Origin of the sequence: Bacillus sp. SRB_8, assembly GCF_003264205.1 — a bacterium.
GTDB classification, from domain to species: Bacteria; Bacillota; Bacilli; order Bacillales; family Bacillaceae_G; genus Bacillus_A; species Bacillus_A mycoides.
In genome coordinates this window covers 57,672-115,342 of the sequence record NZ_NADT01000006.1, presented here as the reverse complement: position 1 = coordinate 115,342, position 57,671 = coordinate 57,672, and the positions used below count along the sequence as shown (strand labels likewise).

General features: G+C 36.1%; 63 protein-coding genes, 3 other RNA genes and 2 riboswitches (1 of these 68 only partly in view). Of the genes, 58 read left to right on the top strand and 8 right to left on the bottom strand.

The features are described 5' to 3' along the window. From aroB to B5P40_RS05605, 15 genes are all read left to right on the top strand, one after another. Positions 1–721: the 3' portion of a 3-dehydroquinate synthase gene (gene aroB / locus B5P40_RS05675; RefSeq protein WP_113708962.1), read on the top strand. Its footprint begins 365 nt before the window's first position; the window shows 721 of its 1,086 coding nt (coding positions 366–1,086); its start codon lies off the left edge, out of view; the stop codon is at positions 719–721. A gap of 116 nt (positions 722–837) precedes the next feature. After that, entirely contained in the window at positions 838–1,950 is a 1,113-nt protein-coding gene (gene hisC / locus B5P40_RS05670) for a histidinol-phosphate transaminase (protein WP_078175652.1), read from the top strand. Between the two features lie 157 nt (positions 1,951–2,107). After that, entirely contained in the window at positions 2,108–3,382 is a 1,275-nt protein-coding gene (aroA, locus tag B5P40_RS05665; protein WP_113708961.1) for a 3-phosphoshikimate 1-carboxyvinyltransferase, read from the top strand. 107 nt (positions 3,383–3,489) lie between these two features. Then, the gene (locus B5P40_RS05660) at positions 3,490–4,752 is read left to right on the top strand and encodes a tetratricopeptide repeat protein (protein ID WP_002086616.1); all 1,263 of its coding nucleotides are present in this window, start codon (positions 3,490–3,492) and stop codon (positions 4,750–4,752) included. Positions 4,753–4,825: 73 nt separating this feature from the next. Continuing rightward, on the top strand, positions 4,826–5,362 hold the full coding sequence (locus tag B5P40_RS05655) for a ReoY family proteolytic degradation factor (protein WP_002086615.1): 537 nt from the start codon (positions 4,826–4,828) through the stop codon (positions 5,360–5,362). A 153-nt stretch (positions 5,363–5,515) separates the two neighbouring features. Then, positions 5,516–5,971: a YpiF family protein gene (locus B5P40_RS05650; RefSeq protein WP_002030770.1), complete on the top strand. Its 456-nt coding sequence runs from the start codon at positions 5,516–5,518 to the stop codon at positions 5,969–5,971. 144 nt (positions 5,972–6,115) lie between these two features. Further along, entirely contained in the window at positions 6,116–6,628 is a 513-nt protein-coding gene (gene qcrA / locus B5P40_RS05645) for a menaquinol-cytochrome c reductase iron-sulfur subunit (RefSeq protein ID WP_002030772.1), read from the top strand. Beyond that, positions 6,629–7,303 carry a menaquinol-cytochrome c reductase cytochrome b subunit gene (qcrB, locus tag B5P40_RS05640; protein ID WP_000932700.1) on the top strand — a complete coding sequence of 225 codons (675 nt, stop codon included), beginning with the start codon at positions 6,629–6,631 and terminating at the stop codon, positions 7,301–7,303. Positions 7,304–7,346: 43 nt separating this feature from the next. After that, positions 7,347–8,114 (top strand): menaquinol-cytochrome c reductase cytochrome b/c subunit, encoded by a 768-nt coding sequence (gene qcrC / locus B5P40_RS05635; protein WP_002011836.1) that lies wholly within the window; start codon positions 7,347–7,349, stop codon positions 8,112–8,114. 68 nt (positions 8,115–8,182) lie between these two features. Continuing rightward, positions 8,183–8,401, top strand: coding sequence for a group II intron maturase-specific domain-containing protein (locus B5P40_RS05630; protein WP_308729285.1), 219 nt, complete (start codon positions 8,183–8,185; stop codon positions 8,399–8,401). 211 nt (positions 8,402–8,612) lie between these two features. After that, positions 8,613–9,203: a lipoprotein heptaprenylglyceryl N-acetyltransferase LhaT gene (gene lhaT, locus B5P40_RS05625; protein WP_002086612.1), complete on the top strand. Its 591-nt coding sequence runs from the start codon at positions 8,613–8,615 to the stop codon at positions 9,201–9,203. 25 nt (positions 9,204–9,228) lie between these two features. Next, entirely contained in the window at positions 9,229–9,915 is a 687-nt protein-coding gene (lit, locus tag B5P40_RS05620) for a lipoprotein intramolecular transacylase Lit (RefSeq protein ID WP_002064533.1), read from the top strand. A 107-nt stretch (positions 9,916–10,022) separates the two neighbouring features. Next, the gene (ypjB, locus tag B5P40_RS05615) at positions 10,023–10,808 is read left to right on the top strand and encodes a sporulation protein YpjB (protein WP_002188994.1); all 786 of its coding nucleotides are present in this window, start codon (positions 10,023–10,025) and stop codon (positions 10,806–10,808) included. 105 nt (positions 10,809–10,913) lie between these two features. Beyond that, positions 10,914–11,594, top strand: coding sequence for a zinc metallopeptidase (locus B5P40_RS05610; RefSeq protein ID WP_002086606.1), 681 nt, complete (start codon positions 10,914–10,916; stop codon positions 11,592–11,594). Positions 11,595–11,728: 134 nt separating this feature from the next. Then, complete coding sequence (locus tag B5P40_RS05605) at positions 11,729–12,379, top strand: uracil-DNA glycosylase (RefSeq protein WP_002188995.1); 651 nt, start codon at positions 11,729–11,731, stop codon at positions 12,377–12,379. Positions 12,380–12,407: 28 nt separating this feature from the next. On the opposite strand, the gene B5P40_RS05600 is transcribed toward B5P40_RS05605, so the two are convergent. Then, positions 12,408–13,289, bottom strand: a complete 882-nt coding sequence (locus tag B5P40_RS05600; protein WP_002011845.1) for a YitT family protein — start codon at positions 13,287–13,289, stop codon at positions 12,408–12,410. Positions 13,290–13,797: 508 nt separating this feature from the next. Between B5P40_RS05600 and B5P40_RS05595 the strand changes: the two genes are divergently transcribed. The 17 genes from B5P40_RS05595 to B5P40_RS05515 all read left to right on the top strand — a co-directional run bounded on the left by B5P40_RS05595 (position 13,798) and on the right by B5P40_RS05515 (position 28,862). Then, positions 13,798–14,142 (top strand): nucleotide pyrophosphohydrolase, encoded by a 345-nt coding sequence (locus B5P40_RS05595; protein WP_002193195.1) that lies wholly within the window; start codon positions 13,798–13,800, stop codon positions 14,140–14,142. Next, on the top strand, positions 14,139–14,939 hold the full coding sequence (dapB, locus tag B5P40_RS05590) for a dihydrodipicolinate reductase (RefSeq protein WP_002188996.1): 801 nt from the start codon (positions 14,139–14,141) through the stop codon (positions 14,937–14,939). The genes B5P40_RS05595 and dapB overlap by 4 nt, the downstream gene beginning before the upstream one ends. Positions 14,940–14,953: 14 nt before the next feature. Then, positions 14,954–15,349: a methylglyoxal synthase gene (gene mgsA / locus B5P40_RS05585; protein WP_000684753.1), complete on the top strand. Its 396-nt coding sequence runs from the start codon at positions 14,954–14,956 to the stop codon at positions 15,347–15,349. Between the two features lie 11 nt (positions 15,350–15,360). Next, the gene (gene bshB1, locus B5P40_RS05580; RefSeq protein ID WP_002193194.1) at positions 15,361–16,065 is read left to right on the top strand and encodes a bacillithiol biosynthesis deacetylase BshB1; all 705 of its coding nucleotides are present in this window, start codon (positions 15,361–15,363) and stop codon (positions 16,063–16,065) included. Next, entirely contained in the window at positions 16,062–17,207 is a 1,146-nt protein-coding gene (gene bshA, locus B5P40_RS05575) for an N-acetyl-alpha-D-glucosaminyl L-malate synthase BshA (protein WP_002086596.1), read from the top strand. The genes bshB1 and bshA overlap by 4 nt, the downstream gene beginning before the upstream one ends. Then, the gene (locus B5P40_RS05570) at positions 17,194–18,387 is read left to right on the top strand and encodes a CCA tRNA nucleotidyltransferase (RefSeq protein ID WP_002193193.1); all 1,194 of its coding nucleotides are present in this window, start codon (positions 17,194–17,196) and stop codon (positions 18,385–18,387) included. The genes bshA and B5P40_RS05570 overlap by 14 nt, the downstream gene beginning before the upstream one ends. Then, the gene (locus tag B5P40_RS05565) at positions 18,372–19,352 is read left to right on the top strand and encodes a biotin--[acetyl-CoA-carboxylase] ligase (protein ID WP_002086594.1); all 981 of its coding nucleotides are present in this window, start codon (positions 18,372–18,374) and stop codon (positions 19,350–19,352) included. The genes B5P40_RS05570 and B5P40_RS05565 overlap by 16 nt, the downstream gene beginning before the upstream one ends. A gap of 342 nt (positions 19,353–19,694) precedes the next feature. After that, the gene (gene panB, locus B5P40_RS05560) at positions 19,695–20,531 is read left to right on the top strand and encodes a 3-methyl-2-oxobutanoate hydroxymethyltransferase (RefSeq protein WP_002011854.1); all 837 of its coding nucleotides are present in this window, start codon (positions 19,695–19,697) and stop codon (positions 20,529–20,531) included. Further along, positions 20,531–21,379 (top strand): pantoate--beta-alanine ligase, encoded by an 849-nt coding sequence (panC, locus tag B5P40_RS05555; protein ID WP_016101475.1) that lies wholly within the window; start codon positions 20,531–20,533, stop codon positions 21,377–21,379. Before panB ends, panC begins: the two co-directional genes overlap by 1 nt. A gap of 12 nt (positions 21,380–21,391) precedes the next feature. Continuing rightward, positions 21,392–21,775 (top strand): aspartate 1-decarboxylase, encoded by a 384-nt coding sequence (gene panD / locus B5P40_RS05550; protein WP_000490176.1) that lies wholly within the window; start codon positions 21,392–21,394, stop codon positions 21,773–21,775. A 130-nt stretch (positions 21,776–21,905) separates the two neighbouring features. Further along, positions 21,906–24,710: an ATP-dependent DNA helicase DinG gene (dinG, locus tag B5P40_RS05545; RefSeq protein ID WP_113708960.1), complete on the top strand. Its 2,805-nt coding sequence runs from the start codon at positions 21,906–21,908 to the stop codon at positions 24,708–24,710. 250 nt (positions 24,711–24,960) lie between these two features. Further along, positions 24,961–25,131, top strand: a complete 171-nt coding sequence (locus tag B5P40_RS05540) for a YpmA family protein (protein WP_002166065.1) — start codon at positions 24,961–24,963, stop codon at positions 25,129–25,131. A gap of 7 nt (positions 25,132–25,138) precedes the next feature. Continuing rightward, positions 25,139–25,642 (top strand): cell wall elongation regulator TseB-like domain-containing protein, encoded by a 504-nt coding sequence (locus tag B5P40_RS05535; RefSeq protein WP_002030789.1) that lies wholly within the window; start codon positions 25,139–25,141, stop codon positions 25,640–25,642. A gap of 18 nt (positions 25,643–25,660) precedes the next feature. Continuing rightward, a complete protein-coding gene (aspB, locus tag B5P40_RS05530) occupies positions 25,661–26,848 on the top strand; it encodes an aspartate transaminase AspB (protein WP_113708959.1) in 1,188 nt (395 codons plus the stop codon). 121 nt (positions 26,849–26,969) lie between these two features. After that, positions 26,970–27,677 (top strand): DNA replication protein DnaD, encoded by a 708-nt coding sequence (gene dnaD / locus B5P40_RS05525; RefSeq protein WP_000728546.1) that lies wholly within the window; start codon positions 26,970–26,972, stop codon positions 27,675–27,677. 15 nt (positions 27,678–27,692) lie between these two features. Continuing rightward, a complete protein-coding gene (nth, locus tag B5P40_RS05520; protein ID WP_000933020.1) occupies positions 27,693–28,340 on the top strand; it encodes an endonuclease III in 648 nt (215 codons plus the stop codon). A gap of 3 nt (positions 28,341–28,343) precedes the next feature. Further along, positions 28,344–28,862, top strand: coding sequence for a YpoC family protein (locus B5P40_RS05515; protein ID WP_002193189.1), 519 nt, complete (start codon positions 28,344–28,346; stop codon positions 28,860–28,862). A gap of 26 nt (positions 28,863–28,888) precedes the next feature. On the opposite strand, the gene B5P40_RS05510 is transcribed toward B5P40_RS05515, so the two are convergent. Both B5P40_RS05510 and recU read right to left on the bottom strand, forming a co-directional pair. Further along, a complete protein-coding gene (locus B5P40_RS05510) occupies positions 28,889–31,603 on the bottom strand; it encodes a penicillin-binding protein 1A (protein WP_113708958.1) in 2,715 nt (904 codons plus the stop codon). Between the two features lie 66 nt (positions 31,604–31,669). Further along, positions 31,670–32,272 carry a Holliday junction resolvase RecU gene (gene recU, locus B5P40_RS05505; RefSeq protein WP_002030800.1) on the bottom strand — a complete coding sequence of 201 codons (603 nt, stop codon included), beginning with the start codon at positions 32,270–32,272 and terminating at the stop codon, positions 31,670–31,672. A gap of 103 nt (positions 32,273–32,375) precedes the next feature. On the opposite strand from recU, the gene B5P40_RS05500 reads away from it, so the two are divergent. Continuing rightward, positions 32,376–33,401 carry a DUF2515 domain-containing protein gene (locus B5P40_RS05500; protein ID WP_002030803.1) on the top strand — a complete coding sequence of 342 codons (1,026 nt, stop codon included), beginning with the start codon at positions 32,376–32,378 and terminating at the stop codon, positions 33,399–33,401. A 343-nt stretch (positions 33,402–33,744) separates the two neighbouring features. Here the strand turns inward: B5P40_RS05500 and B5P40_RS33995 are convergent, their stop codons facing one another. After that, positions 33,745–33,891, bottom strand: coding sequence for a phage portal protein (locus tag B5P40_RS33995; RefSeq protein WP_306302660.1), 147 nt, complete (start codon positions 33,889–33,891; stop codon positions 33,745–33,747). A 118-nt stretch (positions 33,892–34,009) separates the two neighbouring features. On the opposite strand from B5P40_RS33995, the gene B5P40_RS05495 reads away from it, so the two are divergent. Further along, the gene (locus B5P40_RS05495) at positions 34,010–34,252 is read left to right on the top strand and encodes a hypothetical protein (RefSeq protein WP_002030820.1); all 243 of its coding nucleotides are present in this window, start codon (positions 34,010–34,012) and stop codon (positions 34,250–34,252) included. Between the two features lie 15 nt (positions 34,253–34,267). Then, the gene (locus B5P40_RS05490) at positions 34,268–34,612 is read left to right on the top strand and encodes a YppE family protein (RefSeq protein ID WP_002011864.1); all 345 of its coding nucleotides are present in this window, start codon (positions 34,268–34,270) and stop codon (positions 34,610–34,612) included. 25 nt (positions 34,613–34,637) lie between these two features. On the opposite strand, the gene B5P40_RS05485 is transcribed toward B5P40_RS05490, so the two are convergent. Next, positions 34,638–34,829, bottom strand: a complete 192-nt coding sequence (locus tag B5P40_RS05485; RefSeq protein ID WP_002030817.1) for a YppF family protein — start codon at positions 34,827–34,829, stop codon at positions 34,638–34,640. 177 nt (positions 34,830–35,006) lie between these two features. On the opposite strand from B5P40_RS05485, the gene B5P40_RS05480 reads away from it, so the two are divergent. The 13 genes from B5P40_RS05480 to pbuX all read left to right on the top strand — a co-directional run bounded on the left by B5P40_RS05480 (position 35,007) and on the right by pbuX (position 46,619). Beyond that, entirely contained in the window at positions 35,007–35,597 is a 591-nt protein-coding gene (locus B5P40_RS05480) for a YppG family protein (protein WP_113708957.1), read from the top strand. Positions 35,598–35,753: 156 nt separating this feature from the next. Beyond that, a complete protein-coding gene (locus tag B5P40_RS05475) occupies positions 35,754–36,191 on the top strand; it encodes a CotD family spore coat protein (RefSeq protein WP_002189016.1) in 438 nt (145 codons plus the stop codon). A 56-nt stretch (positions 36,192–36,247) separates the two neighbouring features. Then, the gene (locus B5P40_RS05470) at positions 36,248–36,802 is read left to right on the top strand and encodes an SLOG family protein (RefSeq protein ID WP_002030808.1); all 555 of its coding nucleotides are present in this window, start codon (positions 36,248–36,250) and stop codon (positions 36,800–36,802) included. A 97-nt stretch (positions 36,803–36,899) separates the two neighbouring features. Then, positions 36,900–37,235 carry a cell division regulator GpsB gene (gene gpsB / locus B5P40_RS05465; RefSeq protein WP_000622426.1) on the top strand — a complete coding sequence of 112 codons (336 nt, stop codon included), beginning with the start codon at positions 36,900–36,902 and terminating at the stop codon, positions 37,233–37,235. Positions 37,236–37,322: 87 nt separating this feature from the next. After that, positions 37,323–37,714, top strand: an RNA gene (gene rnpB / locus B5P40_RS05460) — RNase P RNA component class B. Between the two features lie 180 nt (positions 37,715–37,894). Further along, the gene (locus B5P40_RS05455; RefSeq protein ID WP_002011868.1) at positions 37,895–39,034 is read left to right on the top strand and encodes a THUMP domain-containing class I SAM-dependent RNA methyltransferase; all 1,140 of its coding nucleotides are present in this window, start codon (positions 37,895–37,897) and stop codon (positions 39,032–39,034) included. A gap of 61 nt (positions 39,035–39,095) precedes the next feature. Beyond that, positions 39,096–39,278: a DUF3921 domain-containing protein gene (locus B5P40_RS05450; RefSeq protein ID WP_002126488.1), complete on the top strand. Its 183-nt coding sequence runs from the start codon at positions 39,096–39,098 to the stop codon at positions 39,276–39,278. A gap of 138 nt (positions 39,279–39,416) precedes the next feature. Continuing rightward, a complete protein-coding gene (locus tag B5P40_RS05445; RefSeq protein WP_113708956.1) occupies positions 39,417–41,354 on the top strand; it encodes an ATP-dependent DNA helicase in 1,938 nt (645 codons plus the stop codon). A gap of 118 nt (positions 41,355–41,472) precedes the next feature. After that, positions 41,473–42,990: a carboxypeptidase gene (gene ypwA / locus B5P40_RS05440; RefSeq protein ID WP_113708955.1), complete on the top strand. Its 1,518-nt coding sequence runs from the start codon at positions 41,473–41,475 to the stop codon at positions 42,988–42,990. Positions 42,991–43,038: 48 nt separating this feature from the next. Beyond that, positions 43,039–43,512 carry a GNAT family N-acetyltransferase gene (locus tag B5P40_RS05435; RefSeq protein ID WP_002189017.1) on the top strand — a complete coding sequence of 158 codons (474 nt, stop codon included), beginning with the start codon at positions 43,039–43,041 and terminating at the stop codon, positions 43,510–43,512. A 122-nt stretch (positions 43,513–43,634) separates the two neighbouring features. Beyond that, positions 43,635–44,381, top strand: a complete 747-nt coding sequence (locus B5P40_RS05430) for a type I methionyl aminopeptidase (protein WP_002193184.1) — start codon at positions 43,635–43,637, stop codon at positions 44,379–44,381. A gap of 116 nt (positions 44,382–44,497) precedes the next feature. Next, positions 44,498–44,599, top strand: a riboswitch (purine riboswitch). Positions 44,600–44,706: 107 nt separating this feature from the next. Further along, a complete protein-coding gene (locus tag B5P40_RS05425) occupies positions 44,707–45,300 on the top strand; it encodes a xanthine phosphoribosyltransferase (RefSeq protein ID WP_002086571.1) in 594 nt (197 codons plus the stop codon). A 2-nt stretch (positions 45,301–45,302) separates the two neighbouring features. After that, positions 45,303–46,619 carry a xanthine permease PbuX gene (gene pbuX / locus B5P40_RS05420; RefSeq protein ID WP_002126498.1) on the top strand — a complete coding sequence of 439 codons (1,317 nt, stop codon included), beginning with the start codon at positions 45,303–45,305 and terminating at the stop codon, positions 46,617–46,619. Between the two features lie 15 nt (positions 46,620–46,634). Here pbuX and B5P40_RS05415 read toward each other — a convergent pair whose 3' ends face one another. Further along, positions 46,635–47,798 carry a DUF418 domain-containing protein gene (locus tag B5P40_RS05415; protein ID WP_002186276.1) on the bottom strand — a complete coding sequence of 388 codons (1,164 nt, stop codon included), beginning with the start codon at positions 47,796–47,798 and terminating at the stop codon, positions 46,635–46,637. Between the two features lie 354 nt (positions 47,799–48,152). Between B5P40_RS05415 and B5P40_RS32645 the strand changes: the two genes are divergently transcribed. Both B5P40_RS32645 and B5P40_RS05410 read left to right on the top strand, forming a co-directional pair. Beyond that, positions 48,153–48,308 carry a hypothetical protein gene (locus tag B5P40_RS32645; RefSeq protein ID WP_002011935.1) on the top strand — a complete coding sequence of 52 codons (156 nt, stop codon included), beginning with the start codon at positions 48,153–48,155 and terminating at the stop codon, positions 48,306–48,308. Between the two features lie 218 nt (positions 48,309–48,526). Next, positions 48,527–52,186, top strand: coding sequence for a dynamin family protein (locus B5P40_RS05410; protein ID WP_113708954.1), 3,660 nt, complete (start codon positions 48,527–48,529; stop codon positions 52,184–52,186). A 3-nt stretch (positions 52,187–52,189) separates the two neighbouring features. On the opposite strand, the gene B5P40_RS05405 is transcribed toward B5P40_RS05410, so the two are convergent. Then, complete coding sequence (locus B5P40_RS05405) at positions 52,190–52,444, bottom strand: DUF3931 domain-containing protein (protein WP_000369740.1); 255 nt, start codon at positions 52,442–52,444, stop codon at positions 52,190–52,192. A gap of 71 nt (positions 52,445–52,515) precedes the next feature. On the opposite strand from B5P40_RS05405, the gene B5P40_RS05400 reads away from it, so the two are divergent. From B5P40_RS05400 to ssrS (B5P40_RS05380), 5 genes are all read left to right on the top strand, one after another. Beyond that, positions 52,516–52,983, top strand: coding sequence for a GNAT family N-acetyltransferase (locus B5P40_RS05400; RefSeq protein ID WP_002189027.1), 468 nt, complete (start codon positions 52,516–52,518; stop codon positions 52,981–52,983). A gap of 21 nt (positions 52,984–53,004) precedes the next feature. Beyond that, positions 53,005–53,277, top strand: coding sequence for a YpbS family protein (locus B5P40_RS05395; RefSeq protein WP_000451806.1), 273 nt, complete (start codon positions 53,005–53,007; stop codon positions 53,275–53,277). A gap of 2 nt (positions 53,278–53,279) precedes the next feature. Further along, positions 53,280–54,113: a sulfurtransferase gene (locus tag B5P40_RS05390; protein WP_002189028.1), complete on the top strand. Its 834-nt coding sequence runs from the start codon at positions 53,280–53,282 to the stop codon at positions 54,111–54,113. Between the two features lie 116 nt (positions 54,114–54,229). Further along, positions 54,230–54,412, top strand: a non-coding RNA gene (gene ssrS, locus B5P40_RS05385) — 6S RNA. A 21-nt stretch (positions 54,413–54,433) separates the two neighbouring features. Beyond that, a non-coding RNA gene (gene ssrS, locus B5P40_RS05380) (6S RNA) lies at positions 54,434–54,617 on the top strand. A 55-nt stretch (positions 54,618–54,672) separates the two neighbouring features. Here ssrS (B5P40_RS05380) and B5P40_RS05375 read toward each other — a convergent pair. Beyond that, positions 54,673–55,122 (bottom strand): hypothetical protein, encoded by a 450-nt coding sequence (locus tag B5P40_RS05375; protein ID WP_002030848.1) that lies wholly within the window; start codon positions 55,120–55,122, stop codon positions 54,673–54,675. Between the two features lie 83 nt (positions 55,123–55,205). Here B5P40_RS05375 and B5P40_RS05370 point away from each other — a divergent pair, with 83 nt between their 5' ends. From B5P40_RS05370 to B5P40_RS05360, 3 genes are read left to right on the top strand one after another with little or no spacing between them, the layout of a single operon-like run. Beyond that, positions 55,206–55,517: a hypothetical protein gene (locus tag B5P40_RS05370; protein WP_002126505.1), complete on the top strand. Its 312-nt coding sequence runs from the start codon at positions 55,206–55,208 to the stop codon at positions 55,515–55,517. 3 nt (positions 55,518–55,520) lie between these two features. Next, entirely contained in the window at positions 55,521–56,756 is a 1,236-nt protein-coding gene (locus B5P40_RS05365) for a glutathionylspermidine synthase family protein (RefSeq protein ID WP_002141059.1), read from the top strand. Beyond that, entirely contained in the window at positions 56,753–57,139 is a 387-nt protein-coding gene (locus tag B5P40_RS05360) for a DUF350 domain-containing protein (RefSeq protein WP_002086561.1), read from the top strand. The genes B5P40_RS05365 and B5P40_RS05360 overlap by 4 nt, the downstream gene beginning before the upstream one ends. 203 nt (positions 57,140–57,342) lie before the next feature. After that, a riboswitch (M-box (ykoK) riboswitch) is annotated at positions 57,343–57,508 on the top strand. The last annotated feature ends 163 nt before the right edge of the window (positions 57,509–57,671 follow it).

The following is a 57,671-nucleotide window of genomic DNA, read 5'->3' as shown; positions in this document are numbered from 1 at the left end:
TATTCGCTTTGTCCAAGTTCCAACGACTTTATTAGCTCACGATAGCGCAGTAGGCGGGAAAGTAGCAATTAACCATCCACTAGGAAAAAATATGATTGGAGCGTTTCATCAGCCAGAAGCTGTTGTATATCATACGCCATTTTTACATTCACTTCCTGAAAAAGAGTGGCGATCAGGTTATGCAGAAGTGATAAAGCATGCTCTTATTGGTGATGTAGAGCTATATCATTGGTTAAAAGAAGAAGTGCAAACGTTAACGGATCTTCGTGATGAAAAGTTAATTCATATATTAACGAAGGCGATTCCTGTGAAAGCGAATATTGTGTCGCAAGATGAAACAGAAAAAGGTGTACGTGCCCATTTGAATTTTGGGCATACGTTAGGACATGCTCTTGAAAAAGAGTTAGGATATGGGAATATTACTCACGGTGATGGAGTAGCGGTTGGCATGCTATTTGCTATGTTTTTAAGTGAGCAAGTGTACAAAGTTGATCTTTCTTATGAAGAAATGAAGCAGTGGTTCTTGAAATACGGTTATCCAAAAATGCCAAGTGACTTGAATGTAGAACGTCTCGTTCAGTTGATGAAACAAGATAAAAAAGCAAATGCTGGAACAATTCATATGGTGCTTATGCAGGAATATGGGGGAGGGAATGTCGTATCTATTTCAGATGAGGCTGTTCATATTGCGTTAGAAGCATTTCAAAAGGATATGGTGTAAAAAGTCATAGAACAGGTATGAAATGCATATTTAAAGGTATTCTCGTAATGGTGACGGTTATGATTAAAGATGACAGTAAGACATTATAAATCATATCAATGACTGGGGGAAGAAAAGTGAGAGTAAAAGAGCAATTGTTAACTTTGAGAGCATATGTACCTGGGAAAAATATTGAGGAAGTAAAAAGAGAATACGGATTATCAAAAATTGTAAAACTAGCATCGAATGAAAATCCGTTTGGCTGCTCTGCGCGTGTGACAGAAGCATTAACTTCGTTAGCTAATCAATATGCACTCTATCCGGACGGGGCGGCATTTGAGCTTCGTGAGAAAGTAGCAGAGCATTTAGGTGTAAAAGCGGAACAACTTTTATTTGGTAGTGGGCTAGATGAAGTCATTCAAATGATTAGTCGTGCTTTGCTACATAATGGAACAAATGTTGTAATGGCGAACCCTACGTTCTCGCAATACCATCACCATGCTGTTATTGAAGGAGCAGAAGTTCGTGAAGTACCACTTAAAGATGGCATTCACGATTTAGATGCAATGTTACAACAAGTAGATGAGAAAACGAAGATTGTATGGGTTTGTAATCCGAATAATCCGACAGGTACATATGTAGAAAAACAAAAATTACTTTCATTTTTAGAATCAGTTCCAAAGTCAGCGCTCGTTATTATGGACGAAGCATATTATGAATATGCTGGGGCAGAAGATTATCCGCAAACATTACCTCTTCTTGAAAAGTACGAAAATCTTATGGTGCTACGCACATTCTCAAAAGCATATGGATTAGCTGCTTTTCGTATTGGATATGCGATTGGTGATGCAAAGCTTATTGGGCAGCTAGAGGTAGCAAGACTACCATTTAACACATCAACTATCGCCCAAGCGGTAGCATTAGCGGCAATAGAGGATCAACAGTTTTTACAAGAGTGTGTGAAGAAAAATGCCGGAGGATTAAATCAATATTATGCATTTTGTAAGGAATATAACGTATTCTACTATCCATCTCAAACGAATTTTATTTTCTTGAAACTTGGTATACCTGGTAATGAAGCTTTCGAACGATTAATGAAAAAAGGATATATCGTTCGTTCTGGTGCAGCATTTGGTATGCATGATGGTATTCGTATTACTGTTGGATTAAAAGAAGAAAATGATGAGATTATTGAATTACTTACGGAATTTGTAAAAGAACAAGTGAAGAAAGAAGAAACGTATTCTTAAGAAATGGTGGAGGCTCCTGTTACAGGAGCCTTTTTCATTTGAACTGCAATAAGGGGAGTTGTTTGCACGTTCAAGAAAGAAAACGTTACAATAGAAGTAGACGTATAAGAAGAACTATTGTACATATAACTTATTTAAAATGTGAGGAGGATACAGTTTGAAACTAGTAGGACGAAAAAATAGTTTGAATGGGAAAATTGTTGTTCCAGGAGATAAATCTATTTCGCATCGCTCTGTTATGTTTGGAGCGATAGCGGAAGGGACGACGAAAGTATCAAATTTTTTATTAGGAGAAGATTGTTTAAGTACAATTGCATGTTTTCAAAAACTAGGTGTCCAGATTGAACAGTTTGGTAACGATGTCACGATTTACGGTAAAGGATTACATAATTTACAAGAACCGAAAGAAGTATTAGATGTGGGGAATTCAGGGACGACTATTCGTCTTATGCTTGGGATTTTAGCAAATACGCCGTTCCATAGTACGATAATTGGTGATGCATCAATTGGAAAACGTCCTATGAAACGTGTTACAGACCCGCTTAGTAAGATGAATGCTCAAATTGATGGTAGAGAAAACGGACAATATACACCTTTATCTATTCGCGGTGGTAAGGTAAAAGGTATGTATTACCATTCACCAGTAGCAAGCGCACAAGTGAAGTCAGCAGTTTTACTTGCGGGTTTGCAAGGGGAAGGGATTACTACGGTAACAGAGCCTATGCAATCTCGTGATCATACGGAAAGAATGTTGCGTGCATTCGGTTGTACCGTAGATGTTAATGGACGGACTGTTTCATTACAAGGTGGACAACAACTTAAAGGTGCAGACATAGAAGTTCCAGGAGATATTTCTTCGGCGGCGTTTTTCTTAGTAGCTGGTGCAATTGTCCAAAATAGTAAGCTTGTATTGGAAAACGTTGGTTTAAATCCGACGAGAACAGGGGTTTTAGATGTATTAACAAAGATGGGTGCACTTATTTCTATCGATCATATTAGAAATGAAGAGTTTGAACCGTGCGGGGATATTACGATTGAAACATCTAAACTAAAAGGAATAGAAATTGGTGGAACTCTTATTCCAAGATTAATTGATGAAATTCCTGTAATTGCTTTATTGGCAACGCAGGCAGAAGGAATTACTGTTATTAAAAACGCTGAGGAGTTAAAAGTAAAAGAAACAAATCGTATCGATACGGTTGTAGATGAATTAGGCAAATTAGGTGCGAAGATTGAAGCTACACCAGATGGTATGATTATATATGGTAAACAAAGTTTAAAAGGAAATACTGTTAATAGTCATGGCGATCATCGTATTGGGATGATGCTTGCAATCGCATCGTGTATTATAGATGGAGAAGTGAAAATAGAGAATAGTGATGCGGTCGCTGTATCGTATCCGGAATTTTTCGAACAATTAGCTGCGCTATGAGAGAAAGTATAGGAAGAGGTAGCTCACTCAAAAGGTTGCGTTCTTACACCTAGTTGCTTATGATAAATGAACAGAAGAGAATATTTTTTGAATTAAAGGAGACGTTTATGCAAAAGTTTGAACAGGCTGTTTCTTATATTGAAAACGGTGAAGCAGAAAAAGGATTACAATTATTAAAAGAACAACTACGAGTTGCTAATGATGAAGAGAAGTATGATATCGCTCGTTACTATCATACACTTGGGTTTATGGATGAGGCGTTAGCAATTACTGAAGACTTACGCTTGCTATATCCGGAAGAAAGTGAATTTACGGTATTTTTAGCAGAATTATATATTGATTTAGATAAAGAAGATGAAGCGATTGAAGTGCTTCATGATATTCCAGAAAACGATGATTTATATGTTCAATCGTTATTACTTGTAGCGGATTTATTCCAAATGCAAGGTTTTGATGATGTAGCAGAACAAAAACTATTAAAGGCGAAAGAAATGATGCCAGACGAACCTGTTATTACGTTTGGGTTAGCAGAATTATATAGTAGTAAAGGTGAAGAGCAAAAGGCGATCACTTATTATGAATCGTTACTAGCAGAACATAAAGTTATGGGTGGTGTTGTCATTGCGCTTCGTCTAGCAGAAACTTTAAGTGCTATTGGAAACTGGGAAGAGGCAATCTCTTACTATGAAGCGGGGTTAGAAGAGCAAAAAGATATTCACTCATTATTTGGATATGCCTTCACATTATACCAAGGAGAAGAATATCAAAGAGCAATTGGTGCTTGGCAAGAATTAAAAGAATTAGATCCTGAATACGCATCGTTATACATGTATTTAGCGAAAAGCTATGAAAAAGAAGGCATGCTTCAAGAAAGCTATGAAACACTTCAAGAAGGAATTAAAGTAGATGAGCTGTCTGTTCCTTTCTATGTAGAATTAGCGAATATTGCGGCGAAATTAGGTAAAATAGCGGAGGCAGAAGAAGTGCTTCAAAAAGCACTGGAGCTAGATCCGGGACATTTAGGTGCGATATTAAAATATGCGTATATTTTAAAAGAACAAGAGAAATACGAAGAGCTAATTGCAGTTGTAGAGCGTGCAATTGACAGTGGAGAACCAGATACACAACTACTTTGGGATCTTGCATTTGCAAAAAAACAATTAGAAATGTATTCGGATGCATTAAAACACTATGAAAGTGCATATACTTCTTTTAAGAATCATCCAGATTTCTTGGAAGAGTACGGTTATTTCTTATTAGAAGAAGGAATGCGAAAAGAGGCGAAAGAAGTATTTACGCAGTTAATACAACTAGACCCGACACAAATTCATATTGAAGAATTGTTATATAATTTAGAGGATTTTTCATAAGTTGGAAGGAAACTGAATGCCGCTTCTTGAATCTAAAAAGAAAAGAGAAAGACAGAGGAGGGACTTAATCGCTATGAATACCCCTGTTTCTGTAAACGAGAAGAAGGATTTTGTAAAATGGTTTTTGAATAATTACCAACTGAAACAGCGTGAATGTGTATGGATTTTGAATTATTTAATGAGTCACGATCAATTAATGCATAAAGTCCACTTCGTAGAACATGCAAAATATTGTCCGCGTGGCTTAGTAATGTCAGCAAATTGTGTGAAAGACACACCGTTTCATTTTTTTAAACAAAATGTAATGACAACAGATGCAGAAAAATCGTTTCATGATATTCGTTTGAATCGAGATGAGGATATTTATATTCAGCTTAATTTTAAATCATCGTTCCAAAATGCAAACTATGTAGCTGTATTAGAAGAAAACCCATATTTGCCAAAGCATATTGAAGTGAATGAAAAAGATCGATTGCTTGCAGAACGATTTTTAGAAGAAAGTGTATTCTCATTTAGAAGAGAACGTCTTTTGAAACAAATTGATGAAGCTTTGGATAAGCAAGATAAGGAAGCATTTCATAGGTTAACAGCAGAGTTGAAAATTTTATAGAATTCATTTTGATTATGTAATCTTTACGAAATTCAGACTTTTTAAGAAAAACTACTTAATAATAGGTAGTTTTTCTTTTTTTACCTCTTTTAGTATGGTTTAATATATATAAAGTGAAAGTTCTGTTATTTCGAATGGAGGAGGGGAGAAAAGGTGAAATGGATTGTAAAAGATGTAGAACAGTTTGAGCAAGCGAGGGAGTATGTAGATACAGGGATTATACCCCTTTTGTCTATTTCGGCAGCAAAAGAGATGAAAATGGTTGTAGAGCAAGGTGAATTTATTGAGGCTTTGAGTATGGAGTTGGAAAGGGAGTATAAAGGAAGAGTGCTTTTACTGCCCGCATTTACGTATTTGGTAGAGAGCCAAAAGAATGAAAAAGACCGTTTGCAAGAATGGACAGATCATTTAAAAAGGCAAGGTTTTAAGCATATTGCCTATGTGACAAGTGACTTTTCATGGAAAGAAGATATGAGAGATGTGCAGGGTGATTTATTTTGGTTTCCATCGTTATCATTAGAGCAATTTAGTGACCAAGCGAAAAGGGAAGTTATTCGTGCACACATAAAAAATATTATGGAAATGTTGGAAGAAAGATGGATAAAATAATAATAAACAGAAAGTTCTTATTATTATGAGTAGTATGATATTGACCTATGCAAGAGGGTATTATATCATGATAGTGTCCTAGTTTTTATTTTTTATATAATTTTTTCACGAGGGGACAATTTCTGATAGAGGGGGGAAATTTTCGTGAGCGAGAAAGAACATCGTGTGTCAAGAAGACAGTTTTTAAATTACACACTTACAGGGGTAGGAGGCTTTATGGCGGCGGGTATTTTAATGCCGATGACGAGGTTTGCGCTTGATCCGGTGTTAAGAAAAGAAGTGGGAACAGATATGGTTGCTGTTGGACAAGTAAAGGATATTACAACAGAGCCGAAGCGCTTCGATTTTAAGGTGAAGCAGGTTGACGGATGGTACAAGTCTGAAGAGCCAAAATCTGCTTGGGTGCATAAAGATGAAAGCGGAGACATTGTTGCATTTTCTCCAGTATGTAAACATTTAGGTTGCACAGTGAACTGGAATTCGGACAAAGCACATCCTAATCAATTCTTTTGCCCATGTCACGGGGGACGTTACACAAAAGATGGGATGAACATTAAAGGCACACCGCCTCTTGCTCCGCTTGATGTGTACGAGTCTAAAGTGAAAGATGGAACGCTGTATTTAGGAAAAGCGAAGCCAAGAGGGGGTGCAAAGTAGATGTTAAATAAAATTTATGATTGGGTGGACGAACGTTTAGATATTACACCGATATGGCGTGATATCGCTGATCATGAAGTACCTGAGCATGTTAACCCGGCACATCACTTTTCTGCATTCGTCTATTGCTTTGGAGGACTTACCTTTTTCGTTACAGTAATTCAAATTTTGTCCGGAATGTTTTTGACGATGTATTATGTGCCGGATATTAAAAATGCTTGGGAGTCGGTTTATTATTTACAAAATGAAGTAGCTTACGGGCAAATTGTTCGTGGTATGCATCACTGGGGTGCTAGTCTCGTAATTGTAATGATGTTTTTACATACACTCAGAGTTTTCTTCCAAGGTGCGTATAAAAAGCCTCGTGAGTTAAACTGGATTGTTGGTGTTCTTATTTTCTTTGTTATGTTAGGTCTTGGTTTTACCGGATATTTATTACCGTGGGATATGAAAGCGTTATTTGCTACGAAAGTAGGGATTCAAATTGCAGAGCAAACGCCGCTCATTGGTCCTTATATTAAAACATTACTCGCTGGTCATTCCGAAATCGTTGGCGCTCAAACATTAACTCGCTTCTTTGCTATTCACGTCTTCTTCTTACCAGCAGCACTTCTAGGTTTAATGGCCTTCCACTTCATCATGATTCGCAAACAAGGTATTTCCGGTCCGCTATAAGAGATTGCTAAATTAAAGGGGAAAGAACAAAAGGAGGGAGATTATGCATCGCGGCAAAGGGATGAAGTTTGTAGGAGATTCTCGGGTACCAGTAGCCCGGAAACCAAATATTCCAAAAGATTATTCTGAATATCCAGGGAAAACAGAAGCGTTTTGGCCGAATTTCTTGTTAAAAGAATGGATGGTTGGTGCAGTTTTTTTAGTCGGTTATTTATGTTTAACAGTGGCGCATCCGTCACCGCTTGAGAGAATGGCGGATCCTACAGATGCAGGATATATACCACTTCCAGATTGGTATTTCTTATTCTTGTATCAGTTATTAAAGTATTCGTATGCTTCAGGCTCATTTACTGTAATTGGTGCGTTTATTATGCCGGGGATTGCGTTTGGAGCGTTACTATTAGCTCCGTTTCTAGATCGAGGCCCAGAAAGAGCACCATTGAAGCGTCCTGTAGCAACGGGGTTTATGCTTTTAGCAATTGCATCGATTATTTTTTTAACTTGGGAATCTGTAGCACACCACGATTGGGAAGCTGCAAAAAAACAAGGAGCAATTGTAAAAACAGCACCAGTTGATAAAAATGATGACGGCTACAAGTTGATGCAAAAAAATACTTGTTTAACATGTCATGGTGACAATTTACAGGGCGGAGCGGCAGCACCGGCTTTGCAAAACTTAACTTTAAAACCAGAAGAAATCGCTAAAATTGCGAAAGATGGAAAAGGTTCAATGCCTAAAGGTGTATTTAAAGGTACAGATGAGGAACTGAAAAAGCTTTCGGAATTCGTTGCAAAGTATAATAAAAAATAATAGAAAAGCTGACTACAAAATCTGTGGTCAGCTTTTTATTTTGCGTGCCCAGCTAAGCTGGGCACTGTTTGATGGTGAAAGGTTTAAATAGAATTCTACAAGGATTCAAAAATTATTATAGCCTATCTTCAATTGGACAGAAGTGGCTCGGTAAAATAGATTGGTACGTCTTAGAACGGCTTAACCTTTTCTGGATAAGAAAAGAAACATGGTCGTATCAAGGACTTGATGAAGAAAATAACATACACACTCGTGAAAGTAGGAAGCTAGAACAAACTGAAAGCTAAAGAAGGAAGAGCATCGGAAAGCCGTATGAGGGAAAACCTCACGTACGGTTTGATGAGGGGAAGCTGAAACAGAAAAGGGATAGCAAAGCCATCCCTAAAGAAAATTTAATCTGTTTCAGTTTTCTACTCTACGATGACGGAAAGTTTGCTATATAATAGAGTAGAGTTCGATGAAAGAATTACTTTGTTTGAAAGGTGTTGGACATACAGATTGGCTTACTTGTATGCAATGTTAAGGCAACGTTCGGTACTATTATTTTTATTGGTTGTTAACATATTAGGTACAATTTACGGATTCATATGGTATGGAAATCAATTAAAAGAAACCTCACCTATATTTTGGCCGTTTGTACCAGATAGCCCTATGGCGACTCTCTTTTTTGTCTTTGTTTTAATTGCTTTCTTGATGAAGAAGAACTGGGGGTTAATAGAAGCGCTAGCGATAGTTACTTTAATAAAATATGGTGTTTGGGCTGTTGTTGTAAATGCAATTATGATTTATGTAAAAGGCCCTATTGGCCTTATGGGATATATGTTAATGTTATCTCATTTTGCGATGGCAGTGCAGGGAATGTTATATGCTCCGTTTTATCGGATAAAAAAATGGCACTTCACTGTAGCTGGCATATGGACATTACATAATGATGCAATTGATTATTTATTTTGGCAAATGCCGAGATATGGGATTATGCATTTATTTGTAGAGAAAATTGGTTATTTTACGTTTTGGTTAAGTATTGCTGTACTGTGTATTACATATTATTATTGCTTACGTGAGAACCGAAAACAGTTTTCTTTATGATGGTGAGGACATTTAGGGGGAGAAAATGAAGAAAAATAAGAGCGGTATAAACATATTGGATCGATTGATCACTTTAGTAGTTTCCTATAGCATAGCATTTTCTGTTTTCGCTCTCGCGACAACGGTAGTTGTATATGGAAAATGGTTGTATTATTTTGAAATTGATTTTTTAAATATTCCAGATTTAGCGGATATGACGAAAGATGAAATTAAGAGAAACTATGATGTGCTTATTACATATTTATCGCCGTTTTATGAAGGTGCATTACAATTGCCGACATTAGATATGTCCACAAATGGACGCATTCATTTTGTAGATGTTAAAAATATTTTAGTAAAGATTCAATATATAATGTATGGAACGATTGTAATTGCTGTATTAGGAGGAGCGTATTTATTAAAAAAGAAAAAAGAAAAGTTTTTACTTCACGGAGCGATTCTTACAATTATTTTTCCAATAGCTCTTACGTTACCAATTGCTATTAATTTTGAAAAGAGTTTCGTATTATTTCATAAGCTTTTATTTAGTAATGATTATTGGATGTTTGATATTGAAACAGATCCGGTTATTTTAATGTTACCGGAAGAATTCTTTATGCATGCTGCATGTATTATTTTATTATTGATTTTAGGTGGTAGCATGCTTTGTTATGGTGTGTATAAATATTTAGTGAAAAAGAAAAGGGTTTCAAAGAAAAAATTCTCTGTTTAAAGAGAATTTTTTTGTTTTCATAAAGATAATATATTTTTTGGTTTTGTTCTGTTCTATTCTTGTCCAATTCCACATATTTTGTACTAGTAGTTATAGGGGGGACCGGGATGAAGAGAACATTAATTGGACTGATAGCATTTCTAATTATAATGTTTCCAGTACGTATATATGCTGAAGAGTGGAGTGAACTAACTGGATTGCTAGATGACTCTTTGCAGTTAGTGAAGAAAAAAGAAGATAAAAAGGCAATACAAGTACTGTACCATTTCTCAGAGCAATTTCTATCAAAGGAGAATGAAAATAATTCAAAAGTAACTCCGGGACAAATTAGAGTCGTTTCTTTAGCATACGATAAGGCGAAACAATCTCTCGCGGAAGATTCAGATAGGCAAGTTAAAGTGGATAATATGTTAGCGTTACAACTTGCTGTTGATGCACAAGTATCTAAATATCAGCCACTTTGGATGGAAAGAGAAAGAAAGATAATGAATGCTTTTTCTCAAGTAGAAAAGGCGATGGAAAAAGAAGATGATGGACAGTTCCAACAGACGCTAAATACATTTTTAAATGAATTTAATATTATTTATCCTAGTTTAATGATTGCTCTGCCAGAAAACGAAGCGCAGCGTGTAAATGCACATTTATCTTATTTGGATGAATTTCGTAACGTTATGTTAAAAACGAAAGGTGGACAAATGCAACTAGGGATTATTAAAGGTGATTTGCAAAAAATATTTCATACAGTAAAAAAAGATGAGATTGCTCCCTCTCTCATTTGGTTTATGACAATTACTGGAGGACTTATTTTGTTCACTTTAACGTATGTTGGATGGAGAAAGTATAAAGGGGAGAGAGAGAAGCGGAGAAGCAACTTGCATTCTAAAGATAGATAATACGCATAAATAAAGATACGGATTGTAAGGTTTATTTATTGACAACGGTGGAAGAAAAAAATAGAATGAGAAGTACTATAATTAAAACTTCAATGGAGGTTTATGATGTTTTATTTAATTTACTTCGCGATCATTTTGATCATACCGTTGTATGCACAGTCAAAAGTACGTAGTGCCTATAGCAAGTATTCACAAGTTTATTCAACATCAGGTATGACAGGAGCGGAAGTGGCTCGGAAAATTTTAGATGAAAATGGATTGTACAATGTAGCCGTAGAAGAAACGCCAGGTCATTTGTCAGATCATTATGACCCGCGTGTAAAGACGGTTAGATTATCGACAGATAACTATTATGGTCATTCAGTTGCTGGTACAGCTGTAGCAGCACATGAAGTAGGACACGCAATTCAAGATGCGAAAGATTATAACTTTATGCGTGTACGCCATTCGTTAGTGCCAGTTGCTAATTTTGGTTCAAACATGTCATGGGTTTTTGTCCTAATTGGTGTATTTGCACAAATGTCTGGTTTGTTGTTACTAGGAATTATTTTAATGGCAGCAGGTGTTATTTTCCAACTTGTTACATTACCAGTTGAGTTTGATGCATCAAAACGCGCAATGCAACAAATTGAAGCACTTGGTATCGTATCAACAGATGAGTACGGTCAAGCTCGTAAAGTATTAAATGCGGCAGCATTAACATATGTAGCAGCAGCTGCTGTAGCAGTATTTGAATTATTACGTCTCGTATTAATTTATACTGGTATGCAGCGTAGCGACGATTAAAGACTATCAATTTTGATAGTCTTTTTTTTGTTTTGTGGATTGAATCTTATAATATGTTACAAATGGAAATAATAGAGAGAATATGGGGTATAGAACTAGTTAAAATAAAGATAAGTATGGAATGATGAAAGAAGGTGACGGACATAGAATATCCATATCATTTAGTTAAACAAGTGAAGGAGCGTAGTGCTATATACCAATTAGAAGGTTTTTTAAGTGGACAGGGCCCTAAAAACCCGAAATTAATGCTTGTTGGAGAAGCACCTGGTGAAACAGAAATTCATAATGGGATTCCATTTAGTGGGAGAGCGGGAAAACATTTAATGGAATTTTTAGAACGTATTCACGTTACAAGGGAAGAAGTATATATTACGAGTGCGGTCCGGAGTAGACCTTATAAATGGAGAGAGAAAAGGGAACGAAATGGCGAAATAATACAGAAGAAGTACAATAGAACACCGAATCAAGGTGAGATACTTGCCCATGCACCTTTGCTAGATTATGAACTGGAATTTATACAGCAGCCGGTTATTGTCACACTTGGTAATATTGCATTACAGCGTTTAGTTGGTAAAAATAATAAAATTACGGATGTTCATGGAGAATTGTTAAAGCAACCTGTGCAGCGATTGAAAGATAGCAGCAGTACAGAATTTATTTGGTCAGAAAAAGAATATCATATTTTTCCGACCTTTCATCCAGCTTCTATTTTCTATAATCGGAGTTTGTTGGAGCTTATTTATGAGGATTTGGAGAAACTTAAAAGATTTATAATAAAAAACTAGAAAAGCTACAGAGCTTTTCTAGCTGAATTTAATTATGTAACGGTTTTTTATTTTCATCTAATGTAAATCCTTCACCAACAACATCGTGTACATCACTTACAGCGACAAAGGCATGTGGATCTACTGAAATAATGATATTTTTTAATTTTACGATTTCATTTTTAGCAACAACACAATATAGTACATTACGTTCTATTTTTGTATAGGATCCAACTGCTTTTAAAAAGGTTGCTCCGCGCTCCATTTCTGATAAAATTTTTGAAGCAATTTCATCGTTTTTATCAGAAATAATAGTTGCTCCTTTTGCTGCATAAGCACCTTCTTGCATGAAATCAATAACCTTGGCCCCGATAAAAACAGCAACTAACGTATACATGCCCTCGCGATATGATAAATATGTAAGAATAGAGATAATGATAACGACCGCATCAAACATAAACATCGTTTTTCCCATACTCCAGCCAACATATTTGTGAGCTAGCCTTGCGATAATATCAACACCGCCAGTAGTCCCGCCGTATTTGAATATAATTCCAAGTCCTATGCCGATAAATGCCCCAGCGAATAAAGCAGCCAGTGTCATATCATTTTGCAAGTTTAAATGTAAGTTGAGAACCTCGTAGCGCTGAAACACCCAAAGGAATAAAGAGACGCTAAATGTACCGATTAATGTGTATAAAAATGTTGTTCGGCCGAGTAATTTCCAGCCAATGAAAAATAGAGGGACGTTTAAAATTAAGTTTGTATAGGAAGGATCAAGTGAAAATTTAAAATATAATAATAGCGTAATGCCGGTAAATCCACCCTCTGCAAGATGATTTTCAATATTGATATTCACAATACCGAAAGAAAAAATAGCGGAACCGATTAAAATAAAAATGATATTTCGAATCTTCAAATTTGATGTCATTTAGAAATCCCCCTAATTATGTAATGATTGCATTGCTCCTCTTAAACGATAGAACATAATAATAAGTTATTTCTAGTTGATAGTAAAAATAGAGAATGGTATAAGAGCTTAATTAGTTCAGCCTGATATTGTGCGGAAAAAATGCAAAAGAAAGTTTCACTTTATCCCGTCCCAACGGCTGGTAGAGGGAAAAGCGAAGAAGAAAAGGTCGAACCAGCCGCAGGGACCCGATTGGTTCAGGCTGATCTTTTGTAAAAATCACGCAAAAGAAGTTTCACTTTACCCCGCTCTAACGGCTGGTAGAGGGTAACACAGTGAAGAAAGTTCGAACCAGCCGTAAGAGCCCGATTGGTTCAGGCTGATCTTTTGCAAAAATCACGCAAAAGAAGTTTCACTTTATTATAGTCTATCCTAAAAAGAGTCGTAAATAGTGATATGAGGGAATAATATTTGTCAAATCGCGATGAATTGGCTAACATGAAAGAGGAAGGAATAAGAGGTGACTAGTATGGAAGCAAAAACGATGAAAGATATGCAGAAAGAAGTAGATGCATATATCGGTCAATTTAAAGAAGGTTATTTTAGTCCGCTTGCAATGATGGCTCGTTTAACTGAAGAAATGGGAGAGCTTGCAAGAGAGGTTAATCATTATTATGGTGAGAAACCAAAGAAAACGACTGAGAAAGAACGAAGTGTTGAGGAAGAGCTTGGAGATGTTTTATTTGTTATGCTTTGTATGGCAAATAGTTTAAATATTGATTTAGAAACAGCGCATAACATTGTAATGAATAAATTTAATACACGTGATAAAGATCGTTGGACACGTATTGATGAGGGAGAGAAAGACGCATGAAAGAAATTAAAGTAATTATCGCTGGACCACGAGGACGCATGGGATATGAAGCAGTCCTTCTTATGGAAAGAACAGCGCATTTCAATTTAGTAGCAGCAATTGATTATAAGCATGGTGGAGAAAAAATTTCTGATGTACCGGGAATGCCAGCGCTAGATGCACCTATTTACGCGGATTTACATACTTGTTTAGATGAAGTAGAAGCAGATGTATTGTTAGATTTAACAACACCAGAAATTGGAAAGAAACATGTGACACTTGCAGTTGAACGTGGACTTCGATCAGTTATTGGTACAACTGGATTTACTGAAGAAGAACTAAAGCAATTAACAGAAAATGCAAAAGAAAAAGAAGTAGGAACAATTATCGCTCCAAATTTTGCGATTGGTGCAGTTCTTATGATGAAGTTCTCTCAAATGGCAGCGAAGTATTTCCAAGATGTTGAAGTAATTGAATTACACCATGATCAAAAATTAGACGCACCATCTGGTACAGCTGTAAAAACAGTAGAATTAATCCGTCAAAATCGTGTACCAAAAGAGCAAGGGCACCCTAATGAAACGGAACAATTAGAAGGGGCACGTGGTGCAAATGTAGACGGTATTCACATTCATAGCGTACGTCTACCAGGGCTTATTGCACACCAAGAAGTAATGTTCGGCGGAGATGGACAAATGTTAACAGTTCGTCATGATTCATTCAACCGTGCATCATTTATGTCAGGTGTAAAACTATCAATTGAAACAGTAATGAACCTTGATCATCTTGTGTACGGTTTAGAAAATATTATCGACTAAAGGGGAGACAACGGATGAAAATTGCCTTAATCGCACATGACAAAAAGAAAGATGATATGGTTTCGTTCGCATACGCATATAAACCAATTTTTGAAAAACATGAACTTTTTGCAACAGGAACGACAGGACTTCGTATTATGGAGGCAACTGGTTTAGTTGTAACAAGATATCAATCCGGTCCTCTTGGTGGAGATCAAGAAATTGGTGCAATGATTGCAAAAAATGAGATGGATATGGTGATTTTTTTCCGGGATCCACTAACAGCCCAGCCGCATGAACCAGATGTTAATGCGTTACTTCGTTTATGTGATGTATACGCCATCCCATTAGCAACAAATATGGCAAGTGCTGAAATGCTAATGCATGCATTAGAGCGGGGAGATTTAGATTACCGAAAGTTAAGAAAATGAGGGGAACAATTATGAGTGGATTACATATATTAGCGTTTGGTGCTCATGCCGATGATGTTGAAATCGGCATGGCAGGTACCATTGCAAAGTATACGAAGCAAGGATATGAAGTAGGCATTTGCGATTTAACAGAAGCTGATCTTTCTTCAAATGGAACGGTAGAAATAAGAAAAGAAGAAGCAAAGGCTGCAGCTCGTATTATGGGAGTAAAAACGAGAATTAATTTAGCAATGCCAGATCGTGGTTTGTATATGAAAGAAGAATATATACGTGAAATTGTAAAGATTATTCGTACATATAAACCAGCACTAATTTTCGCACCATATTACGAAGATCGTCATCCAGACCATGCTAATTGCGCGAAACTTGTGGAAGAAGCTATCTTTTCAGCGGGAATTCGTAAATATATGTCTGAACTTCCGCCGCACCGTGTAGAGTCGTTTTATAATTATATGATTAATGGTTTTCATAAACCGAATTTTTGTATAGATATTAGTGAATACCTTTCTAAAAAGGTGGAAGCGTTAGAAGCGTATGAAAGTCAGTTTTCAACAGGGAGTGATGGTGTTAAGACGCCATTAACCGAAGGATACGTTGAAACTGTAATCGCTAGGGAGAAGATGTTTGGGAAAGAAGTTGGAGTGCTGTATGCCGAAGGATTTATGAGTAAGAAACCGGTTTTATTACATGCTGATTTAATAGGGGGATGTAAATGAAATTGAAAATAGGTATTACATGTTATCCTTCTGTAGGTGGTTCTGGGGTTGTTGGGACAGAGTTAGGAAAGCAATTGGCGGAACGCGGGCATGAAATTCATTTTATTACATCGGGTGTACCATTTCGGTTGAATAAAGTGTACCCGAACATTTATTTTCACGAAGTAACAGTAAATCAATATTCTGTTTTTCAATATCCACCTTACGATTTAGCATTAGCGAGTAAAATGGCAGAGGTTGCTCAAAGAGAAAACCTTGATATTTTACATGTGCATTATGCAATCCCTCATGCTATTTGTGCATATTTAGCAAAACAAATGATTGGGGAGCGTATTAAAATTGTTACGACCTTACATGGAACGGATATTACTGTGTTAGGTTCCGACCCTTCGTTAAATAATTTAATTCGCTTTGGTATTGAACAATCTGATGTTGTTACAGCTGTGTCACATTCGTTAATTGAAGAAACAAATGAACTTGTAAAACCAGATAAAGAAATTGAGACGGTATACAATTTTGTAGATGAACGTGTTTATTTCAAACGTGATATGTCTCAATTAAAAAAAGAATATGGTATACGAGAAAATGAAAAAGTGTTGATTCATATTTCAAATTTCCGAAAGGTTAAGCGTGTACAGGATGTTGTGCAGTCATTTGCCAAAATTGTAAAGGAAGTAGATGCGAAATTGCTTCTTGTTGGTGATGGACCAGAGTTCTGTACTATTTTACAATTGGTGAAAAGTTTACATATTGAGGAACGTGTCTTATTCCTAGGAAAGCAAGATAATGTTGCAGAGCTTCTTGCGATGAGTGATTTAATGCTACTTTTATCAGAAAAGGAAAGTTTTGGTCTTGTTATATTAGAAGCGATGGCGTGTGGTGTGCCTAGTATCGGAACGAGGGTTGGGGGCATTCCAGAGGTCATTCAACATGGTGAAACAGGATATATATGTGAAGTTGGAGATACAGACGGAATAGCTAAGCAAGCAATTCAGCTACTAGAAAATGAAGAACTTCACCGTAATATGGGAGAGCGAGCGATGAAATCTGTATATGAGCAGTTTCGTTCGGAAAAAATCGTTTCACAGTATGAGGCGATTTATTATGACATACTAAGGGATGACAAGAATGGAAAGATTTAAAAAAGCTAGTTCAATTATTGAGATGTTAAAACAGCACGGACATGAGGCTTACTTCGTTGGTGGAAGTGTACGCGATCTTATTATCGATAGACCGATTGGAGATATCGATATCGCAACATCTGCTTTACCAGAAGAAGTAATGGCTATTTTCCCAAGACATGTTCCGGTTGGTCTTGAGCATGGAACTGTAATTGTTGTAGAAAATGGTGAACCGTATGAGGTAACTACTTTTCGAACAGAAAGCGAATATGAAGATTTTCGAAGACCTAGTAGTGTTCAATTTGTCCGTTCATTAGAAGAGGATTTAAAACGACGTGATTTCACGATGAATGCAATTGCAATGACAGAGGAAGGCGAAATGGTTGATTTATTTGCTGGGAAAGAAGCGATTCGTCTGAAGGAAATTACAACGGTTGGAGATGCTGCAGACCGTTTTCAAGAAGATGCACTGCGAATGATGCGTGGTATTCGGTTCGTAGGTACGTTAGGTTTCTCTTTGGAAATAAAGACGAAACAAGCAATTGAAACGTATGGGCATTTGCTCGAACATATAGCGATTGAAAGAATTACAGTTGAATTTGAAAAATTGTTGACCGGTACATATTGTGTGAATGGTCTTCAAGAGTTAGTAGAAACTAAGCTATTTTCTCATCTGCCATATTTGCAAATGTCAGAAGAAAGACTCTTGAAAGCTACGCAGTATAAATGGGATTCTTTCGAAACAGACGTTGAGGCGTGGGCATTTTTCCTATATTGTATCGGAGAAGAGCATCCATCTGTCTTTTTGCGTCAATGGAAGTTCTCGAATAAAAAGATTAAAGATATCGTAGCGGTTTTATTAGCAATTCGTTCTAGAAAGGAGAAGGAGTGGGATACAATCCTTCTTTATAAAACTGGGATTCGCATCGCTGAGATGGCGGAAAGAGTATATGAAGCGATAATAGAAAGTTATAATAGTGCGTCTGTTAAGCAAGTACAATCATTATTTCATGCATTGCCGATAAAAAATCGTCAAGAAATGAATGTGACTGGTAATGATTTATTAAGCTGGACAGATAAAAAGCCAGGTCCGTGGGTTGCCGAAATGCTTCAAAATATTGAAGAAGCAATCGTACAAGGAGATTTAGTTAATAAGAAAGAGGATATAAGGGAGTGGCTACAAAGATGCAATCTACTATAAGAAAGCAGTTATTACAAGTTTTTTCTGAAGCAGATGGTGCATTTGTATCTGGTCAAATACTTAGTGACAAACTTGGTTGTTCGAGAACCGCTGTATGGAAGCATATGGAGGACCTTCGTAATGAAGGGTATGAACTAGAAGCTGTACGCCGCTTAGGGTACCGAATTGCTAGTAAACCAGATAAAGTAACTGCGAATGAGATTCAATTAGGATTACAAACAGAGCGTATCGGTAGAACGGTTTATTTTGAAGAATCGGTTGAGTCTACTCAGCATATTGCAGCGAGACTTGCTTATGAAGGCGCAGAAGAGGGAACAATTGTCGTTGCTGAAGAACAAACAGCAGGTAGAGGGCGTTTAAGTAGAAAATGGTATTCCCCAAAAGGAACAGGAATTTGGATGAGTATTATTTTGCGTCCCTCGATTCCAGTTCATCATGCACCACAGCTTACTTTATTAGCAGCTGTTAGCGTAGCGCAAGCAATTGAAAAATGTACCGGTGTAAACGTAGGGATTAAGTGGCCGAATGATATTTTAATTCAAGGTAAAAAAGCTGTCGGTATATTAACGGAGATGCAAGCTGATCCAGATAAAATTAATGCTGTTATTATGGGAATTGGCATTAATGCAAATCAGAAACAAGAACATTTTGATGAGGAAATTCAGCAAATTGCAACTTCATTAGCAATTGAATCGGGTAAGCCGATTGTTCGTGCGGAACTTATGCAACAAATTTTCTTGCAACTAGAGAAATTGTATGAAGAGTATTTAAAAAATGGCTTCTCTGTTATTAAAATTCTTTGGGAAAGTTACGCAGTAAGTATCGGAAAAGAAATTACAGCTCGAACGATGAAGGAAACTATTAATGGGCTAGCAAAAGGAATTACGGAGGATGGTGTATTGTTACTTGAGGATCATCAAGGACAAGTGCACCACATTCATTCTGCTGATATAGAAATTAAGTAAAAGAAGTTCCTATTTTGGAGCTTCTTTTTGTCATTTAGATACTAATAAATTTCACATACCGTAATAGGAATAAAAAATTATTTTTTCGAAAAAATGTAGCAATTCCTTTTCAGAGTTTGCTATAATTAGTTCGAATATGGGCAGTATCAAAGCGAACTGCACCATTATTTTACGCAGTATGAAAAAATAATAATTTGGATTCTGCCTTGATCCAATAATGGACTGGGACAGAGGGATGAATAATGCCGACTAACACACAACCCTTCTGCCCTTTTATGGCCAGAGGGGTTTTTTATATGATTTCGGCCATCTCCTCTCTCCTGCATAAAGGAGGAGTAGTTTTTGAAAACAAAAACAGATTTTTTGAAAATGAAAGAGCAAGGTGAGCCGATTACAATGCTAACGGCGTATGATTATCCATCTGCTAAATTAGCAGAAGAAGCTAAAGTCGATATGATTTTAGTGGGTGATTCTCTAGGAATGGTTGTACTTGGGTATGATTCAACAGTTCCAGTAACAGTAGAGGATATGATTCATCATACGAAAGCTGTACGCCGCGGAGCGAAAGAGACGTTTATTGTAACTGATATGCCATTTATGTCTTATCATGTCTCATTGCAAGATACGATGATTAATGCACGTCGCATTGTTCAAGAGAGCGGGGCACATGCATTAAAGGTAGAAGGTGCTGGAGAAGTTATATCAACTATTCACTACTTAACGAATGCGGGAATTCCCGTTGTGGCGCATTTAGGTTTAACTCCTCAATCTGTAGGAGTGCTAGGTGGGTATAAAGTACAAGGGAAAGATGCTGAAAGTGCAAAAAAATTAATAGAAGATGCAAAGAAATGTGAGGAAGCTGGTGCGATAGCACTTGTGCTAGAATGTGTGCCAATGCAATTAGCAGAACTTATTTCAGAGCAGTTAACAATTCCTACAATTGGAATTGGAGCAGGACAAAAAGTAGATGGGCAAGTTCTTGTATACCACGATCTTATCTCGTACGGCGTAAATCGTGTTCCGAAATTTGTGAAGCAATATACGTCTGTTCAAGAGGAGATTGTGCGAGGGATTTCGCAATACGTTACTGAAGTAAAGACAGGGCAATTTCCTGAAGAAAAACATTCATTTACAATGAAAGAGGAAGAGTGCTTAGCGTTATACGGAGGAAAACAATAATGAAAATCATAACTACAGTGCAAGAGATGCAGCAAATTACAAACGAACTGCATGCAAGTGGAAAAAGTATCGGTTTTGTTCCAACGATGGGGTATTTACACGAAGGGCATGCTACGTTACTACGTAAGGCAAGGGAAGAAAATGAAATTGTAGTTTTAAGTGTATTTGTAAATCCACTACAATTTGGACCAAATGAAGATTTAGATCGATACCCACGTGATATTGTTAGAGATGAAAATGTAGCAAAAGAAAATGGTGTTGATTATTTATTTTATCCGAGTGTAGAAGAGATGTATCCAGCAGAACAAACGACAACAGTAGAAGTTGTGAAGCGTACCGACGTATTATGTGGCAAACAAAGACCTGGTCATTTCGCTGGTGTTGCGACTGTACTAATGAAACTTTTTAATATTACATTGCCAACGCGTGCTTATTTCGGTATGAAAGATGCACAGCAAGTAGCTGTAATTGAAGGATTCGTAACTGATTTTAATATTCCCGTTACGATCGTACCAGTTGATATTGTAAGGGAAGAAGATGGATTAGCGAAAAGTTCTCGTAATGTGTATTTATCACTAGAAGAACGTGAAGAGGCTCCTCATTTATACGGCAGTCTATGTATAGCGAAAGAACGAATTGAGGCAGGCGAACGTAATCCGGAAATCATTATGAATCTTGTGAAAGAGCATATTGAGAAGTATACGAAAGGCACTGTAGATTATGCTGATTTATATGCATATCCTTCATTAAAAGCAATAAATAAAATTGAAGGAAGAATCATTTTAGCGATTGCAGTTAAGTTTGAAAATGTACGATTAATTGACAATATAACATTAATGGGGAAATAAGGGGGAGCATCTATGTTTCGCACAATGATGAGAGCGAAGTTACATCGTGCAACTGTAACAGAAGCAAATTTAAATTATGTAGGTAGTATTACAATTGATGAAGATTTAATGGATGCGGTAAATATTGTAGAAAATGAAAAAGTACAAATTGTAAATAATAACAATGGAGCTCGCTTAGAGACATATGTTATTAAAGGAGAGCGCGGTAGCGGTGTTGTGTGTTTAAATGGTGCAGCTGCAAGGCTTGTACAACCGGGTGATAAAGTTATTATTATTTGCTATGGTTTAGTGGCAGAAGAAAATATTCATAAACAAGAGCCGAAAATTGCAGTATTAGACGATGATAATCAAATTATTGAAATGTTAGGTGCTGAAAAAGCTGGCACGATATTATAAGTAGGAAGGCTATCTCTAATTAAGGAGATAGCTTTTTTGTGCATCTTTTCATTAAGATGAGGTAAAACGTGGTATAGTAACATTATATAATTTTTGTGTTTGATAGGTAAGAAATTGAGGTGTTACATATATGAGTAAGCGTTATGTCGTTGTTGATTTAGAGACGACAGGGAACTCCTGGAAGGATGGGAAGGATAAAATCACCCAAATTGCAGCTGTTGTAGTGGAAGATGGAGAGATATTAGAGATTTTTTCATCTTTTATTAATCCGAAGAGAGAGATTCCCCTATTTATTACAGAATTAACTGGGATTGATGAAAATCTTGTAAAACAAGCCCCGTTATTTCGAGATGTAGCCCCGATGATTGTTGAGCTATTACAAGGTGCGGCTTTTGTTGCACATAACGTTCACTTTGATTGGAATTTTTTAAATGAAGAATTAAGGCAAGCTGGATATACAGAAGTACATTGTCCTAAAATTGATACAGTTGAATTGGCGCAAATTCTTTTGCCGACAGCTGATAGTTATAAATTACGTGATTTAGCTAAGCAGCATGAACTAGAGCACGATCAACCACATCGTGCGGATAGTGATGCTCTTGCAACAGCGGAGTTGTTTTTACAATTTTTAAGTGAAATTGAAAAGTTACCACTTGTCACATTACAATCGCTTTATGAATTAAGTGATGTTTTCCAAAGTGATATAGCTGATGTACTTTCTGAAAATATTTTAAAGAAAATGATGCATGGTAAAGAAGAGGCAGAGGAGTGTGAGGTGTATCGAAATATTGCGCTTCGAAAGCGGAATTATTCTTTAAGCCTCAGTGAAACATACTCATCTAAATTTGATGCTTTCTTACATAAGACAATCGATAAACTTGAATTGAATATGCCAAAGTTTGAAAAAAGAGAAAGCCAACAAATTATGATGAAGGAAATATATACAGCGCTAAGAGATTCTAGGTTTTCACTGATTGAAGCAGGAACAGGTACGGGGAAGACGCTTGCATATTTACTTCCAAGTATTTATTTCGCAAAGAAAAAAGAAGAGCCTGTCATTATAAGTACACAAACTGTACAATTGCAACAACAAATACTAGAAAAAGAAATTCCTTTATTAAAGAAAATAATGCCATTTTCATTTGAAGTAGCTCTTCTGAAAGGAAGAAAGCATTACCTTTGTCTACACAAATTTGAATATGCTTTGCAAGAGGAAGAGAAAAATTATGATATGGCGCTCACAAAGGCAAAAATTTTAGTGTGGTTATTGCAAACGGAAACTGGCGATCGTGATGAATTGAATATTCCTGAGGGCGGCAAGTTACTTTGGAACCGTATTTGTAGTGATGTACATAGTCCAGGCGGGATGCAAAGCAACTGGTATAGTCGTTGTTTTTATCAAAGAGCAAAGAATAAAGCACTATTTGCAGATATCGTTATTACAAATCATGCGTTATTATTTCAAGATTTTTCAAGTGAAGAACCACTATTTGCTTCATGTGAACATATTATTTTTGATGAAGCTCATCATATCGAGGAAGCGGCGAGTAGAACATTAGGTGAACAGTTCTCATGCATGTATTTTCAATTAGCTTTATCTCGTCTTGGTACGCTAGAAACAGATGATGTACTTTCTAAAGTATATAAAATGATGAAAAAATCAGAGCAAGCATCGCGTTCAACTTTCCGTATGGTGAGTCATAGTTTGAAGGAATTGAAATTTGATGCGGATGAACTATTTCAAATGTTACGGACTTTCGTATTTAAACAAACAAAGCAGGAACAAGGGATGAGCAATATGCCACTCATTTATCGATATAACACGGAAGTAGAGAAAGGTAAGTTATGGGATAGCATTACCGAGTTAACAAATCGATTTGTGTATGATGTAAGAAAGTTATTGACTACACTTGAGAAGCAAGCTGAAATATTGCAAAGTAAATTAGAATGGGAGATGCATGTCGTTACAGGTGAATTTATGCATTTAATTGAGTTGTTGAGAAAGATGGAACAATCTTTACAATTACTCATTTTAGAAAAAAATTCATACGTGACATGGATGGAGACTGAAACGAAGGGAACGATTCATTCAACAGTTCTATATGCGCAGCCTGTTCATATTGGTGAAAGATTTGCTGATGAATTTTTAACCCAGAAAAAGAGTGTTATTTTCACATCAGCAACGTTAACAGTTAATGATTCATTCGACTATATAAAAGAGGAGCTAGGTTTACATGATTTTGCTCCCAATACATTAAAGGTTCCATCACCATTCCGTTTTGAAGAGCAAATGAAATTAATGGTTTCAACGGATGTACCTTTTATTAAGAAAGCAAGTAATGAAGAATATATTGAGTCTATATCGGCACATATTGCGAAAATAGCGAAAGCTACAAAAGGTAGAATGCTCGTTTTATTCACTTCGTATGAAATGTTGAAAGAAGCGTATACGAATTTGAAAAATGATGAGACATTAGAAGGATATTTATTATTAACGCAAAGTGTGAATAATAAGAGCCGAAGTCGTCTAATCCGCAAATTCCAGGAGTTCGACAAATCGATTTTGTTAGGAACAAGTAGTTTTTGGGAAGGGATAGATATACCTGGAGATGCCCTAAGCTGTCTTGTCATTGTCCGTCTGCCTTTTACCCCTCCTCATCAGCCGATGATGGAAGCAAAAGGAGAGTGGTTAAAAAATCAAGGAGAAGACGTATTCGATAAGTTGGCGCTCCCGCAAGCAATCTTGCGTTTCAAACAAGGGTTTGGTCGTCTTATTAGAACAAATACAGATACGGGAACTGTATTTGTATTAGATCGTCGTTTGACAAGTTCTTCCTATGGAAAACGATTTTTACAATCAATCCCAACTGTACCGCTCTATGAAGGACCGTTAGAAGAATTGTTAGTACAGTTAGAAGAATCGTCAAATGAATAAAATTGGAAGAAAAATACGCCTGAAGTACATTTAAACTTCAGGCGTAAAAAATGTGGGTAGGAGGAATTTTATTTTTCTTACTTCTTGTATACAAAATATATTGCTTTTCGATTTGAAACCTTTTTTTGCTGTACATGTCCTGCTATAATAGATGGGTGATGAAGCAGGGGTTGTAAAGAATGTACTCTTATTGTAACCGCATTGCGTTCTTCTATAATTAGAAATTTTTGTGTAACGGAGGAGTTTTTTCATGGATAAGAAAATCGAAGTCCTATCAACGACGCGTATTAAATATTCGTCTGACTTGTATAAAATTGTTGATGGTTTGAATCGTACGTTAAAAGAGCAGGACCTCATGTTCGGATTAGCATTAGACGAAAAAGATAAAGAAATAGCTGTATTTACGATTTACAGAACGTAGTGATACAATGAAAAAGTGGATCTTTACAATCATTATCGTTATCGTTGCTAGCGGAATATATGGGGCATATGTTTATAATAAAGCGATGGAAAAGAAAATTCCAAAAGAGTCAAAGTCTGTAGAAATTGCGAAAGAAAAGGCAAAGCTTACAAAGGTAAATACCGTTGATTATTATAACGGAAAATCTTCATATACAGTCGTACAAGGTACAGATGAAAAAGGAGAACAACTTATCGTTTGGGTGCCTGAGAAAAAAGGGGAAACTATAGTAAGGAAAAAGAGCGAAGGTATTTCTGAAAAAGATGCTTTACAAAGAACGATTGAACAAGTCGGAGATGAAAGTAAAGAACCCAAAAGTAAGCCGAAAGAAATTTTAAAAGCAAAATTAGGCTTTGAAAATAATATACCATTATGGGAAGTTACATATATTGATGATGACAATCGTTATAGTTACTACTATCTTGAATTTAAAGATGGGAACTTTTTAAGACGATATAGCATTGAAAAATAGATGTAGGGGGAACTACAAATGAAATTAGCAAAGCGAGTAGCTGCTTTAACACCATCTGCAACTTTAGAAATTACAGCAAAGGCACAAGCATTAAAAGCAGAAGGTCATGATGTAATTGGATTAGGAGCAGGAGAGCCTGACTTTAATACGCCAGAACATATTATGGATGCTGCGCATAAAGCGATGTTAGAAGGACATACGAAGTATACACCAACAGGTGGATTGCAAGCGTTAAAACAAGAAATTGCGAAGAAGTTTACTCGTGATCAAGGAATTGCGTATGATTCATCTGAAATTATTGTATGTAATGGTGCCAAGCATGCATTATATACATTATTCCAAGTGTTACTTGATGAAGGAGATGAAGTTATCATCCCAACTCCTTATTGGGTAAGTTATCCTGAGCAAGTAAAGCTTGCTGGTGGTAAGCCAGTTTATGTAGAAGGTCTAGAAGGCAATGAGTACAAAATTACAGCAAAGCAGCTGCGTGAGGCAATTACAGAGAAAACGAAAGCAGTTATTATTAATTCACCGAGCAATCCAACAGGGATGATTTACAGCAAAGAAGAATTACAACAGCTTGGAGAAGTATGTTTAGAGCATGATATCTTAATCGTTTCAGATGAGATCTATGAAAAATTAATTTATGGTGACGCGGAATATACTTCAATTGCCCAGCTTTCTAATGCATTAAAAGAACAAACACTTATTATTAATGGTGTATCTAAATCACATTCTATGACAGGTTGGCGTATTGGATATGCAGCAGGAAATAAGCAGCTTATTAAAGCGATGACGAACTTAGCGAGTCATAGTACGTCAAACCCTACTTCAATTGCTCAATACGGTGCAATTGCTGCGTATGCAGGCTCACAAGAACCTGTAGAAACAATGCGTCAAGCGTTTGAAGAAAGATTGAACATTATTTATGATAAATTAATTCAAATTCCTGGTTTCACTTGCATTAAGCCACAAGGTGCTTTTTACTTATTTCCAAATGTAAAAGAAGCCGTAGCGTTAGCTGGGTATGATACAGTTGATGAGTGGGCAAAAGCATTATTAGAAGAAGAAAAGGTGGCTCTTGTTCCAGGTACAGGATTTGGTGCACCAAATAACGTTCGATTATCGTATGCGACATCTCTTGAGCAAGTTGAGAAAGCATTAGAACGAATTCATACGTTCATGAAAAGTAAAGTACAGGCTTAATCGTCTGTTTCTTGTAGTAAATGGCAAAAAACCTCCCTATATATAGGGAGGTTTTTTTGACGAATTGTGGCAAAAAGAAATGGCTAAAGGTGTGTTATACTAGAGAACGAGGTGTTTGGTGATGAAAAAGAAAATGATGTTACAATGGTTTGAACAGGGAAGCATAGCGATTCCTAAATTGCTTATGATGCATTATAAAAAGCTAGGTTTAAATGAGACGGAATTTATGGTAGTACTTCATGTACACACATTTTTAGAATCAGGTAATTCGTTCCCGACTCCTTCAGAGATTTCAGAACGGATGACGATAACAGAAATGAAATGCATGGAAGTGATTCAGACTTTAATCCAAAAAGGTTTTTTAGCACTAGAAGGTGGACGAAGATCTGAAGCGATGATGTGTGAAAGTTATTCTTTACAACCACTGTGGGAAAAAATATTGCACTTTTTAATGAATGAATCTATAGAGGAAGAGCAAAAAGAACAAAAACAAATTCAAGTAAATTTATATACAGTATTTGAAAAAGAATTCGGAAGACCACTTTCCCCATTTGAATGTGAAACATTAGGGATGTGGGAAGATCAAGATCAACACCATCCGAATTTAATTCAAGCGGCTCTTCGTGAAGCTGTTATGAGTGGTAAACTTAATTTTCGGTATATTGATCGTATTTTGTTTGAGTGGAAAAAGAACGGAATTAAAACGGTAGATCAAGCGCAAAATCAAGGCCAGAAATTTAGAGCGAATCAACAACGCACACAACAAACGACAAAACAAGAGACGAAATTTACTGGGAAAGTGCCTTTTTATAATTGGTTGGAGCAGTAGTGTAGGAGGAAATATATGTTGAACAAAACGCAAATTCGTTATTGTTTAGATACAATGGCGGATATGTATCCAGAAGCGCATTGTGAATTAATTCATGATAATCCATTTGAACTTGTAATCGCAGTGGCATTATCTGCACAATGCACAGATGCACTTGTGAATAAAGTGACGAAAAACTTATTCCAAAAATATAAAACACCAGAAGATTATTTGAGTGTGTCTTTAGAAGAGTTACAACAAGATATACGTTCCATTGGATTGTTTAGAAATAAGGCGAAAAATATTCAAAAATTGTGCCGGATGTTACTAGATGATTATAACGGGAAAGTTCCAGAAGACCGTGATGAGCTGACGAAATTACCAGGAGTAGGGAGAAAGACAGCGAATGTAGTTGTTTCGGTAGCATTTGGGATTCCAGCGATTGCTGTTGATACGCATGTAGAGAGAGTGAGTAAACGGTTAGCAATTTGTAGATGGAAAGATTCTGTGTTAGAAGTGGAAAAGACATTGATGAAGAAAATTCCAATGGATGAGTGGGGAGTTACACACCACCGTATGATTTTCTTCGGACGTTATTACTGTAAGGCGCAGCGACCACAATGTGAAGAGTGTCGATTACTAGAAATATGTCGCGAAGGAAAGAAACGAATGAAGGGGAAATAAAGGATGGAGCGAGTTATAGAAATACCGAAAGAGTTTCGGTGCGTACCATTTTTTAAAGAGAGTGCAAATTCGATTACGTATCACACAGACCAATCTTTTGAAGAGATAATACAAAATACTTACTTTATATTTGATATTGAAAGAAAATATGAGCCATGGAATGAAATTGAAACAAGTATTCCAGCGGTGTTAAATATATGGAAAAGCAAGCATGAAGAAATTGCTATACTATTTCGGAACAGAAAAAAACAAGAAGCTGAGGGTCCGATGATTCTTTTTGCAGCGCACTTTCTATCGGTTATATATTGGTTAAATGAGCAGCCTGTTCATAGTTTGAATGAGATGCAAGTAAATACGAATAAATTGGAAGTACAACCTGTTAATTTTATGGAGCGATATTCATTTATTATAAAGAAACTGAGTAATTACCATTCGTATATTCAATTAGTACAGTTGTATATCGAAATAGAAAAGCTATATGTAAAGAAAATGATAACAAAAAAGAAGTCGGTTTCTCATTAAGAGAAACCGACTTCTTTTTTTGTTTATTAAGACTCTGTTGTAACAACATTTCCGTCCGCGTGAGGTGTATCTCCCTCGGTATTTTGTTGCTGTTGTTGCTCTTCAGCTTTTTTTCTAGCTTCTTCGTCAGCTTTTCTCTTAGCTTCTTCGTCGGCTTTTCTCTTAGCTTCTTCGTCAGCTTTCTTCTTAGCTTCTTCGTCAGCTTTCTTCTTAGCCTCTTCGTCAGCGGCTTTCTTTTGAGCTTCTTCTTGCTGTTTACGTTGTTGTTCTTGTTGCTGCTGTTGTTCTTGTTGTTTACGTTGTTGTTCTTGTTGCTGTTGCTGTTGCTGTTCTTGCTGTTTACGCTGATCTTCATCAGCTTTTTTCTTAGCTTCTTCTTGTTTTAGTTTATCTTCATTGGTCTTTTTCAGGGCTTCTTCGTCAGCTTTTTTCGCATCTGGAGTTCCGCCAGGCGCAGTGAAGGATGCACCAACTGCAGGGCTTGTTCCAGTACCCTTTTTCGCTACTACAGAGAAACTGTAAGTAACACCTGGTTTAATACCACCAAGAGTAGCTGTCGTACCGCTTACTGATAAGCTACCACTAGAACCGTCAGTAGCTTTATAGCTTGCTGCGTATGCATCAACATTTGATGATGGTCCAGACCAGTTCAGTGTCACTGTGCTAGCGCCATCGAAAGCGACATTAAGACCACTAGGCGGATCTACTTTAATTTGTTTAATTGCATCTTTCTTCGCACCTTTTACGTATAACTCTCCGTTTATTTCTTGTACAGAAGAAGGGCGTTCGAAACGAGATTTATCTGTAGCGAATTTGCTCATCATTACTTGGAACATTTGTTGTGCAATTTTAGTATAACGATCGCTAATGTAATTTTCTGGACTATCTTTTTCATAACCAGTCCATACAGCCATTGTATATTGTGGTGTATATCCAGCGAACCAGCTGTCTCTGTTTGCGTCATCTGGGATACCATATTTTTTTATAACTGATTTATCAAAGTTTTGTGTTCCGGTTTTACCTGCTACGTCTACACCTGAAACATATGCTGTTGGACCTGTACCGCCAGAACCAGGTTTTACTACGTCACGAAGAACGTCAGTGACCATGTAAGCTGTATAGTCATGCATTGCGCGTTGTTCTTTCGATTTAAAGCTTTTCTTTTTCCCATCTGGGAAAATAACTTCTTTAACGAAATGAGGTTTATTGTATACACCGTCATTTCCAAATGCTGCATAAGCTCCAGCGACATCTAACGGAGAGCCTTCATTACTACCGATTGCAGTAGATTCATATGCTTTCCCATCTTTAAACGTCATTCCTAAACCTTCAGCAAACTCTTGTGACTTAGGAATACCGACTGCTTGAGCTGTTTTTAAAGCCGGGATGTTTAATGACTTCTTCAATGCTTCACGAAGTGAAACGTCACCTTTAAAATTACCTGTAGCATTTTTAATCTTTGTGCCATCAGAGTAAGTATATTCAGAGTCATTTAATTGATGATAAGTAGACCATTGAAGATTCTCAATTGCTGGACCATAGTCGAAAATTGGTTTCATTGTTGAACCAACTTGGCGTTTTAAATCAACTGCCATATTATGACCTTTGAAAGTAGACTTACTTTCTTTACGCCCAGCACCAATTGCTCGAACTTCTCCAGACTGTGTATCCATAAATACAAATGATCCTTGGAACTGATCGTTTGGATATTTAATGAGATTGCCATCCATAATTTTCTCAGCGTAATCTTGAGCATCTTGATCAAGTGTTGTATGAATCGTTAAACCATCTGAACCGATATTTACATCAGGGTATTCTTTTTCAACTTCCTTTACAACAGCATCTAAAAATGATTGGTATTTCATTTCAGTTACTTCTGAAGATGGAAGAAGTCCTTGTATTACAGGGATTTGCATCGCATCATTCATTTCTTGTTTCGTTATATACCCGTGTCGGTTCATTAATGTTAATACGATATTACGACGTTTCGTTGCTCTATCAACGTTATCTGGTTTTGTTGGATCATAAATGTTAGGACCTTGGGGTAAACCAGCGAGCATTGCAGCTTCGTGTAGTTGTATGTCTTTTAAATCTTTGCCGTAATATTTTTTGGCAGCTGTGGAAATACCATAAGAGCGATTACCTAAGTTAATCTTATTTAAGTACATTTCTAAAATTTCATGTTTTGAGTACTGTTGCTCTAACTTATAAGATAAGTACCATTCCTGCACTTTTCTTTTTGCAGTTTTGTCCATCGTTAGAAAATAGTTTTTAACTACTTGCTGTGTAATCGTACTACCACCTTGTGATCCAAAACCACCAGTGACATTTTCCATGACTGCCATTCCAGTACGTCTAAAATCAATTCCATTATGATCGTAGAAACGAGCATCCTCAGTCGCAAGGAATGCACTTTCAATTACTTTTGGAATTTGATCGTATGTAACATGGGTTCGTTTTTCAGCACCGTATTCATAGAAGAAATTCCCGTTTTTATCAAGGAATTTTGTTGATAAAGGATTGACTAGCTTTGATTTGTCTAGTTTTGGAGCGTCCTTTACCATAACAAAGAAGGCCGAAACGCCAGCTACGAGACCGACGATACCAAGAAGTAGACAACCTATAAGAAATCTCTTGAAAAAGGAACCTTTTTTCTTTGGTTTTTCTTCTTTATTATTTGTTTCTTTCGTTTGATTTTTTACATGATTTCGTTCTGTACGAGAACGATAATTATCTGACATTATACTTTCTCCTACCTTTCATTCTCTCCCCCAAAAGTCGAAAAAAGAGCCTTAGTGATGACTCTATCACGAAAAATAAACCGTGTCTAGTACGCGGATATAATCAATTCGAGGGTGATAACCGCATGATAATAAAGACCCATGCTCTTCTATTTCTTGTTTTGTAATCGATTTACGTCCACCAGTATTTTGACGATTCCAAAATGCAATAATATGTTTTGCATCTAATAAATAAAATTCATCAAAAAGTGTAAATTTAATAATAACAAATGCAATTCCATTATGAGCGACTACTTGCTTCATATGTTCAATTTGATGAAGGTGGAAGTTTTGAAGTGGAAAACTGGTTTTATTTTTAGTTTCTTTCGCTTCAAAATCGATGTATTTCCCTTTGTATACACCGTTGTAATCTGTTGTAGAAGGTTGTTTGAAATACGCTTCTTTTACCACTGCAGCACTTCGAGCGGGGTAATCTACTTTTACAATTTGAAGAGGTGTAGGTTTTTTATGTACGCATGCAATATTATGGGTTAAGTAATATTGATTGGTGTCATTCAATTCCTCTTCAAGGGACATACCTCTATTACTGTAAGTATGTTTTTTTATTGGTGTTTTATGAGGTTGTGAAGCTTGATCGTACCTTTTTCCATTTGGGTAACGAATGGTCATATTTTGTCCACTCCCAACTTGATAAGATTTACTTACAAAGGTGATTATATCAAAAAATGAAAAAAGATGTGACCTTTTTCAAGAAAGGTATGGTGACTTACTCATGTTTCGATGGAATGATTACGAAAAAATTAAACAGACCCGTAATGATATTTTTTGTACAGAAGAGGAAAAAGCTATAGTTCTTAATATTAAGGAGAGCACGGATGTAGCTAACGTAGATAATATTTCACGTACACAATCTTACCAAGAATATTATTTGAGAAATAGAGAAATTAGATGGTCTTTTTTAGCAAGCATGGTTTCAAGGAATGGGGGATGGAACATGACAGATTTAGAAGGAGAATATTATTCTAATCTTTTATCTCAAACAGTTAAGAGACGATTATTTCATTTGTATGAGAAAGCCAATTGGCTCATTTTTTTAGATGCATTTCCTCAACTATTACTGTATGAGGAAAGTAAAAAGAGATGTGCGCCGCTCTTTCATTTGTTACAATTTTTCAACATATCAATTTTTATGGAAAAAGAATGGGGCGCGTTTTGGGAGAAAAAAGATATAAATAGGCTTATGACGGCACTTATTATTAATGAACAAAATAAAATTCAAAAACCAGTAATTGAGAATGCATACTTTCAAAAACATGTATTTGATACTGCACTATTCAAATTTCAAGAAATATTTCACGTTAGTGCAGTTATTTTTCCAATGGTGGAAGGGGGAATGTATGGATTTTCAGTTTATCAATTTGAAACGTTGCAAAAACGTATAGAACTGGGGAAACAATTAGCTTGGTTATTATTTCATTCAAAGTATAAGGCTTCTTTTTATAAATTTGCAGTGCAAACTAGGCATACAGGATCAAGGATGGATTATGAATGTAATATAAGGGGAATTAGAAAATCATGTACGCCGGCTCTTCGGGATGTGTATTCTATTGTCACTCATGAAAAATTAATTGAAAAAGATTGGTTTAGTGAAGGGTTGGAAATAGATTCATTATTTTTACTTGAAAAACCTAAGGGGGAAATTAATATAACAGAATGGTATAGAAAGAAGAGGGAGCAAATACATACTCTTTCTATATTAAGTAGTTTTGTTAAAAGAATGGATGAGTTCATGATATAATAAAGAAGTCCCGCCTTCTTAAATGAGGGCGGGACTTCTTTATTAAAAGTAATATGCTCTACAACAAGTTACTTTCTAATCGGCTATTTGCCGGCAGTACGACTTTAACTTCAACACTTATCGAAAGCGAAGAGGTAAGGTAGACTAGAAAATAGTTGTTTGTAAAAGCCACTTTGGTTAAAGTGTCATTTTATCCCGCTATTTGCGGACAGTAAAACTCCCACCTCAAAATTTGGCTGGAGCAAAGAAGGTAGGTGGAAGCCCTGCTGTCCGTAAACACCCGATTGGTGCGGGCTAATAATCAGTGGGGGATGAATAAAACCCCACTGATTAAAGTTTCACTTTATGTAGCGGGGAAATTTGGACCATCAAGCTTTGGATTACCAGTCTCAGGTTTGTTTTGTTGTTTGTTTTGCTTTTTCTTTTTTTCGTTTTTATTTTTTGCCATCGTAATACACCTCCTTTTTGTATTGTTACCATTTCTAATAATGGCATACTAAATGATTTCTTTGACGAATATCAACTAGTTTTGTCATGTGAGAAGGAGTAATTAATCAATCGGCGAAATTACATGACAAAGGAAAGGCAAAGAAGGGGGCGTTTTAAATATGGCGATGGTTCAGAAGGAAGATGTTATGAAAAAAATGGATCAAATGTTAAGTTCTCTCGATTTGCTGGAAATGAAGATTGGGATTAGAATGAATCATGCATTGAAGGATAAAGGTGAAAAAATACGCAATAAGATAGAAATAACAGAAATGCATATAGAACATATGGAAAATAAATTAGTGCATCACGAAGAAAAAGGGAGCTGGGTAAAGACATTTCAAAACGTCGTAGTGAGTGCATAATAAGGTGGGAACAAAATGGGACATGAAGCATTAATCCAGTCTTCGGAGAAGTTAATGCAGTATAATGATGAAGCGAATGTGAAAAAAAGAGAGATGGCTGAATATGATTTTTATAAGGATATGAAGCCATTTGTTGATATTGTAGATGCGGAGTTAGAGATGTGGAAAGAATTAGCTTATAGGTGGATAAAGGAAGAACGACCTAAGTATATACATGTACAACAAATTGATCAAGTGTATGATAATTTACAAACTAATGTGCTACAATGTTTTGTTAATAAGGGAAAAGGCAAACGTTTCTTTGAAACTCATCAAGCTATTTCGTACACTTTGCAAAATATCGTAGATCAATGTAAATAACAAGAGGGAAAACCCTCTTGTTTTTTTATGCCTCTGTCACTGTTGTAGGTTTTGTTGCACCGTTTATTTCTAACTCTCGTATTAATGTTCGGTAATCTGATATGCATACTTTTCCTTCAAGATAACAATGTCTTGCAAAGTCTAACAGTTCATTCGAATTTTCTGTGTAATACCCCTTTTTTTGAGAAAACGCTTGTTTTAAATCCCCTAATACCATGTTGATTCCTCCCCCATGAGAATCTTCTTCCTTATTATCATAGCATGGAAGGGTTTACTTTCTAATTTTTTTAAAAATTTAAACTTCCGACAAAAACAGACAGGTACTCCGTCACACATTTTATTTTATAGGTACATATTCTATATGTAGAAACTTATGCCAAGGAGGAGAGAATGCATGTTTCAACAACCTAATGTATATCAGCAAGCAAATCCATATGCACAGCAAAATATGTACCAATATAATGAGGATACATATTTACGATATAATATGTATCCTTTCGAGCCTCATTATGGAAACCAAAATTATTATCAACCATTTGAAGTGTCGTTTGGGAATCAACCGCAGCAAGCGCATATGAATCAGCCGCAACAAGCATATACGAATCAACCACAGCAAGCGCATATGAATCAACCGCAACAACCGCACATGAATCAGTCGCAACAAGCGTATATGAATCAACCGCAGCAAATGTATACGAATCAACCACAGCAAGCGTATATGAATTCACAAAACTACATGTCGCCAGCTCAATATGTAAATCAACAAGCTATGTTTTATCCACCAAAACAACCATATCCAACGATGAATAAACAAAAGCAACAGCAACAGCAACCAAGTCAGTTTTCTAGTTTTGTTTCACAATTTAAATCATCAGATGGTAACTACGATGTAAATAAAATGATGAACACGGCTGGACAAATGATGAACGCGATGAATCAAGTAACAGGGATTGTTAAGCAAGTCGGGGGCTTTTTTGGTAAATAATAGTAGGGGGTTGTCTATAATAGGTATTACGTATGAAATTGGATACTAGACAAATTTCCATGAAATAAATGGGTATATATAACAAGCGGCTTTAGCCCCTCGCTCATATTGTAAAGTGTAGTCAGATTTTTTTAATGAGAGAGGAGAGAAAAAACTATGCATCATTGTCATCCTTGCTTTGGAGGGCATAAGCCTGTAGGACCTATTTGTACGACAGCTCCTGTCATTCACCCAACGAAACAATGCGTAACACATTCTTTTTCAACAACGGTGGTGCCACACATTTTTCCAACTCATACAACGCATGTTCATCATCAACAAATTAAAAATCAAAGCTTCTTCCCACAAACAAACTCGAACGTAAACGTTGTAGACCCTGGTGATCCAGGATCTGTTGGTGGATTTGGCGGCGGATGTGGACCATGTGGTCATGGCCATCATCACCATGGGCATCAAATATCACCATTTGGACCAGGACCGAATGTGTCACCATTTGGACCAGGACCGAACGTATCACCATTTGGACCAGGACCGAATGTATCACCATTTGGACCAAATATCGGACCAAACGTTGGTGGAATGTTTAAAAAGTAAATGATATGTTAGAACTAGCGAAATGCTAGTTCTTTTTTTGTAATTGGAGTGTTGATATGAAGGTTGTTGCTGTAACAGGATATAAGCCGTTTGAACTTGGAATATTTAAAAATGATCATCCAGGAGTAGAGTGTATAAAAAAGGCGCTGCGTCGTAAATTAACTGTTTTTGTAGAAGAAGGTTTGGAGTGGGTTATTATAAGTGGTCAGTTAGGAGTAGAGCTATGGGCTGCTGAAGTTGTTTTTGAAATTCAAGTAGAATATCCAAATTTAAAATTAGCTGTATTTACTCCTTTTTTAGAACAAGAGGAAAATTGGAAGGAAGATAACCGTGAATATTACGAATTTATTCTTTCACAAGCAGATCATATTGATAGTATTACGAAACGGAAGTACGAAAGCCCAGAGCAATTTAAATTAAAGAATCAATTTTTTATTGAAAAAAGCGATGCACTTTTAGCTGTATATGATGAAGAAAAGTCTGGGAGCCCTAAATATATTGTAGAAGCAGCTAAGAAAAAAGGAGAAATAGAAAATTATCACAGTTATTTCATTCTTTTTTCTGATTTACAAGATATAATGGAAGAGGAACAGTGGAATAATGCAGAGTAATATGTAATATAGTACTCGTATATTTGATTGACAAAAGGCGTTGTTTCTGAAAAAATTTAGTTAATGAAAGCTTTGGCAAAAATTTGAGGTGAAGAAAATGATTTCGGATAAAATTAAATTAACAGCGAAAGATATTTTAGAAAAAGAATTTAAAACAGGTATGAGAGGTTATCAACAAGAAGAAGTAGATAAGTTTCTTGATATGATTATTAAAGATTATGAAGCTTTTCATAAGGAATTTGATCAATTAAAACAACAAAATGCTCGTTTGAAACGTGAATTAGAAGAACAAAAAGTAGCGGCAACACAAGTTCCGCAACAACCGGTACAAACACCAGTTGCACAACCAGTGTATAACAATACGAATACGGATATTTTAAAACGTCTATCTAATTTAGAAAAAGCTGTATTTGGAAGTAAGTTATACGAATAAATTAAGGTAACAAAAAGGTTAAAGCATTTTACATAGAAAAAAACATTGCAAAATCTTTTTGTTTCCACTATACTAATGTTTGTCATAACGTTTGGGTAATCGCTGCAACGCCAACGTTGTAGAGGAAAGTCCATGCTCGCACGGCCTGAGATGGCTGTAGTGTTCGTGCCTAGCCAAGTCATAAGCTAGGGTATTCTGGCTGCAAGGCTGGTTTAACGGCAGGGAAAAAACCTAAGTCCTTTCGGATATGGTTTGACTACCTTTAAAGTGCCACAGTGACGAAGTCCTTGAAGAAATGATAGGAGTGGAACGAGGTAAACCCCACGAGCGAGAAACCCAAATAATGGTAGGGGAATCTTTTCCAAGGAAATGAACGACGGAAAAGGACAGGTTTTCGTAACCTGTAGATAGATGATTACCACCGGAGTACGAGGCGTGGGCCGTTTGCAGTACAAAGGAACAGAACATGGCTTACAGAACGTTATGAACCAACTATGAAATAACTCAGCTCTCCTTTGTTAGAGGAGGGCTTTTTATTTGTATGAAGTTATAAGTTGTGAGTTAAAATGGTAAGTGAGAATATTCTTCGTAATATGTGATAATTAATAGGACAACATGTTATTAATTATTGTTTGATTATACATAAGAGGTGAATGCAAATGGGAAAAGTTACTTTAATTGCAACAGCGGCAATGGGTATTGAAGCGTTAGTTGCCCGAGAAGTTCGCGATCTTGGTTATGAATGTGAAGTGGAAAACGGAAAGGTAACGTTTGAAGCGGATGAAAAAGCGATTTGTCGTACGAATTTATGGTTACGTACTGCAGACCGTGTGAAAATTAAAGTCGGCGAATTTAAAGCAACAACATTCGATGAGTTATTTGAAAAAACAAAAGCGTTAAACTGGGGAGATTATATTCCAGAGAACGGAGAATTTCCTGTTATTGGGAAATCTTTGAAATCAACATTATTTAGCGTTTCAGACTGCCAACGTATCGTTAAAAAGGCTGTTGTTGAGAAATTAAAAACAACGTATAGACGCACAACTTGGTTTGAAGAAGATGGACCGTTATTCCGTATTGAAATTGCAATGCTCAAGGATATTGCGACGTTAACAATCGATGCGAGTGGTGTAGGTCTTCATAAACGTGGATACCGTCTTGAGCAAGGTGAAGCGCCTTTAAAAGAAACATTAGCTGCGTCTTTAATTAAGTTAACAAACTGGAAGGCGGATCGTCCTTTCGTTGATCCTTTCTGTGGATCTGGTACAATTCCAATTGAAGCTGCATTAATTGGACAAAATATCGCACCAGGATTTAACCGAGGCTTTGCATCGGATGAATGGGGCTGGGTTGGTAAACAAAATTGGCGCGAAGCTCGTCAAGAAGCTGAAGATTTAGCTAATTATAATCAACCATTGCAAATCATTGGATCAGATATCGATCACCGTATGATAAGAGTTGCCCAAGATAACGCAGAAGAAGTTGGATTAGGGGATCTTATATCATTTAAACAAATGCAAGTAAAAGATTTCACGACAAAAGAGGAATATGGCTATGTTGTAACGAATCCTCCATACGGAGAACGTTTAAGTGAAAGAGCGCTTGTTGAAAAATTATATAAAGAAATGGGAGAGGTATTCCGCCCATTAGATACGTGGTCAATGTATTTATTAACAAGTTATGAAGCATTTGAGAAATGTTATGGGAAAGATGCATCGAAAAAGCGTAAACTGTTTAACGGATTTATCCGTACAGATTACTATCAATACTTCGGAAAGCGTCCACCGCGTAATTCATAGTATAAAACTCCTCCAGCACGCATATACTGGCTATTATGTAATGCGTAAAGGAGGAAGTGATATGGATAGTTTCCAATTATCGATGATTCAAAAAGCTATTCACCGTACGTATGATGAGCTCGGAAAAGAAGTGGATAGTCAAGGTGCAATTGTAGATGGAATACAAAAAGCGCAGGAAGAATATTTGTCAGCTCTTTCACATGAAACAGCGATTGATAAACGTTATTTAAGGTCATTAATATAGAAAAAAATTTTCCTTTTTCGAAAGGAAAATTTTTTTTCGTGTATTTCTATGTATTGTAACAGGGGAAAGTGGCTGCACACATGTGAGTAGCAGTTGCTATATCTTTTTATAGAAAAACTGTTTGGTTGGAGGCTAAGGATGTTTACTGAGAATAGGTTACCATTTGAAGTAGGAAAACAAGATAATTTTTATGATAAGTTGAATGAGTGGATTGGAGATGTGTTTTACGACATTCTTCCGGAAAAAGGCTTTGAAGAGCGTGATGAACAGATTTTTATGGCGTTTCAGTTAGAGCGCGCTTTCCAAGAGAAGAAAGTTATGTTTGCAGAAGCAGGTGTAGGAACAGGGAAAACAATTGTATATCTTTTATATGCAATTTGTTATGCACGTTATACAGGGAAGCCGGCTATTATCGCTTGTGCAGATGAAACGTTAATTGAGCAGCTTGTGAAAGAAGAAGGAGACATTGCTAAGTTATCTGAAGCATTAGGGCTATCTGTTGATGTTAGACTTGCGAAGTCAATGGATAATTATTTATGTTTACGTAAACTTGAAGATGTTATGAGTGGACGAGCTCCAGAAGTAATTGAAGATGTATATTACGAATTACCTCAGTTCGTATTCGATCATGGTACGATGCAGAACTTTACTCACTATGGTGATCGAAAAGAATTTCCACTGTTAAATGACGAGGAATGGTCAAAGGTAAACTGGGATTACTTCCAAGATTGCTTCACTTGTGATTCTCGTCATCGTTGTGGTCAAACTCTTTCGCGCGAGCATTATCGTAAAGCGGCAGATTTAATCATTTGTTCTCAAGATTTCTATATGGATCATATTTGGACGTACGAAGCTCGCAAACGTGAAGGACAAATTCCGTTATTACCAGAAAGTAGTTGCGTTGTATTCGATGAAGGGCATCTTGTAGAATATGCAGCTCAAAAAGCTTTAACGTACCGTTTAAAACAAACGATGATGGAGCAACTTTTAACGAGATTATTACAAAATGATATTCGTGAAGAGTTCGCACATTTAGTAGAAGAAACAATTTGGCAAACTGAACAATTCTTTGGGGTACTACAAGAGAATAAAAAGGAAATTGAAGGTTCTGATCGTTTAGAAATTACTGTGACAGAAAAGGTAACTGCAGAAGCGAAAAGACTTTATGCGAAAATCGGTGAAGTCGGTGATGCATTAGTATTTGAAAGTGAAATGCATACAGTAAACACATACGATTTAAATATTGTTGATGAGCATTTAGATGTGTTAGAGCATTCACTTCGTCTTTTCATGCACGAGAAAAATGTAATTACGTGGGGTGAAGAAGGCGATGGTGCTTTCACGTTAGTTATTATGCCGCGTGCAGTTGAAGAAGTGTTACAAGAAAAAGTATTCTCGAAGAAGATTCCATATATTTTCTCTTCTGCGACATTATCTGACAATGATTCGTTCGCATTTACTGCAAATAGTCTAGGGGTAAAAGATTACTTATCATTCTCAGTTGCTTCGCCGTTTGATTATGAAGAGCAAATGACAGTAAACTTACTTCCGTATACGAAAGAAAATGAATGGGAAAGAAAGTGTCAATATACACTTGAAAATATACAAAAAACAAATGGACGTACACTCGTATTATTCCGTACAACGCAAGAACTTGCAGCGTTTAAAGAATATGTAAGTAAAGAGCAAATGTCAGTTCCGTTCCTATATGAAGGAGATCAAGAAATTAGTCAGCTCGTTTCTCGTTTCCAAAATGAAGAAGAGACTGTACTTTGTGCCGTTCATTTATGGGAAGGTTTAGACATTCCAGGTTCATCATTATCACATGTTATTATTTGGTCATTACCATTCCCTCCAAACGATCCTGTGTTTGAGGCGAAGCGTAAACATGTGAATGATCCATTCTGGGACGTAGATGTGCCTTATATGATTTTACGTCTTCGTCAAGGAATTGGACGTTTAATTCGTACAAGTGAAGATAAAGGTGCTATATCATTATTCTTATCAAATAATGAAGATGAAAAAGTGATAGAAGCAGTGAAGAAAGTACTTCCGGTAGAAGGAAAAGTACTTTAAGCGAAAAAATGTTGTAGGGAAAAGTTTGGCATTTGCCAAGCTTTTTTTCTATTAGAAAAGGAATTTATGTTTCAGTGTCGAAATAAGTTTGAGGTAGAAAAAGGAGGTTTTTTATACTATGACAGTTGCTACATATGAAGTGGAAAAACAATTTTTAACATATGTGAAGAAGATAGAGAATTACGGAGAGGCATTAAGCTTAATGTTTTGGGATTTAAGAACAGGTGCACCAAAGCAAGGAGTAGACCAGCGTTCAGAAGTAATTGGAATGCTTTCATCCGAAGTGTTTGCGATGTCGACTTCAGATGAGATGGGGAACTATTTAACTGAACTAGAATCTTTAATTGTTGAAAATAAACTTTCTGAAACGACAAAGAAAATGGTTGAAGAGTGTCGTAAAGAATATGATAGAAATAAGAAAATTCCACAAGCGGAATATGAAGCGTATGTGAAATTAGAAGCGAAAGCGGAAAGTGTATGGGAAGAAGCTCGCGAAAAATCTGACTTCGAAATGTTCCGTCCGTATTTAGAAAAAATTGTTGAATTCAAAAAGAAGTTTATTACATATTGGGGTTACGAAACGTACAAATATAACACGCTATTAGACATGTATGAGCCCGGAATCACAGTAGAAGTGTTAGATCATGTATTTGGTCAACTACGTGAACGTATCGTTCCGCTTGTGAAAGAAATTTCTGAGTCTAAAAAAGAATTAAAAACAAATGCTTTAGCTGAACATTTTTCAAAAGAAAAACAAAAGAATTTTACTTTAGAGTTATTAAAACAATTGAACTATAACTTTGAAGCGGGTCGTCTTGATGAAACGGTACATCCTTTTGAAATTACATTAAATAGAGGGGATGTTCGTATTACGACTCGTTACGATGAGAAAGACTTCCGTATGGCTGTTTTCGGCACGATTCATGAATGTGGTCATGCTGTATATGAACAAAATATTGCGGAGGAATTTGAAGGTACACCGCTATGTAGTGGAACTTCTATGGGTATTCATGAGTCACAATCATTATTCTTTGAGAACTTTATCGGTCGTAATAAATCATTCTGGAAGAAAAATTATGATTTATTAAAAGAGTATAGCGATGGTCAATTCAATGATATATCAGTAGATGAGTTTTATGATGCGATTAACGAATCGAAGCCATCGTTTATTCGTATAGAAGCAGATGAGCTTACATATCCGCTTCACGTCATGGTTCGTTATGAACTTGAGAAAGAATTATTTGATGGTACATTACAAGTGAAGGATTTGCCAGCGGCTTGGAATGATAAGATGGAAGCATATTTAGGAATTCGTCCGGAAAACGATGCACAAGGTGTATTGCAAGATGTTCACTGGGCTGGTGGTTCATTTGGATACTTCCCATCTTATGCGCTTGGTTATATGTATGCAGCGCAATTTAAACATAGGATGCTAAAGGATATTCCAAACTTTGATGCATTATTAGAAGAAGGAAACGTGACACCAATTCGTGAATGGTTAACAGAGAATATTCACCAATATGGCAAAACGAAAAAACCACTTGGAATTTTAAAAGATGTGACAGGTGAAGGTTTAAATGCAAACTACTTAGCTGATTATTTAGAAGCTAAATATAAAGAGATTTATGAGTTATAAAACAGGAGCTGCTTAATTGCAGCTTTTTTTTATGAGGGAGTGAGAGAAATGGGCTATATGTTTACAGTAATGTCGCGAGCGGAAGCAGAAGAAATTGCATATAACTGGCATTATGAAGGGGAGTATTCCTTTTATGATATAGAGGCAGATGAAGAAGATTTAGCTGAGTTTTTAGAGGATGAGAGTAGAGGGAATCATACATTTTCTGTGAAGGAAAATGGTACTCTCATTGGTTTCTTTAGTTTTAGTAACATAAATAATCAAACGGTTGATATAGGTCTTGGAATGAGACCTGATATAACTGGGAATGGATTTGGTCTACAGTTCGTAAAAGCTGGACTAGCTTTTAGTAAAGAAAAATACGGATGTAATTATATAACACTATCAGTAGCGACATTTAATGAAAGAGCGATTAAAGTGTATAAAAGAGCAGGATTCGAAGCTGTTGGAACGTTTATACAGAAAACAAATGGTAGTTGTTTTGAGTTTTTGAAAATGAATTATATATGTAAAAATGATTAAAAAACAGAGGAGAGATTCTGTTTTTTTTGTACTTGTTGTAATTAGAAGTTTTGAAATTTTGGAAGAGGATGTGTATGATTGAAGTTTAGTAGCAAATAGCAAGTTTAGTAAGGAGAGGTAGTATGATTACAATTAAAACGAAAAATGAAATAGATTTGATGCATGAATCTGGGAAGTTACTAGCTTCTTGTCATAGAGAAATTGCAAAAATGATGAAACCAGGAATAACGACACAAGAAATTGATACGTTTGTTGAAGCGTATTTAGAAAAGCATGGTGCAACATCTGAACAGAAAGGTTACAACGGGTATCCATATGCGATATGTGCATCTGTAAACGATGAAATGTGTCACGGTTTCCCTAGTGATGTACCTTTACAGGAAGGAGATATTGTGACAATTGACATGGTAGTAAACTTAAATGGTGCGCTCTCGGATTCTGCATGGACGTATATAGTTGGAGATATTTCTGATGAAGCAAAAAGGTTATTGTTAGTAGCAGAGAGTGCTTTATATAAAGGGATTGAGCAAGCAATAAGTGGTAACCATGTTGGAGATATTGGATACGCAATTGAAAGTTATGTAGCCTCTGAAGGGTTTTCTGTTGCAAGAGACTTTACGGGACACGGGATCGGTAAAGAGATTCATGAAGAACCAGCGATTTTTCATTTTGGTAAACAAGGACAAGGGCCTAAGTTACAAGAAGGAATGGTAATTACAATTGAGCCCATAGTAAATGTAGGTATGCGATATTCTAAAGTAGATTTAAATGGGTGGACTGCAAGAACGATGGACGGTAAATTATCAGCTCAATATGAGCATACAATTGCGATTACGAAGGATGGTCCTATCATATTAACGACGTTGTAATATGAAATGTGAAAGTTTGAAAAACTCGAACAAAAATGGTATTTTCATAAAATTCGTACGTGTTTTTTCGATAAATGCTTTTCAAAGTGAAAAAAGTGCGTTATAATCCTTCTATAAATAAATAAGTTAGCTACACTCATATAATCGCGGGGATATGGCCTGCAAGTTTCTACCGAAGTACCGTAAATACTTTGACTATGAGTGAGGACGAATATATTTGCTTGTTTAGCATTCTTTTTTGCGAAACTCCAAAAGCACGTCTCTCACTTGTAACGAGTGGTGGCGGCTTTTGGAGTTTTTTATTTGCATAAGAGGAGGAACTAACATGAAAGTATTACAAGAAAAGATTTTGAACGAAGGAAAGGTTTTATCTGGTGATGTATTAAAGGTAGATGCATTTTTAAATCATCAAATTGATCCAGTACTTATGCAAGAAATCGGAAAAGAATTCGCTAAGCGTTTTAAAGAAGAGAACATTACAAAAATCGTGACGATTGAATCTTCAGGCATTGCACCAGCGGTTATGGCTGCTTTAGAGCTTGGTGTAAAAGTAGTTTTTGCAAGAAAGCGTAAATCGTTAACGTTACAAGATAATATGTATGTTGCAAACGTATATTCATTTACAAAACAAGAAACGAACGAGATTTCATTATCTCGAAATCATATTGACGAAAATGATCATGTATTAATTATTGATGACTTTTTAGCAAATGGTCAGGCTGCTTTAGGTTTAATGAGTTTAGTAGAGCAAGCCGGGGCAAGTATTGCGGGAATTGGCATTGTTATTGAAAAAGCATTTCAAGATGGAGGAAAGAAGCTGCGTGAACAGGGTGTTCGTGTTGAATCACTAGCAGAAATTGCATCACTTGATAACGGCACAGTTACATTTGTACAGCAAGAAACTGCGGAGGTGAACTAACGATGAAGCAGCACCCATTTAAAATCGCATCGCTTGGTATTCAGCACATGCTTGCCATGTACGCTGGCGCAATTATTGTTCCTCTTATTGTCGGCGGGGGACTTGGTTTAAATCAACAAGAATTAACGTATTTAGTATCGATTGACTTATTAATGTGCGGCGTAGCAACGATTTTACAAGCATTATCAAATCGTTTTTTCGGTATTGGGCTTCCGGTTGTACTTGGTTGTACATTTACAGCGGTTGGACCGATGATTGCAATTGGTAAACAATACGGCGTGTCCTCTATATATGGAGCAATTATTGCTGCGGGATTATTTGTTGTTATTTTCGCGAAATTATTTGGGAAGCTTGTAAAACTGTTTCCTCCTGTTGTAACAGGATCTGTCGTTACAGTTATTGGGGTTACACTTGTTCCAGCAGCTATTAATGATATGGCTGGAGGAGTTGGAAGTAAAGATTTCGGAAGTCTAGAAAATTTAGCGTTAGCATTTGGTGTTTTATTATTTATCATTATTATGTATCGTTTCTTTGACGGATTTATTCGTTCAATCTCTATTTTACTAGGTCTATTGTTCGGTACAATCGTTGCAGCATTTATGGGGAAAGTAAGTTTGCAAGCGGTTGGAGAAGCGGATTGGTTCCACGGTATTCAGCCATTTTACTTCGGTACACCAACATTTGAATTAACGCCAATTATTACGATGATTCTCGTTGCTTGCGTAGGAATTGTGGAAGCAACAGGGGTATATTTTGCATTATCTGATATTTGTAATAAAAAGATCGGTGAAAAAGAATTAACAAAAGGTTATCGCGCAGAAGGATTAGCAATGGTTCTAGGTGGTATTTTTAACGCATTTCCATACACAACATATTCTCAAAACGTAGGACTTGTTCAATTAACTGGAGTAAGAAATCGCGTCATTATCTATACTTGTGGTGGTATGTTAATTGCTCTTGGGTTTATTCCTAAAATCGCAGCCATTACAACAATTATTCCGAAATCAGTACTTGGCGGTGCAATGCTAGCAATGTTCGGCATGGTTATGGCATATGGTATTAAAATGTTAAGCAGTGTTGATTTTGGAAAACAAGAAAATTTATTAATTGTTGCATGTTCTGTCGGAATCGGACTTGGAGTTACAGTTGTTCCAACGTTATTTTCACAGCTTCCGGAAAACATTCGTATTTTGACAGATAACGGAATTGTACTTGGAAGTGCATCAGCAGTACTTTTAAATATTGTATTTAATATGGTGCCGCAGCGTAAAGTAAAAGAAGAGCCAGTTCCGATGCAAAGTGCAGTAAGAGAAGCATAGAAAAGCAAGGTCTCATTATGAGACCTTGCTTTTCTTTTTAAGTGGCATCATTTTCCCGTACGTACCAAGACGCCAAATGTACTCAAGTGGCCCATATTGGTAACGTGAAAGCCACCAGTGGCTAATAAAGATTTGTAACGTATAAAAGCCGATGCAAAATAGTGGTCCCACCCATAATGGAGCGGGATAATAATTTTTGAAAAATAGGCCGAATACAAGTAACGTAACAATCGTATGCGTGATGTAATTTGTTAACGCCATTCGTCCGACATACTGGAACGGACGTAATAATGTTTGCCATCTTTCTTTTTGTAATAAACGCATGAGCGTGAAAATGTAGAATATGAATAATGTTTTTCCACTAAACATTGTAAAGGCCTGCATATAAAATGGTTCATAAGATGGTTTTGATAAGAAGTAACGGACCATGAAGAACCACATTGGTAATGTCAAAATGAACATAATGATTTGCCATTTTTTAAGCTTTGGATCCAACTCTTTCGTGCGGCGGAAAATATCTTTTTTGCCGGCGTATAAACCAAGTAAAAATAGTCCAACTGTTTCTGGGAGCATGAATACATTTAGTCCAATTCCTTCAGAATAAAATGCATGGAAACGATTTTGTATTTGTGACACCCAGTCTTCAAGTGGCATGATCGGTAAGGAAAACCCTAACTCTGCCTTTGGTACTAAGGCAACCACTATACTAGCGATTAGCATGAAAAATTGAAAAATACTTAGTAAAACTAATGCCCATATTAAAATAGTACGAGGCTCTCTCTTATAAAATAACAATAAGAAAAATCCAGCGATGGCATAACTATGTAAGATGTCTCCGTCCCATAAAAGAACGTAATGCAAGAACCCAAATAATAATAAAATAAGCAAGCGGCGAACAAATAAAGTTTTCGGACGATCTGTTTTCGCCTCAGCACGATTCATAAAGATATAAAAACCTAATCCGAATAAAAATGAAAAAATAGTATAAAACTTCGTTTGAATAAACATGTCATAAAATAAGCGAATATAGCTGTCTAATCCATCATAAACGCCGGAAATATCTCGAGAATCAACACCAGCGATAACTGGCCAGTTAACAAGAAAAATACCTAGTACAGCTATTCCTCTAATAATATCGATGGAATGTATCCTCTCGCCTTGTGAAATATTTTGTGTCATTATTTTCCTCCTTGTTAAGTAATTCCCTTTTATCCCGCATTAACAAGCAGTAAGACTCCCACCTCAAAATTCAGTGAATACGAGGAAGTTAGGTGGGAGATCGACTGCTTGTAAAAGCCCGATTGGTTCAACTAATAATTAGTGGGGATGGGAAATATCCCCACTAATTACAGTTTCACTCTATTATACAAAATGTAAAGAGGAGGGTATATAGGTTATTTCCAATTTTTAAAACTGCTAAGATGTGTATTATGAGATATAATAAGAGTGCACAGCAAGTTTTAAACTTCTTTAAAACAGGCAGTAAAGCTCCTTTTCCCGAAGGAGCTTTCTTTTTTTAGAAATTTGTTGATAATGATTCTCTTTAATGATAAAATGTATTCAAAAGTGATAATCATTATCAAAAAAGGTTGGTGTGTTAATATGGTGTATGCACTTGTTGCAGGAACGATTGCTATATATGTTGGTGTTACAAAGTATGTATTAAATGGAGTAGGAACAACAAAATGAATAATATTACATAAAATCCCTTTCATTTGTAAAAAGAATGAAAGGGATTTTTTATTTTTGATGTGAATATGCTGAAAATTTAGTATGATAATAAAGTGAAACTTTAATCAGCGGGGAGGTCTATCCCTCACTGATTACTAGCCCGCACGAAACGGGTTTTTACTGCCCACAAATAGCGGGATAAAGTATATACATCTTGGATAAAGGGGAACAAGGGGATGACAAACATAGTACAGACAAACGGTATGAAAAAACTTGTTTGTTTTTATGAAGAGTGGCAAAAAAACGGCGATGTAGAGAATAGTTTGAAGTTGTTTGAAGTGATTCAAAAATATAAACAAGAGCAGCTTATGCTAGCTTTTTGTGGTCATTTTTCTGCGGGGAAATCGACAATGATGAATCACCTATATAAAGCGCAATTATTACCGACAAGTCCGATTCCAACGAGTGCTAACGTTGTTAAAATTGAAAGAGGATCTGATCGTGTTGTTGTAACGATTAAGTCTGGAGAAGAGTATGAATATGACGGCGCATATTCAGCAGAAGAATTAAAACAAATATGTAAAGACGGTGATGAAGTAATTGGTGTTCATATTTATCGAAATGATGCGCCAATTCCTGATGGGGTTATGTTAGTTGATACGCCCGGAATTGATTCTACGGATGATGCCCACCAATTAGCGACGGAATCAACACTGCATCTAGCAGATGTTATTTTCTATATGATGGATTATAACCATGTCCAATCAGAGGTTAACTTACAGTTTGTTAAAGAATTGAAACAACGTAATAAAACGGTTTATCTCGTTGTAAACCAAATAGATAAACATAAAGCAAATGAGTTATCGTTTGAAGAGTATAGAGATAGTGTAAAACAGTCTTTTTCTAACTGGGATATTGAAGTAGATGGTATTTTCTATACATCATTGCGAATGATGAATCATCCATACAATGAAATTCAAAGTTTAGAAGCATTAATCTTTTCTATCATGAAAGAAAAAGAGCAGTATGTAAGAAAGGGAATGGAGCGAGAAACAGAATATTTACTGCAAGAACATTGTTCGTTTATTCTTTCTGAAAATGAAAAACATCTCATGAAATATGAAGAAGAATTAACATCACCACTGTCACTTTCAGAGATAGTTGAAAAAAAGGAAGAGTTAACTGAAAATAAAAATCGGGTGGCTAGTAAAGAATCTGATGTGAGAAATGAATTTATAAAAGGTTTACAAGCCATATTAGATAACGCGTATTTAATGCCATTTGAAATGAGAGAATTGGCAAATAAATATTTAGAAACGAAATTAACGAAGTTTAAAGTTGGTTTGTTATTTGCGAAAGGAAAGACGGAGCAAGAAAAACAGAGACGTGTAGATGCTTTTTATTCTGCTCTTCAAAAGACTGTTGAAACGCAACTTGATTTTCATGTGAAAGAATTTATTGTAGCCTTCTTAAAAGAAGACGGGTTATTTACAGAGGAAATAGGGAAAGACATATATGCGTTAGAAATTGCTTTCGGACCGGAAGTGTTGGCTGAAACAATTAAACAGGGGGCTGGATTTACCGGTGATTACTTACTTCTTTATACTGCTGACGTTGCAAATGAGTTAAAGAAAAGATACTTTATGAAATCTCAGCAAATCTTTGGAAAAAGTACGGGTATATTGCAGAAGAAAGTGAAGATAGAGATTGCTCGTATTGAAGAAGAAATTGAAAAATATACGATGTTACAAACAGCAAAAGAAACAAAATTACAGTACATTAAGACGTATGAGGAATATGAGAGCTATTTAGGAGATATTTGGAATGAAAATGTTTCTATACCAGATGGATTGCAAATAGACGAAATATTACAAAGTAAAAAACAAGTTGTTAGTGAGAAGTTTAAACTACAAGAGCAAGAAATTGTAAATGATAACGTAGCGGCTAGTGAAGAAGAGATTAAAGGAACGAAAGCTTTAAATATTCAGCTTATATTAGAAAAAGTGAAGAAAGCTGAAACGATATTAGATCCATTGCCTACACTGAAACATCTACAGCAAGAAGTAGTTGGAAAAAGACAGCGTGTAGAAACGAAGCAATTTACAGTAGCGTTATTTGGAGCTTTTAGTGCTGGGAAATCATCATTTGCTAACGCATTGCTCGGTGAAAAGGTACTTCCTGTATCGCCAAACCCAACGACAGCAACAATAAATCAAATTTTGCCAGTTACAGAAGATAAACAACATGGAACGGTAATTGTCCAGTTTAAATCAGAGCAAGCGCTGTTAGAAGATATGAAAGCTGTTTATAAAATGTTTCACTATGAAATTGCTACATTGGAAGAAGCGTTAACGAAAATTGATCAAATTATGAAATACCCTTCACCAAGCGGGAAGCAAAAAACAACATTTAGCTTTTTGCGAGCGGTACAAAAAGGATATGAGGCAGTTGCTAATCATTTAGGGGAACAATTACAAGTTACGTTAGAGGAGTTCTCTGATTATGTAGCTAATGAAGAAAAATCATGCTTTGTTGAGTATATGGAGCTTTATTATGATTGTGCTTTAACAAGGCAAGGAGTAGCTCTTGTAGATACACCAGGGGCGGATTCTATTAACGCGCGTCATACGGATGTTGCATTCCAGTATATTAAAAACGCAGATGCTATTTTATTCGTAACATACTATAATCATGTTTTCTCTCGTGCAGATCGTGAGTTTTTAATTCAGCTCGGTCGTGTAAAGGATACATTTGCACTTGATAAAATGTTCTTCTTAATAAATGCTGCCGATTTAGCGCAATCTGAAGAAGAACTTGAAATGGTAAAAGGTTATATTGCGGATCAGCTCCTGCAATACGGTATTAGAAATCCACGTTTATTTGCAATTTCAAGTTTATGTGCGCTTGAAGAAAAGCAAGGGAAAAGTATTGATAAAGAAAAGTATGGTATTTTACAAAACTCCGGGATTACTAAGTTTGAAGAATCATTTACGTCCTTTATGATGAGGGATTTAATGCTTGTATCTGTGCATGCTTTATATGGTGCATTACAAGGAGCGAATCAGCTTCTTGTAAATATGATAAATGGCGCAAAGCAGGGAAATGATGAGAAAGAGAAGCAAACAAAAAAATATGAAGCAGAGCGTAATCAGCTACTTCATATTATTTCATCATATAGTGTACTTGCTGAAGAGCAAGCAATGCAAAATGAAGTGAAAGAATTGCTTTATTATGTACACCAACGTCTATTTTTACGCTATAACGATGTGTTTACTGAATTTATTAATCCGGCGTCGTTACGAACAGATGGGAATGTGAAAATGCAGTTGCAGCAATGTGTAATGGAATTAGTTTCATTTATTCAACATGATTTATTACAAGAAATGCGTGCGACATCATTACGTCTTGAAAAATGGATAGATGAAGCGATGAAGCGTGCAAAGGATGAAATTGTTGTGAATTGCAAAGTGGAAAATGAATCGATTTCTATGGGTGGAACAGTGGATTATGAATATAAAATTATTACACATAAAGAGCCGTTTCCTTCAATAGAAATAAAAGATTTTAAAAAGGCACTAGCACATTTTAAAAATGAGAAAAGCTTTTTTGAAAAAAATGATAAAGCTTTTATGCAAGAAGACGCTAAAGGAGTGTTAGAACCTTTCGTATCAAACTATGTAGTTGATGAAGAAGATTTATTCGTTCATCATTATAAGCAAGAGTGGGATGCAAAATGGAACCTATTCCAAAAGGTGATGCAGCAAGATGTTGAGAATTATTATGAAAGTATATTATTCGCTTTAGCTGAAACAATTGATGTATCACTATACGAACAAAGTAAAGAAGAGCTACAAAAGCAGTTAGTAGAAATTGAAAAAGAAATTTATATTAAATAGCTGTTATGAAAAAAAGATTCGTTCAATTTTCTTTTGTAGTACAGTATCTAAAGATTTTACAAACCCTGCAAACTCATCAGTAGAAATCATATGGGTAAGAACTAAGCGTCTGCCGTCTGGTGTTTCACCGCATAAGACGAATGAAGAAAACTCATACGTTTTGTTTTCTACTACTAATTTTGGATAGGAATATGTGTCGCTCTTCTTTTTCTTTCCATCAATAGAGATGACGTTGCATTTTTTCTCATTGTTGTCCATGGTGAATCCCTCCTTTCTATTATCTATGGTAGACAAGGGGGGTTTAGAACAATAGAGGAGGGGGAATTTTTATGTCTGTTGTCATAGAGCGTATTTCGAAAGAAGCTATACCGAAATCTTTATTACTCCTTGCTGATCCAAGTGAAAGCCAAATTGATGCATATGTACAGAGTGGGTTTACGTATATAGCTAAACAAGAAGAAAGAATCATCGGTGTATATGTACTTTTGGAAACAAGACCAAGGACAATGGAAATTATGAATATTGCGGTTGTAGAGCATTTGCAAGGAAAAGGGATTGGAAAGCAGCTATTAAGTCATGCCGTAGAAACTGCTAAAGGATATGGTATGTCAAAACTTGAAGTTGGTACAGGCAATTCTAGTGTTTCACAACTTGCTTTATATCAAAAATGTGGATTTCGTATTTTTTCTATTGATTTTGATTACTTTTCAAAGCATTATGAAGAAGAGATTATTGAAAATGGGATTGTATGTCGTGATATGATTCGGCTTGCAATGGAATTGAATAAGAACGTATAACTTATATAGGGGGAAGAGAAGATGGAAGTACATAAAGCAATTACAGCACATTCTCGTAAACAAAATGAAAGTGTAAAAGCATGTTTACAATTAGATGCGCAGCGTGAAGCAGCTATTGAAGCAGCCGTATCTCTTGCGTCAAAGGGGAAAGAATTTTCGGTTGATATCATTAATGTTGTAACAAAGCAAATTAATGATCTTGCAAAAAATGGTGTTACACTGCAGCGTAAATTTGTTACAGAAGAAATGGTTATGGAGTATGTAAGTCGTTTGCAAGAGAAAGAAGGTCGTTAAAGATGATAGTTACAGTCGAATGGTTACGTGAGCATATAGAAGATGAGAATGTCCGTATAATCGATTGTCGTTTTGATTTAGCGAATCCTAATTGGGGTAGAGAAAAGTATGAGGAAGAACATATTCTTCATGCGTTATATTTTGATTTGAATTTAGTTTTATCAAGTCCTGTAACAGAACATGGTGGTCGCCATCCATTGCCGAATATTGAGGAGTTTGCAGACAAGCTTTCACAGGCCGGGATTGATGAACATACGACAGTGATTGCGTATGACAGTCAAGCTGGTGCAATGGCTTCTCGTTTATGGTGGTTATTAAACTATGTAGGACATGAGAAAGTGTATATATTAGACGGTGGATTTCCAGCTTGGAAAGAGAATGGATTACACACAACGCCGAATATCCCAGTTATTGCACGAAAACCTTTTATACCGGAAATACAAGAAAATATGCTTGTAACGATGGAAGATGTGAGAGGGAAAATTCGTGCAGGTGCAAATATGACATTAATTGATTCTAGGGAACCAAAACGTTATGCTGGTGCGGAAGAGCTCGTTGATTCGAAGGCAGGGCATATTCCGACGGCAGTAAACTATTTTTGGAAAGATGGGATTTTAGAATCGGGACACTTTAAAAACGAAGAGGAACAGCAAGGGCGTTTCCAAAATCTTGATAAAGAGAAGGAAACAATCGTATATTGTGGTTCTGGTGTTACAGCGTGTCCGAACATAGTTGCATTAAAATTAGCTGGTTTTCAAAATGTTAAATTGTATACAGGTAGCTGGAGTGATTGGATTTCTTATCCAGAAAATCAAATTGCAAAAGAAGAAGATTAATCACTTGCATGCAAAAATAATTTGTATTAAAATAAGGTCACAAGCAAGAGATTGCTTCAAAAAAATTATATTTTACACATTGGAAACAATGTGATAATATAACGACAAGTAAATAATACATCCTGCGGTGTGCGTAACTTATTTATGTCTAAAACCGATGTTAGTTTTACGGAAGCTCAATATTTAGTGACCATTATCAAGCCTTCCTTGTGGAGGAAGATATACGGTAACTGTGAGGGCATCCACCTGCGAGTAGCGGGTTTTTGGACATTTACGAGAGACGGCACTTGCGGGGGTCTTATTTCAACTAATAGTATATAAAATTCCTACGGTGTACGTAGCTTGTGTATGTCTTAAACCAATAAGTATAATGCGGAAGTTCAATATTTAAATGTAGATAGCAGGCCATCTTTTTAAGAAGGAAGTTACAAACATTTGTGAGAACATCCACCTGTGAGAGCAGGTTTATGGACATCTATAGATAACGGCATATGTGGGACTATATAAAAAACCTTACGTTTTATACGTAAGGTTTTTTTGTTGAATAAATATACTCATGTTATCTCGATTTACCTGTAAAGTTCCCATAATAAATATAGCACTTACGGTCTTCATCAATTTCTCTTGAATCGAGGGTGAATTCCAAATGTATTCCATCCCGTTGAATATATATAATATCTGAATGGAGAGAGGGTAAGATATCCTCGTAATTCCAAATATCTTTACTTTCTATCATAATTGAGCAGGTTTCCTTTAATTCTCTAATTTCAAAACCTATGTGCGAGTATGTAGGATCTGAAGGGTCGTTGGAAAAAACTTCTTTTTGTATATATAACACTGCTGTTCCGTCTGGATCTACTGAAGTTGCAGTAACGATATATGTATTTCCATCTTTTATAAAATATTCACAAGTCATGCGCGCGACAATTTCAGAATTAGAAATATTTGCGTAGTTCCATAAAGCTGGATACCCGTTTGTTTCATCATTGAGCCGATATTCCAATCGCATTTTATCCCTCTTCTTCCTTTTTCTTCTACTTTATCATGACATCTTATATAATAGAAATATAATTTAAAAAGGGGAGTGCAAAGGTGACAAAAACGAAATGGCTAGTAGGTGGTGTCCTAACATCTTTAATGACGGGCACTTTATTTGGCTGCGCGCAAGATATTCCCCCCGAACCGAATGATAATAGTTGTTCTGATTGGGATTGGGATGATGAGCTTGGTGTTTGGCAGTGTGATGATAGTAGTTCAGGTTATCGTGGACATTACTTTTATGGTGGTACATACTATCAAAATAAATCCACCTTCAAAAATTCATCAGAGTTTAAAACTTATCAATCTTCTGCCGAATTTAAAGGTGGAATTGGAAGCGGTTCAAAGGGAGGATTTGGGGGCTAACATATGTCGCAATACATAAGGGATCGAAAAGAGTTTTATTCGAAATATCCGAATTTTTGGTCGGATTTATATGAATGTGAGTATAGTTTGTTTCATGTTTTCCCGATAACAGAGCAAACGATGAAACAATTACAAGTAGCAACTGAACGAATGGGGAAAATATTTTTTAAGACTGCTAGAATTCTTCGGAATTTATCTAATGAACAGCTTCTTGAACTCGGTTTTCCAACTGCAAGCTTGCCTTTTATTAGACTGAAAGGGATGTATCCTGAATCTGTTATTTCACGATTTGATTTTGCTTTAACAGAGGATAATCGTATTAAAATGCTTGAGTTTAATAGTGATACTCCAACTTTTATTGTGGAATGCTTTCAAATGAATGGAAAAGTTTGTGAAGAATTAGGCTATGATGATCCAAATGCAAATCAAGAGCGCTTACTTTCTTCTGGTATTACAAAAGCCGTAATGGAGTTTACAAAAGGAATGGAAGATCCAAATGTTGTTTTCACAGCTCATCCTGAACATATAGAAGATTGGAATACGACTATGTATTTAAGTAGGCTATGTCATGTTGAAAATAAAGTAATGCCAATGACAGAACTTAGAATTACAGATGATGCTTTAGTAGATAGAGATGGTGTACCAATTGATGTTTTGTATCGCCAAACATATCCAATTGAAGACTTAATTGAAGATCAAGATCCCGAAACGGGGGATTTGGTGGGAGTAGAACTTTTGCAACTTGTAAAAGAAGGAAAGCTTTTTATTATAAATCCTTTGTCGGCCTTTTTACTTCAGCCGAAATCAATTCAATGTCTTATTTGGGGATTAGCAGAAGAAGGTGCTTTTTACACAAGTGAGGAACAAAAGTGGATTAAAGAATATATGCTTCCTACATATTTAGAGCCAGATTTATTTTTTGGGAAAAGTCCGTTCGTTCAAAAACCTTCGTTCGGTAGGGAAGGTGACACGATTACGATTCGTGATAAGGATACAAATATTATGATTCGAAATGCACATGAAACGTATAAATCGTCACTGCCTATATTTCAGAAATATACAGAGCTTCCAGTTGTATTTTTGGAAACTGAAAAAGGAATTGAGAAGCTGTCGTACGTGTTTGGGGCTTTTTTAATTGCTGGAAAAGCGAGCAGCATCGGTATACGTGCCGGAGAAAAAATTACGGGAAATGAATCGTATTATTTACCGGTAGGTATTAAGAAGGAGGAAAATAAATGATTAATTTTTTACTATATTTAGCAGTATCACTTGTACTTTTGTGTATCGGTCTTTTTCTTATGGAAGTGACAACGAAAGTTAAGGAATTTAAGTTAATGGCTCAAGGGAATAAAGCGGTAAGCTATGTACTTGGAGGAAGACTACTTGGTCTTGCTATCGTTTTATATTCAACGGCTGCTAATTCTATTTCAATTCTTGATATGGTTTCATGGGGAGCTGTTGGGATTTTAGCTCAAATTATTGTCTTTTATTTAGCGGAATGGCTTACACCACGTTTTAATATTAATAAAAGTCTTGAAGAAGATAATCAAGCAGTTGGTCTTTTCCTTATGTTTTTATCACTTTCCATCGGAATTGTAATTGCTGGTTGTGTAACGTATTAAAACCCTTACATTTTAACGTAAGGGTTTTATTTTTCATTTGCTAATTTTTTGCAATATGTGTTCAATTAATTTATGTAGCCGAACGCTGAGCAGGATGCGTATTAGTGTACTAAACTCGAGATAGTTATTGTAATAAGGAAAAGTTTCCATACAAAGTGTTGACATCTATTTTAAATAAGAGTAACATTTTCTATGTAATTATAATAAGTCTCTGTTAGGTGAGGCTCCTGTATAGAGAAATGCTACTGCCCAAAAATGTCGAGAGACGCCAATGGGTCAACAGGAATGATCGAATTAAGGTTTTTCTTAACGTAGCTGGTAATGAACCTATGCTATACAGTGCTAAAACTCGGCGAGGGAGAGGTCCATAGATTTCTAATTGTATTATATTAGGAATCGCTTATTTGTGTATGCAATGACCTTTGCTCTCTTATGAGTAAGGGTCTTTTTTGTTAGCAAGCTATGAGTAATTTCATAGTATAGATTATAACTAAAAAATTAAAGAGGAGGTGAGGAGCATGTCAAATTCTGA

Bases quoted from the DNA above. Each gene is read 5' to 3' on its own strand.
- dnaD (WP_000728546.1), top strand. From the start codon at position 26,970: ATGAAAAAGAAAATGATGTTACAATGGTTTGAACAGGGAAGCATAGCG.
- ypjB (WP_002188994.1), top strand. From the start codon at position 10,023: ATGAAGAGAACATTAATTGGACTGATAGCATTTCTAATTATAATGTTT.
- mgsA (WP_000684753.1), top strand. From the start codon at position 14,954: ATGAAAATTGCCTTAATCGCACATGACAAAAAGAAAGATGATATGGTT.
- bshA (WP_002086596.1), top strand. From the start codon at position 16,062: ATGAAATTGAAAATAGGTATTACATGTTATCCTTCTGTAGGTGGTTCT.
- qcrB (WP_000932700.1), top strand. From the start codon at position 6,629: ATGTTAAATAAAATTTATGATTGGGTGGACGAACGTTTAGATATTACA.
- B5P40_RS05455 (WP_002011868.1), top strand. From the start codon at position 37,895: ATGGGAAAAGTTACTTTAATTGCAACAGCGGCAATGGGTATTGAAGCG.
- B5P40_RS05425 (WP_002086571.1), top strand. From the start codon at position 44,707: ATGAAAGTATTACAAGAAAAGATTTTGAACGAAGGAAAGGTTTTATCT.
- B5P40_RS05395 (WP_000451806.1), top strand. From the start codon at position 53,005: ATGGAAGTACATAAAGCAATTACAGCACATTCTCGTAAACAAAATGAA.
- B5P40_RS05390 (WP_002189028.1), top strand. From the start codon at position 53,280: ATGATAGTTACAGTCGAATGGTTACGTGAGCATATAGAAGATGAGAAT.
- B5P40_RS05595 (WP_002193195.1), top strand. From the start codon at position 13,798: ATGGAAGCAAAAACGATGAAAGATATGCAGAAAGAAGTAGATGCATAT.
- B5P40_RS05450 (WP_002126488.1), top strand. From the start codon at position 39,096: ATGGATAGTTTCCAATTATCGATGATTCAAAAAGCTATTCACCGTACG.
- recU (WP_002030800.1), bottom strand. From the start codon at position 32,272: ATGACCATTCGTTACCCAAATGGAAAAAGGTACGATCAAGCTTCACAA.
- B5P40_RS05435 (WP_002189017.1), top strand. From the start codon at position 43,039: ATGGGCTATATGTTTACAGTAATGTCGCGAGCGGAAGCAGAAGAAATT.
- ypwA (WP_113708955.1), top strand. From the start codon at position 41,473: ATGACAGTTGCTACATATGAAGTGGAAAAACAATTTTTAACATATGTG.
- pbuX (WP_002126498.1), top strand. From the start codon at position 45,303: ATGAAGCAGCACCCATTTAAAATCGCATCGCTTGGTATTCAGCACATG.
- dapB (WP_002188996.1), top strand. From the start codon at position 14,139: ATGAAAGAAATTAAAGTAATTATCGCTGGACCACGAGGACGCATGGGA.
- B5P40_RS05430 (WP_002193184.1), top strand. From the start codon at position 43,635: ATGATTACAATTAAAACGAAAAATGAAATAGATTTGATGCATGAATCT.
- B5P40_RS05600 (WP_002011845.1), bottom strand. From the start codon at position 13,289: ATGACATCAAATTTGAAGATTCGAAATATCATTTTTATTTTAATCGGT.
- B5P40_RS05570 (WP_002193193.1), top strand. From the start codon at position 17,194: ATGGAAAGATTTAAAAAAGCTAGTTCAATTATTGAGATGTTAAAACAG.
- B5P40_RS05485 (WP_002030817.1), bottom strand. From the start codon at position 34,829: ATGGTATTAGGGGATTTAAAACAAGCGTTTTCTCAAAAAAAGGGGTAT.
- dinG (WP_113708960.1), top strand. From the start codon at position 21,906: ATGAGTAAGCGTTATGTCGTTGTTGATTTAGAGACGACAGGGAACTCC.
- qcrC (WP_002011836.1), top strand. From the start codon at position 7,347: ATGCATCGCGGCAAAGGGATGAAGTTTGTAGGAGATTCTCGGGTACCA.
- B5P40_RS05535 (WP_002030789.1), top strand. From the start codon at position 25,139: ATGAAAAAGTGGATCTTTACAATCATTATCGTTATCGTTGCTAGCGGA.
- B5P40_RS05565 (WP_002086594.1), top strand. From the start codon at position 18,372: ATGCAATCTACTATAAGAAAGCAGTTATTACAAGTTTTTTCTGAAGCA.
- gpsB (WP_000622426.1), top strand. From the start codon at position 36,900: ATGATTTCGGATAAAATTAAATTAACAGCGAAAGATATTTTAGAAAAA.
- B5P40_RS05500 (WP_002030803.1), top strand. From the start codon at position 32,376: ATGTTTCGATGGAATGATTACGAAAAAATTAAACAGACCCGTAATGAT.
- lit (WP_002064533.1), top strand. From the start codon at position 9,229: ATGAAGAAAAATAAGAGCGGTATAAACATATTGGATCGATTGATCACT.
- B5P40_RS05475 (WP_002189016.1), top strand. From the start codon at position 35,754: ATGCATCATTGTCATCCTTGCTTTGGAGGGCATAAGCCTGTAGGACCT.
- bshB1 (WP_002193194.1), top strand. From the start codon at position 15,361: ATGAGTGGATTACATATATTAGCGTTTGGTGCTCATGCCGATGATGTT.
- B5P40_RS05445 (WP_113708956.1), top strand. From the start codon at position 39,417: ATGTTTACTGAGAATAGGTTACCATTTGAAGTAGGAAAACAAGATAAT.
- B5P40_RS05660 (WP_002086616.1), top strand. From the start codon at position 3,490: ATGCAAAAGTTTGAACAGGCTGTTTCTTATATTGAAAACGGTGAAGCA.
- B5P40_RS05415 (WP_002186276.1), bottom strand. From the start codon at position 47,798: ATGACACAAAATATTTCACAAGGCGAGAGGATACATTCCATCGATATT.
- B5P40_RS05365 (WP_002141059.1), top strand. From the start codon at position 55,521: ATGTCGCAATACATAAGGGATCGAAAAGAGTTTTATTCGAAATATCCG.
- B5P40_RS05610 (WP_002086606.1), top strand. From the start codon at position 10,914: ATGTTTTATTTAATTTACTTCGCGATCATTTTGATCATACCGTTGTAT.
- B5P40_RS05515 (WP_002193189.1), top strand. From the start codon at position 28,344: ATGGAGCGAGTTATAGAAATACCGAAAGAGTTTCGGTGCGTACCATTT.
- panC (WP_016101475.1), top strand. From the start codon at position 20,531: ATGAAAATCATAACTACAGTGCAAGAGATGCAGCAAATTACAAACGAA.
- nth (WP_000933020.1), top strand. From the start codon at position 27,693: ATGTTGAACAAAACGCAAATTCGTTATTGTTTAGATACAATGGCGGAT.
- B5P40_RS05540 (WP_002166065.1), top strand. From the start codon at position 24,961: ATGGATAAGAAAATCGAAGTCCTATCAACGACGCGTATTAAATATTCG.
- B5P40_RS05470 (WP_002030808.1), top strand. From the start codon at position 36,248: ATGAAGGTTGTTGCTGTAACAGGATATAAGCCGTTTGAACTTGGAATA.
- B5P40_RS05655 (WP_002086615.1), top strand. From the start codon at position 4,826: ATGAATACCCCTGTTTCTGTAAACGAGAAGAAGGATTTTGTAAAATGG.
- B5P40_RS05400 (WP_002189027.1), top strand. From the start codon at position 52,516: ATGTCTGTTGTCATAGAGCGTATTTCGAAAGAAGCTATACCGAAATCT.
- B5P40_RS05490 (WP_002011864.1), top strand. From the start codon at position 34,268: ATGGGACATGAAGCATTAATCCAGTCTTCGGAGAAGTTAATGCAGTAT.
- B5P40_RS05405 (WP_000369740.1), bottom strand. From the start codon at position 52,444: ATGGACAACAATGAGAAAAAATGCAACGTCATCTCTATTGATGGAAAG.
- B5P40_RS05480 (WP_113708957.1), top strand. From the start codon at position 35,007: ATGTTTCAACAACCTAATGTATATCAGCAAGCAAATCCATATGCACAG.
- aspB (WP_113708959.1), top strand. From the start codon at position 25,661: ATGAAATTAGCAAAGCGAGTAGCTGCTTTAACACCATCTGCAACTTTA.
- B5P40_RS05410 (WP_113708954.1), top strand. From the start codon at position 48,527: ATGACAAACATAGTACAGACAAACGGTATGAAAAAACTTGTTTGTTTT.
- B5P40_RS05495 (WP_002030820.1), top strand. From the start codon at position 34,010: ATGGCGATGGTTCAGAAGGAAGATGTTATGAAAAAAATGGATCAAATG.
- panD (WP_000490176.1), top strand. From the start codon at position 21,392: ATGTTTCGCACAATGATGAGAGCGAAGTTACATCGTGCAACTGTAACA.
- B5P40_RS32645 (WP_002011935.1), top strand. From the start codon at position 48,153: ATGATTCTCTTTAATGATAAAATGTATTCAAAAGTGATAATCATTATC.
- B5P40_RS05375 (WP_002030848.1), bottom strand. From the start codon at position 55,122: ATGCGATTGGAATATCGGCTCAATGATGAAACAAACGGGTATCCAGCT.
- B5P40_RS05510 (WP_113708958.1), bottom strand. From the start codon at position 31,603: ATGTCAGATAATTATCGTTCTCGTACAGAACGAAATCATGTAAAAAAT.
- B5P40_RS05360 (WP_002086561.1), top strand. From the start codon at position 56,753: ATGATTAATTTTTTACTATATTTAGCAGTATCACTTGTACTTTTGTGT.